General features: G+C 40.4%; 55 protein-coding genes and 2 other annotated features (2 of these 57 running past the window's edge). Of the genes, 9 read left to right on the top strand and 46 right to left on the bottom strand.

Annotated features, from left to right (window positions below; genetic code table 11):
* Positions 1-227: the 5' portion of a CvpA family protein gene (locus tag ACYX4O_RS15130; RefSeq protein WP_476351866.1), read on the bottom strand. Its footprint begins 322 nt before the window's first position; the window shows 227 of its 549 coding nt (coding positions 1-227); the start codon lies at positions 225-227; its stop codon lies off the left edge, out of view.
* A complete protein-coding gene (gene zapA / locus ACYX4O_RS15135) occupies positions 220-495 on the bottom strand; it encodes a cell division protein ZapA (protein WP_476351868.1) in 276 nt (91 codons plus the stop codon). The genes ACYX4O_RS15130 and zapA overlap by 8 nt, the downstream gene beginning before the upstream one ends.
* A gap of 159 nt (positions 496-654) precedes the next feature.
* Between zapA and rnhC the strand changes: the two genes are divergently transcribed.
* Positions 655-1,593, top strand: a complete 939-nt coding sequence (rnhC, locus tag ACYX4O_RS15140) for a ribonuclease HIII (protein ID WP_476351870.1) — start codon at positions 655-657, stop codon at positions 1,591-1,593.
* Positions 1,594-1,715: 122 nt separating this feature from the next.
* Positions 1,716-3,113, top strand: a complete 1,398-nt coding sequence (locus tag ACYX4O_RS15145) for an alanine/glycine:cation symporter family protein (RefSeq protein ID WP_476351872.1) — start codon at positions 1,716-1,718, stop codon at positions 3,111-3,113.
* 78 nt (positions 3,114-3,191) lie between these two features.
* On the opposite strand, the gene ACYX4O_RS15150 is transcribed toward ACYX4O_RS15145, so the two are convergent.
* The 4 genes from ACYX4O_RS15150 to ACYX4O_RS15165 all read right to left on the bottom strand — a co-directional run bounded on the left by ACYX4O_RS15150 (position 3,192) and on the right by ACYX4O_RS15165 (position 8,765).
* The gene (locus ACYX4O_RS15150) at positions 3,192-4,016 is read right to left on the bottom strand and encodes a YitT family protein (protein ID WP_476351874.1); all 825 of its coding nucleotides are present in this window, start codon (positions 4,014-4,016) and stop codon (positions 3,192-3,194) included.
* Between the two features lie 162 nt (positions 4,017-4,178).
* Positions 4,179-6,611: a phenylalanine--tRNA ligase subunit beta gene (gene pheT, locus ACYX4O_RS15155; RefSeq protein WP_476351876.1), complete on the bottom strand. Its 2,433-nt coding sequence runs from the start codon at positions 6,609-6,611 to the stop codon at positions 4,179-4,181.
* A 13-nt stretch (positions 6,612-6,624) separates the two neighbouring features.
* On the bottom strand, positions 6,625-7,659 hold the full coding sequence (pheS, locus tag ACYX4O_RS15160; RefSeq protein WP_188651154.1) for a phenylalanine--tRNA ligase subunit alpha: 1,035 nt from the start codon (positions 7,657-7,659) through the stop codon (positions 6,625-6,627).
* 368 nt (positions 7,660-8,027) lie between these two features.
* The gene (locus ACYX4O_RS15165; protein WP_476351878.1) at positions 8,028-8,765 is read right to left on the bottom strand and encodes a TrmH family RNA methyltransferase; all 738 of its coding nucleotides are present in this window, start codon (positions 8,763-8,765) and stop codon (positions 8,028-8,030) included.
* 111 nt (positions 8,766-8,876) lie between these two features.
* On the opposite strand from ACYX4O_RS15165, the gene sspI reads away from it, so the two are divergent.
* Positions 8,877-9,095: a small acid-soluble spore protein SspI gene (gene sspI, locus ACYX4O_RS15170; protein ID WP_036784506.1), complete on the top strand. Its 219-nt coding sequence runs from the start codon at positions 8,877-8,879 to the stop codon at positions 9,093-9,095.
* Positions 9,096-9,128: 33 nt separating this feature from the next.
* Here the strand turns inward: sspI and ACYX4O_RS15175 are convergent, their stop codons facing one another.
* From ACYX4O_RS15175 to ACYX4O_RS15185, 3 genes are all read right to left on the bottom strand, one after another.
* On the bottom strand, positions 9,129-9,389 hold the full coding sequence (locus tag ACYX4O_RS15175) for a hypothetical protein (RefSeq protein WP_476351880.1): 261 nt from the start codon (positions 9,387-9,389) through the stop codon (positions 9,129-9,131).
* A gap of 159 nt (positions 9,390-9,548) precedes the next feature.
* Positions 9,549-10,634, bottom strand: coding sequence for a M42 family metallopeptidase (locus ACYX4O_RS15180; protein ID WP_476351882.1), 1,086 nt, complete (start codon positions 10,632-10,634; stop codon positions 9,549-9,551).
* Positions 10,635-10,709: 75 nt separating this feature from the next.
* Positions 10,710-11,201, bottom strand: a complete 492-nt coding sequence (locus ACYX4O_RS15185) for a dUTP diphosphatase (RefSeq protein WP_476351883.1) — start codon at positions 11,199-11,201, stop codon at positions 10,710-10,712.
* A gap of 761 nt (positions 11,202-11,962) precedes the next feature.
* Here ACYX4O_RS15185 and ACYX4O_RS15190 point away from each other — a divergent pair.
* The gene (locus ACYX4O_RS15190) at positions 11,963-12,358 is read left to right on the top strand and encodes a sigma-w pathway protein ysdB (RefSeq protein ID WP_476351885.1); all 396 of its coding nucleotides are present in this window, start codon (positions 11,963-11,965) and stop codon (positions 12,356-12,358) included.
* Between the two features lie 51 nt (positions 12,359-12,409).
* On the opposite strand, the gene ACYX4O_RS15195 is transcribed toward ACYX4O_RS15190, so the two are convergent.
* From ACYX4O_RS15195 to ACYX4O_RS15325, 27 genes are all read right to left on the bottom strand, one after another.
* A complete protein-coding gene (locus ACYX4O_RS15195; RefSeq protein WP_476351887.1) occupies positions 12,410-12,982 on the bottom strand; it encodes a TVP38/TMEM64 family protein in 573 nt (190 codons plus the stop codon).
* A gap of 91 nt (positions 12,983-13,073) precedes the next feature.
* Complete coding sequence (locus ACYX4O_RS15200) at positions 13,074-13,343, bottom strand: DUF1294 domain-containing protein (protein ID WP_476351889.1); 270 nt, start codon at positions 13,341-13,343, stop codon at positions 13,074-13,076.
* 99 nt (positions 13,344-13,442) lie between these two features.
* Positions 13,443-13,799, bottom strand: a complete 357-nt coding sequence (rplT, locus tag ACYX4O_RS15205; RefSeq protein WP_476351891.1) for a 50S ribosomal protein L20 — start codon at positions 13,797-13,799, stop codon at positions 13,443-13,445.
* A 42-nt stretch (positions 13,800-13,841) separates the two neighbouring features.
* Complete coding sequence (gene rpmI / locus ACYX4O_RS15210) at positions 13,842-14,039, bottom strand: 50S ribosomal protein L35 (protein ID WP_036784483.1); 198 nt, start codon at positions 14,037-14,039, stop codon at positions 13,842-13,844.
* A 38-nt stretch (positions 14,040-14,077) separates the two neighbouring features.
* Positions 14,078-14,584, bottom strand: a complete 507-nt coding sequence (infC, locus tag ACYX4O_RS15215) for a translation initiation factor IF-3 (RefSeq protein WP_036784481.1) — start codon at positions 14,582-14,584, stop codon at positions 14,078-14,080.
* 98 nt (positions 14,585-14,682) lie between these two features.
* Positions 14,683-14,809 (bottom strand) — a sequence feature (ribosomal protein L20 leader region).
* 242 nt (positions 14,810-15,051) lie between these two features.
* Complete coding sequence (locus ACYX4O_RS15220) at positions 15,052-15,567, bottom strand: hypothetical protein (protein ID WP_476351894.1); 516 nt, start codon at positions 15,565-15,567, stop codon at positions 15,052-15,054.
* Between the two features lie 173 nt (positions 15,568-15,740).
* Positions 15,741-17,678, bottom strand: coding sequence for a threonine--tRNA ligase (gene thrS / locus ACYX4O_RS15225; RefSeq protein WP_476351896.1), 1,938 nt, complete (start codon positions 17,676-17,678; stop codon positions 15,741-15,743).
* 97 nt (positions 17,679-17,775) lie between these two features.
* Positions 17,776-18,002 (bottom strand) — a binding site (T-box leader).
* A 64-nt stretch (positions 18,003-18,066) separates the two neighbouring features.
* Positions 18,067-18,915 (bottom strand): sporulation protein YtxC, encoded by an 849-nt coding sequence (gene ytxC / locus ACYX4O_RS15230; RefSeq protein WP_476351898.1) that lies wholly within the window; start codon positions 18,913-18,915, stop codon positions 18,067-18,069.
* A gap of 622 nt (positions 18,916-19,537) precedes the next feature.
* Positions 19,538-20,473 (bottom strand): primosomal protein DnaI, encoded by a 936-nt coding sequence (dnaI, locus tag ACYX4O_RS15235; protein WP_476351900.1) that lies wholly within the window; start codon positions 20,471-20,473, stop codon positions 19,538-19,540.
* Positions 20,474-20,498: 25 nt separating this feature from the next.
* Positions 20,499-21,938, bottom strand: a complete 1,440-nt coding sequence (locus ACYX4O_RS15240; protein WP_476351902.1) for a replication initiation and membrane attachment family protein — start codon at positions 21,936-21,938, stop codon at positions 20,499-20,501.
* Between the two features lie 150 nt (positions 21,939-22,088).
* A complete protein-coding gene (nrdR, locus tag ACYX4O_RS15245; RefSeq protein ID WP_476351904.1) occupies positions 22,089-22,553 on the bottom strand; it encodes a transcriptional regulator NrdR in 465 nt (154 codons plus the stop codon).
* Positions 22,554-22,575: 22 nt separating this feature from the next.
* A complete protein-coding gene (locus tag ACYX4O_RS15250; protein WP_476351906.1) occupies positions 22,576-22,977 on the bottom strand; it encodes a cytosolic protein in 402 nt (133 codons plus the stop codon).
* A gap of 274 nt (positions 22,978-23,251) precedes the next feature.
* On the bottom strand, positions 23,252-23,629 hold the full coding sequence (gene speD, locus ACYX4O_RS15255; RefSeq protein WP_036784461.1) for an adenosylmethionine decarboxylase: 378 nt from the start codon (positions 23,627-23,629) through the stop codon (positions 23,252-23,254).
* A gap of 269 nt (positions 23,630-23,898) precedes the next feature.
* Positions 23,899-24,930: a glyceraldehyde-3-phosphate dehydrogenase gene (locus ACYX4O_RS15260; protein ID WP_476351908.1), complete on the bottom strand. Its 1,032-nt coding sequence runs from the start codon at positions 24,928-24,930 to the stop codon at positions 23,899-23,901.
* An 829-nt stretch (positions 24,931-25,759) separates the two neighbouring features.
* Positions 25,760-26,362, bottom strand: a complete 603-nt coding sequence (gene coaE, locus ACYX4O_RS15265) for a dephospho-CoA kinase (RefSeq protein ID WP_476351910.1) — start codon at positions 26,360-26,362, stop codon at positions 25,760-25,762.
* 13 nt (positions 26,363-26,375) lie between these two features.
* On the bottom strand, positions 26,376-27,083 hold the full coding sequence (gene ytaF / locus ACYX4O_RS15270) for a sporulation membrane protein YtaF (RefSeq protein WP_476357154.1): 708 nt from the start codon (positions 27,081-27,083) through the stop codon (positions 26,376-26,378).
* A gap of 9 nt (positions 27,084-27,092) precedes the next feature.
* On the bottom strand, positions 27,093-27,920 hold the full coding sequence (mutM, locus tag ACYX4O_RS15275; RefSeq protein ID WP_476351911.1) for a DNA-formamidopyrimidine glycosylase: 828 nt from the start codon (positions 27,918-27,920) through the stop codon (positions 27,093-27,095).
* Positions 27,921-27,934: 14 nt separating this feature from the next.
* Positions 27,935-30,571: a DNA polymerase I gene (gene polA / locus ACYX4O_RS15280; protein ID WP_476351913.1), complete on the bottom strand. Its 2,637-nt coding sequence runs from the start codon at positions 30,569-30,571 to the stop codon at positions 27,935-27,937.
* 105 nt (positions 30,572-30,676) lie between these two features.
* Positions 30,677-31,609, bottom strand: coding sequence for a protease modulator HflC (hflC, locus tag ACYX4O_RS15285; RefSeq protein ID WP_476351915.1), 933 nt, complete (start codon positions 31,607-31,609; stop codon positions 30,677-30,679).
* Positions 31,602-32,555, bottom strand: a complete 954-nt coding sequence (gene hflK, locus ACYX4O_RS15290) for an FtsH protease activity modulator HflK (protein ID WP_476351917.1) — start codon at positions 32,553-32,555, stop codon at positions 31,602-31,604. Before hflK ends, hflC begins: the two co-directional genes overlap by 8 nt.
* 215 nt (positions 32,556-32,770) lie before the next feature.
* Positions 32,771-34,522, bottom strand: coding sequence for a two-component system histidine kinase PnpS (pnpS, locus tag ACYX4O_RS15295; protein ID WP_476351919.1), 1,752 nt, complete (start codon positions 34,520-34,522; stop codon positions 32,771-32,773).
* Positions 34,515-35,222, bottom strand: a complete 708-nt coding sequence (locus tag ACYX4O_RS15300) for a response regulator transcription factor (RefSeq protein ID WP_476351921.1) — start codon at positions 35,220-35,222, stop codon at positions 34,515-34,517. Before ACYX4O_RS15300 ends, pnpS begins: the two co-directional genes overlap by 8 nt.
* Before the next feature lie 845 nt (positions 35,223-36,067).
* Positions 36,068-36,553, bottom strand: coding sequence for a MaoC/PaaZ C-terminal domain-containing protein (locus ACYX4O_RS15305; RefSeq protein ID WP_476357156.1), 486 nt, complete (start codon positions 36,551-36,553; stop codon positions 36,068-36,070).
* Between the two features lie 78 nt (positions 36,554-36,631).
* Complete coding sequence (mdh, locus tag ACYX4O_RS15310) at positions 36,632-37,570, bottom strand: malate dehydrogenase (RefSeq protein ID WP_476351923.1); 939 nt, start codon at positions 37,568-37,570, stop codon at positions 36,632-36,634.
* 24 nt (positions 37,571-37,594) lie between these two features.
* Positions 37,595-38,866 carry an NADP-dependent isocitrate dehydrogenase gene (icd, locus tag ACYX4O_RS15315; RefSeq protein ID WP_476351925.1) on the bottom strand — a complete coding sequence of 424 codons (1,272 nt, stop codon included), beginning with the start codon at positions 38,864-38,866 and terminating at the stop codon, positions 37,595-37,597.
* A 142-nt stretch (positions 38,867-39,008) separates the two neighbouring features.
* A complete protein-coding gene (gene citZ / locus ACYX4O_RS15320; RefSeq protein ID WP_476351927.1) occupies positions 39,009-40,124 on the bottom strand; it encodes a citrate synthase in 1,116 nt (371 codons plus the stop codon).
* Between the two features lie 344 nt (positions 40,125-40,468).
* A complete protein-coding gene (locus ACYX4O_RS15325; protein WP_476351929.1) occupies positions 40,469-40,942 on the bottom strand; it encodes a DUF441 domain-containing protein in 474 nt (157 codons plus the stop codon).
* A 130-nt stretch (positions 40,943-41,072) separates the two neighbouring features.
* Here ACYX4O_RS15325 and ytvI point away from each other — a divergent pair, with 130 nt between their 5' ends.
* On the top strand, positions 41,073-42,206 hold the full coding sequence (gene ytvI, locus ACYX4O_RS15330) for a sporulation integral membrane protein YtvI (protein ID WP_476351930.1): 1,134 nt from the start codon (positions 41,073-41,075) through the stop codon (positions 42,204-42,206).
* Between the two features lie 80 nt (positions 42,207-42,286).
* On the opposite strand, the gene ACYX4O_RS15335 is transcribed toward ytvI, so the two are convergent.
* From ACYX4O_RS15335 to dnaE, 8 genes are all read right to left on the bottom strand, one after another.
* The gene (locus tag ACYX4O_RS15335) at positions 42,287-42,679 is read right to left on the bottom strand and encodes an FxsA family protein (protein ID WP_476351932.1); all 393 of its coding nucleotides are present in this window, start codon (positions 42,677-42,679) and stop codon (positions 42,287-42,289) included.
* 172 nt (positions 42,680-42,851) lie between these two features.
* Positions 42,852-44,618: a pyruvate kinase gene (pyk, locus tag ACYX4O_RS15340; protein ID WP_476351934.1), complete on the bottom strand. Its 1,767-nt coding sequence runs from the start codon at positions 44,616-44,618 to the stop codon at positions 42,852-42,854.
* A 74-nt stretch (positions 44,619-44,692) separates the two neighbouring features.
* On the bottom strand, positions 44,693-45,652 hold the full coding sequence (gene pfkA, locus ACYX4O_RS15345) for a 6-phosphofructokinase (RefSeq protein WP_476351936.1): 960 nt from the start codon (positions 45,650-45,652) through the stop codon (positions 44,693-44,695).
* A 471-nt stretch (positions 45,653-46,123) separates the two neighbouring features.
* Positions 46,124-47,080, bottom strand: coding sequence for an acetyl-CoA carboxylase carboxyl transferase subunit alpha (accA, locus tag ACYX4O_RS15350; protein WP_476351938.1), 957 nt, complete (start codon positions 47,078-47,080; stop codon positions 46,124-46,126).
* A complete protein-coding gene (gene accD, locus ACYX4O_RS15355) occupies positions 47,077-47,937 on the bottom strand; it encodes an acetyl-CoA carboxylase, carboxyltransferase subunit beta (RefSeq protein WP_476351940.1) in 861 nt (286 codons plus the stop codon). The genes accA and accD overlap by 4 nt, the downstream gene beginning before the upstream one ends.
* Positions 47,938-48,025: 88 nt before the next feature.
* Positions 48,026-48,655 carry a FadR/GntR family transcriptional regulator gene (locus ACYX4O_RS15360; protein ID WP_476351942.1) on the bottom strand — a complete coding sequence of 210 codons (630 nt, stop codon included), beginning with the start codon at positions 48,653-48,655 and terminating at the stop codon, positions 48,026-48,028.
* Between the two features lie 55 nt (positions 48,656-48,710).
* Positions 48,711-49,925: an NADP-dependent malic enzyme gene (gene ystJ, locus ACYX4O_RS15365; RefSeq protein ID WP_476357158.1), complete on the bottom strand. Its 1,215-nt coding sequence runs from the start codon at positions 49,923-49,925 to the stop codon at positions 48,711-48,713.
* Between the two features lie 292 nt (positions 49,926-50,217).
* Positions 50,218-53,550, bottom strand: a complete 3,333-nt coding sequence (dnaE, locus tag ACYX4O_RS15370; RefSeq protein WP_476351944.1) for a DNA polymerase III subunit alpha — start codon at positions 53,548-53,550, stop codon at positions 50,218-50,220.
* A 140-nt stretch (positions 53,551-53,690) separates the two neighbouring features.
* Here dnaE and ytrH point away from each other — a divergent pair, with 140 nt between their 5' ends.
* From ytrH to ACYX4O_RS15385, 3 genes are all read left to right on the top strand, one after another.
* Positions 53,691-54,023, top strand: a complete 333-nt coding sequence (gene ytrH / locus ACYX4O_RS15375; RefSeq protein ID WP_188654377.1) for a sporulation membrane protein YtrH — start codon at positions 53,691-53,693, stop codon at positions 54,021-54,023.
* Complete coding sequence (gene ytrI, locus ACYX4O_RS15380) at positions 54,023-54,541, top strand: sporulation membrane protein YtrI (protein WP_476351947.1); 519 nt, start codon at positions 54,023-54,025, stop codon at positions 54,539-54,541. The genes ytrH and ytrI overlap by 1 nt, the downstream gene beginning before the upstream one ends.
* 100 nt (positions 54,542-54,641) lie before the next feature.
* The gene (locus tag ACYX4O_RS15385; RefSeq protein ID WP_476351949.1) at positions 54,642-54,863 is read left to right on the top strand and encodes a YtzJ family protein; all 222 of its coding nucleotides are present in this window, start codon (positions 54,642-54,644) and stop codon (positions 54,861-54,863) included.
* Positions 54,864-55,069: 206 nt separating this feature from the next.
* Here the strand turns inward: ACYX4O_RS15385 and ACYX4O_RS15390 are convergent, their stop codons facing one another.
* Positions 55,070-56,023 carry a DHH family phosphoesterase gene (locus tag ACYX4O_RS15390; protein WP_476351951.1) on the bottom strand — a complete coding sequence of 318 codons (954 nt, stop codon included), beginning with the start codon at positions 56,021-56,023 and terminating at the stop codon, positions 55,070-55,072.
* A gap of 128 nt (positions 56,024-56,151) precedes the next feature.
* On the opposite strand from ACYX4O_RS15390, the gene ACYX4O_RS15395 reads away from it, so the two are divergent.
* Complete coding sequence (locus ACYX4O_RS15395) at positions 56,152-56,445, top strand: YtpI family protein (protein ID WP_476351953.1); 294 nt, start codon at positions 56,152-56,154, stop codon at positions 56,443-56,445.
* Positions 56,446-56,495: 50 nt separating this feature from the next.
* On the opposite strand, the gene ACYX4O_RS15400 is transcribed toward ACYX4O_RS15395, so the two are convergent.
* Positions 56,496-57,671: the 3' portion of a DRTGG domain-containing protein gene (locus ACYX4O_RS15400; RefSeq protein WP_476351955.1), read on the bottom strand. Its footprint extends 138 nt past the window's final position; the window shows 1,176 of its 1,314 coding nt (coding positions 139-1,314); its start codon lies beyond the right edge, outside the window; the stop codon is at positions 56,496-56,498.

Below are 57,671 nucleotides of genomic sequence, written 5' to 3' on the forward strand. Positions count from 1 at the left end.
CCCTCTAATGGAAGAGATTCTACAAATACTGCCCAGTTTGACCCCTCCGGCAATTCAGGATAAGGAATCCAAAGCTGCAACTTAGGAGATAAATCATCGTAGTACACGACCGCCAAAATGAATGCCACAATAAAACCAGTCATATGAAAGAGTTGTAATACAAACCCTCTGCGTAATCCTACCAATATCCCTAAAACTAATATTCCCAATAATAATAAATCAATCATGGTCTGAACGATCCTCTTCTTTCCTTTTTGATTCAACTATATTTGTATAATCTTCTTTTAGCTTTAAGTAATCATTCATGGTGTTAACCGCTGTTAGAACAGCCAGTTGCGCAGTATCCAATTTGGGGTTTGTCTCTTGGATCTCTTTCATCTTTTGATCCACCAGACTCGCCACCATACGTATATGGTGCGATGGCTCCTCTCCTACGATCTTGTATGTTCGATTATGTATATCGACCGTTGTTCTTCTTTTGTCTGAATTCGACACAGAGATATGCCCCCTCACCCACATTAGAATCCTAAATTTAATATTAACATGAAGCTGTTCAATAAGGAAAGCGTTGTCCTATCTTTACCTCGATTATTCAGCTTTATCTTGCAATTTGGTATACTGAAATTATTCGTTTTTAGAAGGAGATGGTACAAGTTGTCTCAATCAGTCCTCAAACTACCAACTAATCAATTATATAAAATGCAAAGTTATTACAAAACGTCATTAAAGGGAAATCCACCACCTGGTGCTGTATTCGCTGCTAAAGTAAACGGTTGTTCCGTTACCGCTTATAAATCTGGAAAAGTATTGTTCCAAGGACCAAATCACGAGCAAGAAGCTAGCAAATGGGGCAAGACAGATCCTTCTGGGAAGAAAAAGCCAAGTAAGCCCTCTCCCACCGACTCACAGTATGCGCCACCAGCCCACCTTTATACGTCTAGTCATGCAGGATCTGACGAAGCTGGAACCGGGGACTACTTTGGGCCAATTACAGTCGCTTGTGCATACGTACGAGAAGATCAGATTGCGAGGCTTAAAGCTGCAGGCGTCAGAGACTCTAAAAGTTTAAAAGATCCACAAATTGAGCAAATCGCACGTAAAATTGTTCAAATGGAAGTCCCTTATTCACTCGTTACCCTGCACAATGAGAAATATAACCAGTGGCAGAGAAAAGGATGGTCTCAAGGGAAAATGAAGACGATGCTTCATCACCACGCTTATAATAAGCTGTTACAGAAAATGAATCCAACTCAACCAGAAGGCTGGGTGATTGACCAGTTTGCAGAACGGTCTATATATGAGAAGCACTTACGCTCTGAAAATGCCTCTCTTCAAGATAATGTGTACTTCTTAAAAAAAGCCGAATCATATTCTATAGCTGTTGCAGCTGCTTCCATTATAGCCCGCACAGGGTTTGTACGTCAGATGGATAAGCTATCTGAACAAGCGGGATTCACCTTACCAAAAGGGGCATCTCAGAAAGTGGATCAAGCCGCAGCTAAACTTATTGAAACAAAAGGTAGCCAAGCCTTAGAGCAATATGCTAAAGTACACTTCGCCAATACAGAGAAAGCATACAAATGGATTAAATGAGGATTAAGCTGCACCATATAAATGGTGCAGTTTTTTTATATCTTTCAAAACGATTTAATATACATTTATAGGGTATACATCCATTATATAACACAAAATACATATTTGGAGGAGATTATTAAATGGAATGGTTATCCTTGATCTCAAACTTCCTGTGGAAGTACGTGTTATCCGCTCTCCTGATTTTTGTAGGTGTTTTTTTCACCGTTAAACTTAAGTTTTTTCAGATTCGATATTTTGGACATATCCTCAATCAAACTGCAGGGCAGATCTTCAAAAAAGACAAACAAAAAGGTTCTATTACCCCTTTCCAAGCTTTCACCTCCTCACTCGCCTCGACAGCTGGAGCTACAAATATTGTTGGAGTTCCAGTAGGGATCTACTTAGGAGGGCCGGGTGCATTATTTTGGATGTGGATCATTGCTTTAATCGGAATGGCAACAAAATATGGAGAAATTGCAATGGGATTAAAATATCGTGAAAAGAATAAAGAAGGAATTTGGGTAGGCGGACCACAGTATTACATTCGTAAAGCCCTAGGGTGGAAAAAAATTGCGTTTATGTTTGCATTTATACTTATGATCGAACTTATACCAAGCATAATGGTTCAATCCAACTCCATTACCACACAAGTCCAAGGAGCCTTTGGTTGGGACCGATGGATTACTGGTTTAATTATAACGGGGATTGTAGGGATTATAGTCTTTGGAGGTATTAAACGAATTGCTAACGTAACAGATAAAGTTGTTCCCTTCATGGTTCTCACATACTTAACCATTTGTTTAATCGTAATTGGGGCGAACATCTCTCAAATCCCATCTGTATTTAGCCTAATCTTCACCCATGCATTCACACCGATCTCTGCAACAGGAGGCTTCGCCGGAGCCGGATTTGCACTTGCATTACGATGGGGGATCGCTCGCGGTTTATATTCGAATGAAGCCGGACTTGGAACAGCGCCTATCACCCACTCTGCCGCTCAAACGGATCACCCTTCTAAGCAAGCATTCTGGGGCGTTTTCAGTGTATTCATAGATACAATCATTATCTGTACGGTGTCAGGATTAACTGTTCTTGTGACAGGGGCTTGGACGAAGGTCGAATCATCTGAGGAAGCATCTAACATGATTGATATAGCTCTCTCGACTATGTATGGAGATACATTTGGAGGAGGATTCATTTCCTTATTTCTCCTTTTCTTCGTGCTAACTACTATAGGAGTGCTAGTGTTCTTCGGAGAAAAGCAGGCAGAATATCTATATGGATTAAAAGCATCTTGGATTATGCGTTTCGTATATATTGTATCGATTTTTGTAGGAGGTATAGGAGGATTAGAATTTGTTTGGCAATTCCTTGATTTAATGTTAGCAGCTGTCGTCGTCTTTAACGTGATCCCACTCTTCTTTATGAGAAAAGAGATTTTTGATTTGACCGATGATTACTTTAACAGAGTATACAAAGGAAAAGACACAAAACCAAAGATTACGCTATTCCATGACCAAGACCCACCTAACATGTAACCTAAACACTTCTCGTAGTGTAGACATGAATTGAAAAAACGAGAGCTCTGTTGCAAGAGCTCTCGTTTCTTTATACCATTATTTAAATCCGCCGCCAAAGGCATTTCGTACATCGTGAATAACAACAAAGGCTTGTTCATCAACTTCATTTATTATTCTTTGGAGTTTAAACGTTTCTTGTTTGTGAACAACGACATACAATACTTTCTTATCTTTTTTAGAATAGCCACCATACCCCTCTAAGACTGTAACCCCTCTTGGCACATTAGAGTTGATAGCTTCTAAAACCTCATCTGGAGTCTCAGATATAATGGTCACCGCTTTTCTCATGTTAAGTCCATCCACTATGAATTCAATAGCACGAGCCCCAACATATACAGCTATAACGGTTAGAAGTGCTTTTTGCTGGCCAATTACAAAGACAGATCCTCCAATAACAATCATGTCGATGAATAGGGTGGCATTCGCCATACTCCAACCCCAATTTTTTTTCATCATTTGAGAAATGATTTGAGTACCACCTGAAGTACCACCTGCACGAAAGATCACCCCAATACCTCCGCCTGCGAAGAGCCCTGCGTATATAGGAGCGAGTAATGAATCAGACTCGATCGGTGTCCCTAAGTGTTCCGTTGACCATAAAAAGAAAGACGTTGCAAAGATTCCAATAAAGGTGTAAATCATCATTTGCTTATCTAGATACTTAAAACCTACCATTATAAGGATCGTATTTAAAACAAAGGTGGATAACCCTGTAGACAAATCGAAAACGTAATATAATACAATTGAAATACCAATGATTCCACCCTCGGATAAACCGTTAGGAATTGCAAAATAATTAATTCCTAACGCAAAGATGAAGGAACCTATTACAATAAGTGCTATGTTTTTGACATGTTGCACCCAATCACCGCCTTTCCCCTTTTTATTTGTATTATGGGGGATGACCCGCGGTAATGGCAACCAACACCTTTTATGCTTTCCGTTTCCCCCTACCTAACTTAAATGACAATAACGTAATCTTAAATCCAAAAACCCCCTCTTCCGAAAAAGAGGGGGGTAATTTTAGGCGCGTAGTTCTGCGTTGTATTGTTCTTTTACTTTATCAAGTATCGCTCGGTGTGTCTCTTCTACTTCTTCGTCCTTTAACGTACGCGTAGGATCCAAGTAAAGAAGAGAGAAGGCTAATGACTTCTTACCAGCTTCAAGGTGTTCTCCTTGGTAGACGTCAAAGACTAAACAATTCTTCACTAGAGGAGCACCTGTTTCAAGAATGGTCTTGCGTAGATCTCCTGCTGCTACATTCTCATCGACCACAAGCGCGATATCGCGGCTGATTGATGGATAACGAGGAATTGGTGTATACGTCTCTTCTGAGGAGATCGCTTTAAACACTTTTTCTAGGTCCACGTCAAAAGCATATGCTTCTTTTAGATCGTATCCTTTTTGAAGTTTAGGATGAAGTTGGCCAACATGACCGATCGTCTCTCCATTTAGCTTAACCAATGCTGTACGTCCGGGATGCATCCCATCGACTTGGCCTTGTTGATAAGAGATTTGCTCTTCAATATCCAAGTAATCAAATAATCCGTCTAAGATTCCTTTGACAACATAGAAATCAACGTCTTTCTTTTCTTGTTGCCAAGGATGCGTTAGCCAGCTTCCCGTAAGTACACCTGCTAAACGCTCTTTCTCATCTGGTTGCTTTGTTAAAACAGCCTCTTTCGTTACATAGATGGATCCAACTTCATAAAATGCAACGTCTTTTTGTTTACGTGCTACATTATAAGAAGCCGAGGCTAGCATTTCAGGTAATGCGCTAAGGCGAAGGTGACTATGCTCTTCACTCATGGGCATTGCTAGGTGGACCGGACGAACATTCTCTCCTTGTACATCAGGGCTCACTAATAGATTCGCTCGCTGTTCTGTCGTCAGGGAATATGTCAGGGTCTCAGAAAGCCCAGCGCCTTCAAGGTAACGACGTACTTTACGACGCAATGCTTGATATGCTGTTAAACCACCAGCATTACCAGCTCCTTGCGGCATCGTGAATGGAATGTTGTCATAGCCGTACATACGTCCAATTTCCTCTACCATATCTTCTACAAGAGAAATGTCTCCACGGCGTGTTGGAATGCTCACTGTAAACGTTTCTCCTTCTTGTTCATAAGAGAACTGCAGTTTACGTAAGATATCTTGAATATGAGCATCGTCCATATCTGTGCCTAGCACATGATTCATGCGTGATGTAGTGAAAGTTACTGTCTTTTCTTCATAGGACAATCCATCGTATGCAACTACTCCATCTAACACTTCACCGCCAGCATAATCTGAAAGAAGCTGTGCTGCGCGTAGGCCAGCTCTTTGAACGCGATCAGGGTCGACGCCTTTCTCAAAGCGAACAGAAGCTTCACTACGTAATCCGTGGTCCTTTGCAGCTGAGCGAACAGCTTGTGGATCAAAGTAAGCCGCTTCTAAAAGTACTGTCGTTGTTCCTTCGTGAACTTCAGAATCAGCTCCCCCCATCACTCCTGCAATTGCCACTGGCTCTTGGCCATTTGTAATGACAAGGTGGTTAGAAGAAAGAGTTCGCTCTTCGTCATCTAACGTCTTGATTGTTTCTCCTTCTGTAGCACGACGAACGACAACTTCGTTGCTGCCGAAGCGGTCATAGTCAAAGGCATGAAGAGGCTGGCCATATTCAAGAAGAACATAATTAGTAATATCAACTACATTATTAATTGGACGAATACCAGCTGATATCAAACGATTACGCATCCATAGCGGGGCAGGACCTACTTCAATATTTTTCACAACCATTGCACCATAATAAGGGTTTAAGTCACCATCTTTAACAGTAATAGAAACAGCGTCTTCTGCTTTCTCTTCAGTAATTTGCACGTCTTCATTTGGGAAGTGAATAGGTGTATCAAGAATCGCAGCTACTTCATAGGCAACACCCAACATGCTTAAAGCATCTGAACGGTTAGGCGTTAAGCCAAGTTCAATAATAAGGTCATCAAGGTTTAATAAGGAAGAAGCATCAGCACCCAACTCAGGATCGCCATCAAACACGAAGATCCCTTCAGCAAATTCAGCCGGTACGTACTTCTCATCGATGCCTAGTTCTTGAAGAGAACAGATCATACCAGAAGACTCTTCACCGCGTAACTTTGCTTTTTTAATTTTAAAGTTTCCAGGTAGTACCGCTCCAGGTTTGGCAACAGCTACTTTCTGACCTTGAGCTACATTTGGAGCCCCACAAACGATTTGCAGAACCTCTTCGCCAACGTCCACCTGGCATACATTTAATTTGTCAGCGTTAGGGTGTTGGTTGCATTCTTTAACATATCCGACAACAAGGTTCTCGATCGGTTCACCAAACGGCTCTACCCCTTCAACTTCAATACCTGTCTTAGTAATTTTTTCGGCTAGATCTTCAGGTGTTAGCCCTTGAAGATCCACGTATTGTTTTAACCAGTTTAATGATACAAACATGCTTTTCTCCTCCTTACGCCTTATGGAATTGATTCAAGAATCGTACATCGTTCGTGTAGAAATGGCGAATGTCATCGATACCATACTTCAACATAGCAATACGTTCAGGTCCCATACCAAAAGCGAAACCTGTATATTCATTCGGATCATACCCTGCCATCTCAAGTACATTCGGGTGAACCATTCCAGCACCTAAAATTTCAATCCAGCCTGTTCCCTTACAAACAGAACATCCTTCTCCACCACACATCTTACAAGAGATATCCATCTCAACAGAAGGCTCTGTGAACGGGAAGAAGCTTGGGCGTAGGCGGATTTCACGCTCTTCACCAAACATTTGTTTAGCAAAAGCATTTAAAACACCTTTTAGATCGCTCATACGAACATGTTTGTCTACTAGCAACCCTTCAATTTGAGTGAATTGGTGAGAGTGTGTAGCATCATCTGTGTCACGACGGTAAACCTTTCCTGGACAGATCACTTTAACAGGACCTTTCCCTTTATGTTGTTCCATTGTACGAGCTTGTACAGGTGAGGTGTGCGTTCGCATTAAGATCTCTTCGGTAATATAGAAGGAATCTTGCATATCACGTGCCGGGTGACCTTTTGGTAAATTTAAAGCCTCGAAGTTATAGTAATCTGCTTCCACTTCAGGACCTTCTGCAATTTCAAAGCCCATTCCGATAAACAGATCTTCAATTTCTTCAATTAAACTTGTCAGAAGATGAGGGCCCCCTGTTTGAGCAGGACGTCCAGGAAGCGTAACATCAATCGTTTCTTCCTGCAGCTGCTTCTCAAGCGCTGCTTCTTCCATTTTTGTCTGCTTCTCATCAATAGCCGTCGAGATTTCCTCGCGAACATCATTTGCCATTTGTCCAATAACAGGACGTTCTTCCTTAGGAAGCTTTCCCATACCTCGAAGAACTTCCGTAATCGGGCCCTTCTTTCCTAAGTATTGAACCTTTACATCTTGAAGAGCTTTTGCATCTTCAGCTTGCGCAACCTTTTCAAGGGCTTCAGTTTTCAGTTCTACTAAGCGCTCTTTCATCTTAATCCTCCTCATAAATCGATCGTCATTTTTTGAGAACATAAAAAAGTCCCCTCCCTCTTAAAAAAGGGACGAGACTTGTTCGATATGGTTTCGCGGTACCACCCTTGTTGACATTCCTCATGCAGGTAATGTCCACTTTATCATTGATAACGGATTCTTCATCCGGCACACTATTACTCATATTCTGAGGTCCCAGTGTCAGCTCAAGAGTGAAAATTCAATGATTGAACAATCTGGGAATGTTCACAGTCTAAGACATCCCCTCCCTGAAGATCATTTGGGTGGCAACCATTTACTGGCTCTTTCAACGCTATACTTTATTCAACTAATAGCTATTATAGAAAAGCTAAAAGCTCTTTGCAACCTTAGTTCCTTAAATAATACATTAAAATTCCGGCTGCAATACCAACATTCAAGGATTCAGCTTGCCCATAAATGGGGATCATAACCCTTTCATCAGCTTGATCTACAAAAGCTTCTTGCACACCAGCACCTTCATTGCCCACTATTAAAGCAACGGGCTTTGTGGGTTTACAGTCAGCATAATCTTTTGCTTGCTTTAATGAGGTAGCCCATACGGAAATCCCTTCTTCTTGTAATCGAGGGACCCACTCTGAAAGCTCGCCCTTAAAGAAAGGGATATGAAAGACAGACCCTTGAGTAGCTCGTAGAACCTTATCATTAAATGGGTCTACCGTTCCTTTACCACCAATAACCGCATCAAATCCAGCTGCATCTGCTGTTCGTATTAACGTACCCAGGTTACCAGGATCTTGTACGGCGTCTAATACTAATATTCGCTGAAAAGATTTCCACTCTGGATCATCCATTTGCACAACAGCCGCAATACCTTGAGGCTGCTCTGTCTCAGTGATCTCGTTAAATACTTGAGAAGCTACGTAGGTAAATTTATAATTCTGCCATTCGTTTTGAATTTCAATGTCTTCACGAATAATAAGTTCAAGGACATTCCACTGACTCTTTAACGCTTCGTCCACAAGGTGAAACCCTTCAACCAAAAACATTTTTTCTTGATCACGGGTTCTTTTGCGTTGTAACTTTTTCCATCGTTTGACCGATGGGTTTTGAATTGATTCAATCATATCTTGTTCATCCTTTTGTTCGCACTTGAATTCCTATCTTATCATACATATTTCTATTTCCCCGGGTCAAACTATAATTAGATCGTATCCTTAAGAAAAGAGGTGGAAGAGTTGAACCTTAACCTAAGAAACGCTATTTTAAATAATATCTCGGGTAACAACCAGGAACAAATTGAAGCAACCATTCAGGATGCTATTCAAAGTGGCGAAGAGAAAATGCTTCCAGGACTTGGTGTTCTCTTTGAACTTTACTGGGAAAATGCAAATGAGGAAGATAAGAAAGAAGTCCTCGAAACCCTTGAAAACCACGTACAAAATATGAACCAATAATGGAAAGAGGCTGCTCCGCGAGACAGCCTCTTTTTAATCTAAGTGACTTTTTATAAAACGTAACTCCCCTATAAGACACTGGACTTCTTCTGCTTCTAACATCATTGGCATCTGGTCATTAATTGTTATAGCTGTCGATTGTCCTTGATGCTGCTCTAAATAATTTAAGAGCTCTTCCACTTGATCTTCTGTTAAATTTGTACCCGTTTCGACGTTCTTAACAGCTTTAACATAAAATGAATCCAAATCATGAGCAAATTCTCCTTCAAAAATGTTCCCGTTAAACACACTCATATGTGACTCCCTACTTTCATGTTTTCATACTAGTAGCCTCCCACAGCCAACATGAACATATCCATTGAAGATCATTAAAAATACTAGCGATTACGTATAGAGAATAGTTGAACAAAAAACGTCTAAGAGGTAGTCCTCCTAGACGTTAAAAATAAAGCCTTAGTTAAATGTAATTTGTTTTACTGTCTCAGCGTCCATTCCTTTAATTACTTCTACGATTAATTTAACCGCGTTCTCAAAATCATCGCGATGGAGCATAGCCGCATGAGAGTGGATATAGCGAGTCGCTACGGTAATCGATAAAGCAGGCACACCATCTGCAGTAAGATGAATAGAGCCTGCATCAGTCCCTCCACCTGCAATCACATCGTATTGGTAAGGAATTTCGTTCTTCTCTGCTGTATCAATTACATGATCACGCAACCCCTTATGAGAGATCATAGAGGCATCATACAGAATAATCTGAGGACCTTCGCCCATCTTACTAGCTGCTTCTTTATCAGAAACCCCAGGTGTATCCCCTGCAATTCCAACATCGACCGCAAATCCGATATCAGGGTTGATGGCATTGGTGGACGTTTTCGCACCACGGAGTCCTACCTCTTCCTGAACCGTTCCTACACCATAAACAACGTTGGGATGTTCTTGTCCTTTTAATTGACGCAGAACTTCATTCGCAATGGCACAGCCAATGCGGTTATCCCATGCTTTTGCAAGCAGCATCTTTTCATTTGGCATTTGAGTGAACTCAAAGTATGGAACTACAGAATCACCAGGACGAACACCAAATTCTTGTGCTTCCTCTTTAGAAGATGCACCAATATCAATAAACATTTCTTTAATATCGATTGCCTTCTTACGTTGTTCAGCTGGCAGGATATGAGGTGGCTTCGAACCAATAACACCGGTGAGGTCGCCATTTCTAGTCATAATTGTGACACGCTGAGCCAACATAACCTGGCTCCACCAGCCACCTACTGTTTGGAAATAGAGGAAGCCGTTGTCATCTATGCGCGTAACCATAAATCCTACTTCGTCTAAGTGACCAGCAACCATAATTTTAGGTCCGTTTTCTTTACCTACTTTTTTAGCAATTAAGCTGCCTAAGTTATCCGTATATACTTCATCTGCATAAGGGGATATGTATTTCTTCATCACATCACGTGGTTCTCTTTCGTTACCCGGAACGCCTTTCGCGTCGGTTAAGTCTTTAAGCATTGTAAGGGTATCATCCCATTTAGCCATTATAATTCCTCCTCTTATGTACTCACGCTACTCATTATAACGCTTTTTTGAAAAATTCACAAAAATCACCAAGACTTAATACCCATCTTCCTGTCGTTGATGGTTCACTTCGTTCTTCTGGTAGTACGCGTCTTGGATAGATTGCTCAGAAAATCCTAGCTTTACTCCTAAGTCTATAAACATTTTAAAGAGCTGCTGGTAGTGCATTTCTGTTGGAGACTCTTGAAAAAGGTGAACTTCTCCAAATACTTTGTGAAACTGCTCTGTTAAACTATCCTCACCAGTCTCTTGTTGTTCTACTTGCCCCATATACCTATATTCTTTCTCAAGACCCAATGAGAGAATAAAGTGAAGCCCATCAACATACTCTTCAAGAATCACTTCATCTTCTTTAGACGGCTTTGTACTCCAGAACTTGAAACACCTAGTTTCATTTGCAAGCTCCCCTAATTCCACAAGAAGCGCCATTACTTTTTTTCTAAACAAATCCTCATTCTCCAACCCATGTTCCGTTTCAATACGTTGGTCTAATTGTTGCTGCATCGTAAACAGTGTTTCCCAATTCATGTTTTTGTAGCTCCTTTAAACTGTTTTGTTCGATTATAGCACGGGGATCACGTTTATTAAAAAAGATGTCTTTCAACAATAGGAGCATAATCTCGAATACCCGAAGCTTTACCACTTTATTGTCTTTGGAGCCGTTACGTTTATAAGTGCTAGGGCAGGCTTGGGGACAACTCGCTTTCCTGCGGGGAGCTGGGAAGCCTCCTCAATCGCTACGCGCTTTCCGGGGTCTCCCCTAGGCTCCTCATCCCGCGGGAGTCTCGCAGTCCCCCAGCCTGCCCTGACGTTAATTAGTTGAACGGATCCCTTATTATATTTGCTCTTGAGCCCTCTACTTCTTAATTATAGCGCGTTTCCGTTTCTCCCCATTTGGCAAAGGTGGGCCTGGAAATTGCGAGACTCCTGCGGGAGAGAGAGAGCTAGACGAGATCCCGCAGAGAGCAAAGCGAACGAGGAAGCTCGACAAAAAAGGAGAAGTTCGACTAAGATCGACACATCCTGTGACAACGTCGAACGACCCCACGTCGTGTGGGGCCGCGGAAAGCGAGTGATTTCCCTAACCACCTTACCCTCAATTTGAGCAAACGGAAGCATCCTCTCAGCTCCTAGCTCTCCATACTAAGTCTAAGTAAAACTGCTAAGTGGAATGATAGTTTCTATATATAAAATACCAGACTATTACACAAACCTATAAAAAAGTTGAAACGTTTTGCAAGTTGATACGTATGGAGGAGTAGATAGATACGGTAAGGGAGTCGATCAACATGATCATCATTTTGTTTAGATTTTTAATTTTACTTGCTGCTATCCTCCTGATCTACACAGCTTATAAATACATCATGAATCCAAAACGAAAATTAGAACTTGCCCAGGATAAAAAGCAGTTTTATTTTTTAGATGACCCTGACAATGTAAAGAAGAATTTCTTGCTCACTTATAAAGGAGTACTGTTTGAAGGAGAGAAATACTTAGGTACAACTGAGAACTCTTTTGATGTGGTTTCCATTTCTGTTTGGACAAGTCACCCCAATCATTTAAAGGGCTTTGAACGAAATGATCTTTATTTCGTCGAGAGAGAAATTCTGATTCATTATCCTCACGCTAGTGTGGAATGGAAGAACCCTGTAAATAAATTAGTGCTGAGCCAGCAAAATGACTAGTCTTACTAGGCCCAACCATAAAAGCCCGCTCGAAAATTCGAGCGGGCCTTTTTATGCACCTGCTTGGAAAAAGTCATCCCATTTGATTACGATTTCCTTTCGCCTTAATAAATAAATGAAGGTTAAAAGCATTAGTAAAAAGACTGCCATAACAAAGGGGGATAACCTCGAGATCCACTGTCCAACAGAGGTATACACGACTGCTAATGGGATATTTGAATAAAAGGACGTTTTCATATAATCTTTAAATCCCTGTGACATTTCAATAATGCATAGCGATATTAAATGAAAATGAATAAATGGCACTAATCGAAGTAATGCAATTTGAGAGGTGGAAAAGCTAGAGTGCTTCCCAAATAACTTATGCTTTAATTTCACAAGCTTTTGAAGCGTCTTTGGCATCCATTGGCTCATTTTATAAAATAATAAGCTAGATAAGGTCACACCAATTACACTATAAATAGAACCAGTAATGGCACCAAACAAAATCCCGCCAGAAATACAAATAAATGCAACAGGCAATAATAAAAGTGGACGTAGCAGGTGAAAACTTATGAAGAGTAGCGGTGCAAAAAAGCCACTGGCCTCCAAGACGGTCATAGCGACTGTCCCAAACTGATTCATGATGAACACACCCCTTCCGCCCAAGCGGTATAGTACATACTTATGACAGAAGACGAGCGGTTATGACAATAAGTCTATAACAGTGATGTCGCTAGTATCTCATCATTACGAACACTACTATAATGCAATGAGCAATCAACGTACAAGGTACCCCAATTACAAACGGAGTATGTTTCGTTTTGTGACGAAACCACTTCATACCTAAATAAGTGCCAAGCGAACCTCCTATAAGCGTTACAATCCATAGCTGTTTCTCAGAAATTCTCCACTCTTCTTTAACGGCTCTTGCTTTATCCTGTTGCATTTGAATCAACGCAACGACGTTCACAGCAACAAGATACCAAATAAGTATGACTCCCATCTATAGCTCCCCTCTTCCTTTCATAGTTTCTAACCACTATAGTTAAGTAAAAAAGCCATTTTCCTATACGGTAGGAAAATGGCTTTCGTCTGATTCTGCTTATTTAAGAGCGGCTTTAGCTTGTTCAGCTAGTGTAGCGAACCCTTTTTCGTCAGTAACAGCAAGATCAGCTAGCATTTTGCGGTTAACTTCAACGCCAGCTAATTTAAGTCCGTGCATTAGACGGCTGTAAGAAATGTCGTTCATACGTGCCGCAGCATTAATACGTGCGATCCATAGTTTACGGAAATCACGTTTTTTCTGACGACGGTCACGGTATGCATACTGACCTGATTTCATTACCTGTTGTTTTGCTGTTTTGAAAAGAGCATGTTTTGAACCATAATAACCTTTAGCAAGCTTTAAGACGCGCTTACGACGTTGGCGAGTGACTGTTCCACCTTTAACACGTGCCATAATAGTTCCCTCCTGTATTTCAACTTAATTAGTTAAATTCGATTATTTCTTAGGAAGCATAGCTTCGATACGTTTTAAGTCGCCACTAGATACTAGTGCGTCTTTACGTAGTTTACGCTTTTGCTTTTGAGATTTGTTAGCGAACAAGTGACTAGTGAATGCGTGAGAACGTTTAACTTTGCCACTACCTGTACGACGAAAGCGTTTCTGAGAACCTTTGTGAGTCTTCATTTTTGACATGAGTAATTCCTCCCTTTAGAAATATGTTAGAATCACGTTTATTGCTTCTCGTTTACTGGAGCGAGCATCATAAACATGTTACGACCTTCCATTTTCGGTTTTGTTTCAACCGTGGAAAGATCTTTACATTCTTCAGCCAAGCGATCAAGCACTTTTTGGCCTAATTCTTTGTGAGTGATTGCACGTCCGCGGAAACGAACAGCTGCTTTCACTTTATCACCCTTCGATAAGAACTTACGCGCATTGCGTAGCTTCGTATTGAAGTCATGTTCTTCGATACCAGGGCTAAGGCGAACTTCCTTCACGTTAATGACTTTTTGCTTCTTACGCGCTTCTTTATCTTTCTTCTGTTGCTCAAAGCGATATTTACCATAGTCCATGATACGACATACTGGCGGTTTCGCATTTGGAGCTACCATTACAAGATCAAGATTTGCATTAGCTGCAATATCTAAAGCCTCGTTTTTGGATTTAACGCCTAATTGGTCTCCGTTTGAATCAATGAGACGAACTTCGCGAGCACGAATCTTTTCATTGACGATCATATCTTTGCTAATAACCAGCCACCTCCAAGGTTTATTAAAAAGGTTTATATACGTCTGTTTATAGACAAGTGTATCTCAATCATGGTTGTAATTTCAGACAATCAAAAAAAGTGTCGGTACACATACTGCACCCACACGTTTCCCAATTACGTTTAGAAAATCATACCTGGTAACTACTCATCAGAGTGTCAATCAGGTGAGAAGCGGGTGCTTCTACTTGTCTCAGACAATATTAAGTTTACCTTATTGAGAATAGCACGTTTAAAAAACAATGTCAAACGTAAACCAATTTTTTTGGATGCACAACTTCTGTGCATGACTTTTTAAGGATATATGATATAGACCATATTTGCAACCTAAATTTTTAACTTACTCCTAGTAATCCGCGTCACACATACGTATCGATTCCAAGTAAAACCAAGCATCTCATAAAGATTAGATACATTCGCACCCTGTCTTTATTACCTCTACTTAGGCACACTTTGTCCATTCCCAAAGTAGGTGTACCCCCACTTTTTATTATCGCTTGTGGGACCATTGATATTGTAATCAAGGTCATGTAAGATACGATGAACAATTTTTAATTCTTTAGTACCTCGTTCGAAACGGGCTGCCTGCAAGTAATAAAGGGCGTTCTCAAGATCTTTCCTTATCAATTCATCTTCAGCATTATCAAGCAGAATCTCTAGCTGTTTGACCGTATCCTTAAGTTCATTAAAGTCTTGTTGATTAAGGCTTTCGTATTTCCCATGACCAAGGGCATCGTTAAACTTATAATGTACAGTTTCGATCATTTTCCCAATCCCATCAGAGTGTGTATCTCCTTCAACAGCATTTCCTACATCAGAACCACCTGCTGGCACCGACTCCCCCTCGTCCCCTGCTTCATGTGTACCTTTAGTAATAATCACTGCAAAAAGAATGCCGATTGTCAAAATGGAAGCCGTCATCACAGTTAAAGATACCTTAGTAACCTTAGACAACATACACCTCTCCCTTATCATTATTACTTGCTAAAAATTTATAACGGTATTCTCATTAGACCCATAATAACACAAAATATGGAACAAAATGTATTTAATAATGCTTTTCTTAAAAATGAAGCACAAGTAATAAAAAATCCCCCAAAGCTTTAAAGCTTTGGGGGGTAGAATATTTAATTCTTTCCACTTATTTCTTGTTTAATCTGAGCTACGAAGTCTTGAAGAGATTTAGTTTCAGAGTCTTTCTCTCCATAACGACGAATGTTCACACCGCTCGCTTCAATCTCATTATCCCCTACAACAAGTTGATAAGGGACTTTTTGCATTTGAGCTTCACGGATTTTATAACCAATTTTCTCATCGCGCTCGTCTACTTCAACACGCACGCCTGCATACTTCAGTTCATCTTCTACTTTCTTCGCATAATCTAAATGAACATCAGCAGACACAGGAATGATCTTCGCTTGAACAGGTGCTAACCATGTTGGGAATGCTCCTTTGTACTCTTCTATTAAGAAGGCAACGAAACGTTCCATAGTTGAAACGACACCACGGTGGATAACAACTGGACGATGGTGGGCCCCATCTTCACCAATGTACGTTAAGTCAAAACGTTCTGGTAAATGGAAGTCAAGCTGAACAGTTGAGAGCGTTTCGTCCTTACCAAGCGCTGTTTTCACTTGCACATCTAATTTCGGACCGTAGAAGGCCGCTTCCCCTTCTGCTTCTACATACTCTACCTCTAGGTCTTCCATCGTTTCCTTGAGAAGTGCTTGTGCTTTATCCCACATCTCGTCGTTATCTACATACTTCTCTTTATCCTCTTTATCACGGTACGACAAACGGAAGTAGTAATTTTCAAGACCAAAGTCTTTGTAAACTTCTTGAATCATACGAACAACCCGAATGAATTCTTCTTTCAGCTGATCCGGACGAGCGAAGATGTGAGCGTCATTCAGCGTCATAGCACGTACACGTTGAAGTCCAGCTAGTGCACCAGACATTTCATAACGATGCATGGTACCTAATTCCGCGATACGTACCGGTAAGTTGCGGTAACTGTGTAATTGATTTTTATACACCATCATATGGTGAGGACAGTTCATCGGGCGGAGAACTAAATCTTCATTGTCCATCTCCATTGTAGGGAACATGTCATCCTGATAATGATCCCAGTGCCCACTTGTTTTATATAAATCAACGGACCCAAGCACTGGCGTATACACATGGTCGTAGCCAAGACGTTCCTCTAAATCAACAATATAACGTTCGATTGTACGACGAATGGTAGCACCCTTTGGTAGCCATAAAGGAAGACCTTGCCCTACCTTTTGCGAAACTGTGAAGATATCTAGCTCTTTCCCTAGTTTACGATGATCACGCTCTTTAGCCTCTTCACGCATTTTTAGGTACTCTTCTAAATGATCTTTCTTCTCAAAAGCTGTACCATAGATGCGTTGAAGCATTTTATTATCGCTATCTCCACGCCAGTATGCACCCGACACGCTTAGCAGTTTGAAGACTTTAATCTTGTTTGTAGAAGGGACGTGAGGTCCACGGCAAAGATCAAAGAATTCCCCTTGCTTGTAAATCGTTACCGATTCACCTTCAGGGATGTCATCAATCAATTCAAGTTTCAACTCGTCACCAATTTCGCGATACATCTCTTTAGCTTCTTCACGAGAAACCTCTAGACGTTCAACCTCTAAGTTTTCACTCGTGATCTTTTGCATTTCTTTTTCGATCTTCTTCAGATCTTCAGGCGTGATAGACGTATCAAGATCCATATCGTAATAGAACCCATTTTCAATAACAGGGCCTACTCCTAGGTTAACTTCACCATAAATGCGTTTCACAGCCTGAGCCATTAGGTGTGCTGTTGAGTGACGAAGCACCTCTACACCTTCTTCATCTCGAATGGTTACAATTTCTATAGAACCATCACCAGGAATAGGACGGCGAAGGTCAATCAGTTGACCATTATGTTTCCCTGCCAACGCTTGCTTCTTTAAGCCTGAGCTAATGGAAGCAGCTACATCCTCTGTTGTAGTTCCTTGCTGGAACTCCTTAACCGCACCATCTGGAAATGTTAATTGAATAGCTTCCGACATGTGTATGTCACTCCTTTTATAATAAATCGCTCCGCCTTGTTATCTTAGTATGGATAAACAAAGCCAAAATAAAAAACGCCCATCCCTTGCATAATAGCGAAGGGACGAGCGTTATACCCGTGGTTCCACCCAAATTCCCACAGTCTTAACTGTGGCTTCATTAGCACATCCGTAACGAGGACGAATCGCTGTTCACTACTACAGAGTTCGCAAACAGAGTTCAGAGGTGGTAAACAAGTGTCGTACTTAGGAAGCTTCCAGCCTGTGACCTCCCTCTCTGCGTAAGCCGATGCAACTCATTCTTATCCTCATCATCACTGATATAAATTCAATTTAAACTTTATAGAAGTTAGTATAATGGGAATAAATGCGAAAAGCAAGCCCATTTTTAGAACGGAGACAATCTTTTAAATGGAAATTTAGTTAACGGAAGAAATTCGGCACGTTCTTGAAAGATATTCATCACGGTTAGCGTTTTAGGATCACTAGGATCATTTCCATAAATTTCAATCCGATCTGGAGCCAAAGCCATTATAGGAGTCAAATCTAACTCGTCTGTCCCAAGTCCAAATAAATATAAAGGATGATCCGCTGTCAATTTCTTAATTTCATCAGACGTATAACGACGCCCTTTATGAGAATAAAAGATAAAAGGTTGGCTTTGCACAATAGATAACCTCTCTACTTTAGAAGGGTTAGCTTGCAGGTATTCCCTTAGATGTTGAATATATGTCTGATAGTCCTGCTCTCTTTTATATTCATCTATTGCTTCTCCAACGACCTCAATCAACTCATCATAAAAGCGCTGAAAGCGAAATGTGATAATCGAATCAAATGCAAACCCCTCGCCTTTCTCAAGCGCCTCTTTAAACACATGTCTCAATCGCTCTAATTGTTGACTGTGGCGATAAGAAGAAGGGTGATCTTCACCCCAATGATCTGGCTCGTCCCTAAAAGAACAACACAATTCATATATGTGAGCTACTTCATCATCGTCACTGAAGTAGTAGCAATTCCGTATGATGTCTATTAACCAGGATCGCTCTCTATGTATGACATAGACATGGATTAGCCCTCGTACGACCCGTTCCTCTTTCTCCTTATTTTCGTTAACAAGAACAACATGCCCCCATTTCTTGTGATAATGCCACTGCACGCTCACTTCATCTTTCTGCGCAAATAGAAAATCACAAAATGATAAGGCTTCTTCTTTATTAGAAAAATAGATCTCGACCAACGTCTTCCCTCCCTCCACGAATGCTACAAGAAACTGTTACAGTATATGGGAAGAAAACGTGAAAAATGATTATTCTCCGTAAAAAACTTTAGTAAACTCCTTTTTTCACAACTATTAGGCACGGAGTTATTAAAGATAAAATCAAGGTTTTTGAAAAAGGCGTTAAGCCTTTGTAAAAAAGATGACTTGTCTTGCTAGTTCCTCTAAGCCTGAACTAGATCAAGCTCTTCTGCCTACGGGAGTTTTCAGGCCCACCTTTACCATATAAGAGTGAACGAAAACATGCCATATATGGTGACATCTGAATTTCTAGTGCGAACTGCGGGGCCGTTCATCTCTTTAAAGCCAGGGCTTGCTCGGGGACTGCGAGACTCCCGCGGGAAAAGGAGCCTAGGGAAGCCCCCGCAGAGAGCGTAGCGAATGAGGAGGCTTCCCAGCTCCCCGCAGGAAAGCGAGTTGTCCCCGAGCAAGCCCAAGCACTCATAAACGCAGGCGGCCCCCTTCCAGCTGTAATAGCTCAACTTTGAGTCTTCCGTATAAGGGGGCTTGTCCGGAAAATAAATAAGCAGCTCTGCCAGAGGGACATCCCTCTGGCAGAGCTGCTAACGGTTCACTTATTGTTTTAGCTACGTCGGTTCTGTCCAATGACTTCTACCGGGTTACTCACTTGTTTAATACGTTCAATAATTCTCCCAGCTTTCAATTGCTCAACATCTCCACGGTTGTTCGTCATAAGATGCTTTTCCAATTCCTCTAAATTGTAATTAGAAGTAAAGAAAACAGGTAAACGTTCCATCATACGATACTGTAGAATTGAGCCTAATATTTCATCACGGAACCAAGACGACATGGACTCAGCTCCAATATCATCAAGCATCAAAACCGGTACCGTTTTGAACTTTTCAACTTTCTCTTTCAACGTGTTATCCCCTAATGAAGACTTCATTTCACGAACTAATTCAGGCATGTAAATGAGGTAAGAGGCAATTCGTTTATTCGCTAATTTATTGGCAATAGCTCCTAAAAGGTGTGTTTTTCCCACACCAAATGGTCCATGGAAATAAAGACCTTTATTCCCTTTTTCGGTTTCGGCATTTTCTGTGTAGTTCATTGCTTGACGGATCGCTTCGTAACGATCATCTGGATCCAAGTCCTTAAACTTAGCTTCAACAATGTCTTTTGGCATGTACAAACTGTTAATAAATGAACGCTTTTCTTCCTGGTGTTGAGATTGTCTTTTTCGGGGACACATCTCATACGTCAGCCTAATCTCTTTCCCCTGAACATGAAGATTCGGAGAGTAACCTGAGACCAAATTCTGACAATTTTCCAGAGAAGGGCATCCTTCACAGCGCTTAGATTGAGATTGATACTCATATAATTTCATTAAATGGCGTTCTACATCATGACGAGAGAGGTTTGTGTGCTCCTGCAAAATTTGTTGAATATCAGGATCTTTCAAGATTGCCTCACGCATACTTTGATAATGCTCTTGAAAGTTCTTGCTTTCCCTCATCCATTTCTTCAAAGCTGTTTGGATCGGTTCCATTTCACTCATCCTTAAATCAAATTATTCGAAAGCGTTAATCATCCATGTTCTTTAAAGCTTCTGCTAACTCTTGCTTTTCACGTTCAATATCCGAGGCAGATTTCCCATCTTTGCGTTTTGGAGCCTGATCATATTCACTCGACTGACCTTTTTGATCTTTTTGATCTTTTTGACCTTTTTGATCTTTAAACCAATCAGGAAGGACGTCTTGCTTTTGATTTTTATTATAAGAACGGTTCCCTCCGCTTTTACGGTTATTTGCCCATTGCTGATATTTTTTATTTTCTGTTTTAGCAACTCGCATTGCATGGCGAACGGTTTTTACCTGAAGTCTTGTCCAATGCCCTGCGATCGTTTCCATGTAATTCTTTGATAATTTCATATCTGTTTTTAGTAATACATAATAAATTAACACATTCATCACACCAGGTGTTAATCCTTGTTGAGTCATAATATCACGAATCATTCGTAAATCCTTCTCAGGAGGTTCCGCTCCACCCGAAAGATCTAACAACAAATCTCTAGGTGATATATGTTCTAAGCGTTTAATCAGAGCTTCTTCTTTGTTGTCCGGCTGCTCTTTTGACGTCTCTTGGTCATTAGAGACAGATAATGAATCACGTTGATGAGTGACTTGAAGGTTTTCACTTTGTCCACCTTTGCTTTGGTAAAGGTCGTGACAAGCCTCTTTTAACTCAGTAAGGTCTAATTGGTTTTCATCGTTAAGAGCCCACAAGAGCGCTTTTTCAACATCATTAGTAGTTAAATTATATAACAAAGAAAGCTGCGATAGCACCTTTTGGTTCCGATTGGAAAGAATACTCTGCACGGGCAACATTCTCTGGTCAAGTGATTGCTTTATATAAGAAAAGTCAATTCTATTCTCTTGTATGTTGGCACCTTGACTCTCGACTAATTCTTGGTCTTGCTCTTTAAAATGAGTGGGTGGTGGTTCAGTGGTTACTCCCCCCATTGAAAATACGTGTTCAAAGGAAGACGTGACTTCTTCACCTTTTCGTGATGAAGGTGAACCACCTGAAAACGTACGTTGTAATCGTTCGTACTTTTGTTGACCAAGATGATGATATAGTAACAAGGATAGCATCTCGTCCGCAAAGAATTCACTCGGAGTAAACGGACGAAGTAGTACATACGTATAAACCGTCTGGTCCTCTGATTGATCAACAAAAGTTCGAAGAAGCCCTATGGCTTCTAATCGTTTCCTAGCTTCGTAAATATGATTTAAAGGGAGATTAAGATAACTCATTAATAGGTGGTGTGTATTTACACCTCCTACTTCCTCTTGCAGATCATACTGTGATAATAGCGTTTGGTATAAGCTAATGGATTCATTCCCGATTAGAGGTTGATATAAATGAGTCAGGGACGTTGTGAAATCCATGGGCATGCTTCGAGCGACTGATAACCGAAACCCATCTACCGGTAATAGCTTCCCAATTGATGTATGGTTCATGAAACTCCCTCCTTCCTCATATTCTTGGTGTATTGGCACTATTCTATTACGAAGGAAATAGATAAACCTGATTCTTTTTCAGTCATTTTCTTCTAAGTATACATTGATCTTACTTCTAAAAAAAGAAAAGAGCCACCCGGCCCTATTCTATTACCCCTCTGGATCTTGTTTAATCAAATCTTTTAATTCATCAAGGAAGACATTTATATCCTTGAACTGCCTATAAACTGAGGCAAAGCGAACATACGCAACTTCATCAATATGAGCAAGTCTGTCCATTACCATTTCTCCAATTTCCTTGCTATTCACTTCAGAAACCCCACGATTTCTTAATTCCCGTTCAATTTCCATGGCAATCGTCTCTAGTTCATCAACGGCAACTGGGCGTTTCTCACATGCTCGAATTAGACCTCTCATCAACTTCTCTCGACTAAATTCTTCACGAGTTCCCTCTTTTTTGACAACAATCAAAGGAACTTCTTCGATCCTTTCAAAAGTTGTAAAACGAAAATGGCACTCTTCACATTCCCGCCTGCGTCGAATCGATTTACCCTCTTCGACCGGACGCGAATCCAACACCCTAGTGCTCTTAAAATTACAATTAGGACATTTCACAGATAAATCAACTCCACACTTTCTACATTTTATGAGCCATAGCCGTTTCCAAAAACGGAAGGAGTTCCTTCATTTCTTCATGTTGCTTTTGGATTAACTTATGACTATGCCCGAAATCAAACGGTAAGGCAGATTCGGTGGTAACAGAATAGTCAATCGCAGTTCTATACGGTTGAACCATTACGATACTAACGACGATAAATGCTTTCTTTCCTTTCACCGTTTGCAAGCTCATCTCTCCATGTTCGATAGAAGATGAGACTAATTTATATTTACTTGAATTTTTATAATAATCCTCTAACTGAGTAAATGCTTTATCTTTTGTTGTTTTAAAATAATGAGTTCGAAGAGCTTCATTCCAGTGCTCTTCACTTGTTTCGGCATGATTCGTGAAATATGTTGAAAACCATTGTTTAATATTCATATGCGTCCACCTCTAATCTATTATATCAAAAATTCGAAAAGGTTAAATACACACTTCTGTCAAGAATTTCACTTTTTCTATATTCATACCTAAATAATTCTGTTTAAAGGCGATCTGCCATCGTTTCTTCACCTATTAAGAAATCTGAAATATTTTTCAGAAACGGTTTTATACTACTTATGTAACTGGGCATGAACGGCCCCTTATGAACTTTTTAAAGCTCCATAAAAAAGAAAGTACTCTACATAGGAGTACTTTCTTTCGAACATTTATATTAGAGTACGTTGAATTTCTTTACTTCGACAGGTCCCATACCTCTTGGAACTTCAACTGTTTCTTGTGTTTTAGCTTCTAGTGATTGTGCAATATATTGGGCTGCTACATTAGGATCAATCCGATCCCCGCACGTGTATACATCAATACTTGCATAGCCATGTTCTGGAAAACTGTGAATGGTTAAGTGAGATTCAGAAATGATAACGACGCCACTTACGCCGTGTGGTGCAAATTTGTGAAAAGCAACTTCTCGAACTTCCGCACCTGCTTTTAAAGCAGCATCTACGAAAATTTGTTCAATCATTGTCATATCGTTCAGCTTTTCTGTATTACAATCCCAAAGTTCTGCAATTACATGTCTACCCATTGTGTCCATCGGTAGTCCCCCTTTAAAACCAAAAAAGTTTACTTCTAAACGTCAAGCTTATGCACTACCACGGGGGCAAGTTAGTCCTAAGAGGTCCTAACCCTTTAAGCAGTCATAGGTTCGTCGGTATTTCAGAAGTTCAAAAGTTAGTATATAGTGTTTCCCTATATTTTGCAATAAGTTTTTTATCACATACAAAGGGACGTGGTTGTTTAAGCTTTGTTAGTAGTATAAAACATCAAAGGGGGATTATCCAATTATTTTATCTCTCCAAACTTTCAAGAAACACGGGCTTCTTCACGTGCAGATAAGTGAGTCCCTACAAATTTCACAAGATCAAGCACGCGCTTGGAATAGCCCCACTCATTGTCGTACCAAGCCAACACTTTTACTTTGCGGTCATCCATCACGATTGTAGAAAGACCGTCAATAATAGAGGAGTATTCAGATGTCGTGTAATCAACAGATACGAGCGGTTCATCAGAGTAATGAAGAATTCCTTTCAAATCATTCTTAGAAGAATGAAGGAAGGCTTGATTGATTTGATCTGCAGATACGTTACGCTTGACGTCCACCACCAAGTCTACGAGTGAAACGTTTGGTGTGGGTACTCTCAACGCCATACCATGCATTTTACCGTTTAAATGAGGGATGACTTCACCTAACGCCTTAGCAGCACCTGTTGAGGTTGGAATAATAGATTGTGTACAACCCCTCGCACGTCTCAAATCTTTATGTGGATTATCTAAGTTTTGTTGGTCGTTCGTAAACGCATGTACCGTTGTCATTAATCCGTTCTCAATACCAAACTGTTCATCTAGTACTTTTACTACCGGGGCTAAGCAATTGGTCGTACAAGAAGCATTAGAGATAACATCATGCTCTTCATCATTGTAAACGCTCTCATTTACGCCCATAACAATAGTTGCATCTACTTCTTTCCCGGGAGCTGTAATGACGACTTTCTTAGCGCCCGCTTCGATATGCTGCCCTGCTGTTTCTTTAGTTTTAAACTTCCCTGTAGCTTCAATCACAATATCAACTTCATGTTCTTTCCAAGGAAGTTGTTTAGGATCTCTTGAAGCAAACAAATGAACCTTTTTCCCATCTATTTCAATTCCATCTTCAAGCGCTTTCACTTCTCCTTGAAAATGACCATGAACACTATCATACTTGATTAAATGAGCTAGCGTTTCAGGAGGGTAGCTGGCATTGATTGCAACAACCTCTACCTGCTTATCTAAAATCGCTTGGCGAAACACCATTCGACCAATTCGACCAAAACCATTAATAGCAACGCGTGACTTCATTCTGCATACCCCTCTCATTTATGATACACTTTATTGATATTTCGCATGATTAGTATAACACAATAAAGGAATCCTAGGGAGTAGATTGTGGGTTTTTTCCAAACTTTATTGTAATATATGCATCGATTCTTCATTCAATGAAAGCTAATGTGCTGTTTATAGATTACTAGGTAGCTTGAAAACTCGAAGCTAGAGGATGTTTCCGTTCGCTTTAGTTGAGTGTAAGGTGGGCCTGGAAACCACTCGCTTTCCTGTGGGGAGCTGGTGAGCCTCCTCACCCGGCACGCCGGCTTCCGGGGTCTCACCTAGAATTTAAAATGCAGGCGTGGTGATCAGGACCGTACGGATAAGGCAGCTTTTTGGAAAAGGCGATTAGCCTTTGTAAAAAAGATGACTTATCACGCTAGGTCCTCCACGCAGTAACTAGATAGGCTCTTCTGCCCACGGGAGTCTCGCAGTTTCCAGGCCCACCTTTGCCATATTAGGGGAACGAAAACATGCCATATAGGGGGAGATCAGATCTCATGATGTTAAATTGCGGGGCCGTTCAACTATTTAAAGCCAGGGCTTGCTCGGGGACTGCGAGACTCCCGCGGGAAAAGGAGCCTAGGGGAGACCCCACAGTGAGCGAAAGCGAACGAGGAGGCTCCCAGCTCCCCGCAGGAAAGCGAGTTGTCCCCGAGCAAGCCCACCCACTCATCAAACGTAACGGCCCACTCCCGCTAAAATATCTCATCTTCGGGTCTTCCACATAAGCGGGCCATTGTGGAATACCAAGTTACTCCAATAAAAATAAGGCTGCTCTTGTGGTAAGAGCAGCCTCTTTCTATTACGGGAGTATTTCCCACTTCCGAAGTATAGCATCGAGTTGATCATAGGTTTCTTTCTTGGATCCGTTGTTATCGATTACTTCATCAGCCATTCTGGACTTTTCTGTAATTGAAATCTGAGAGCGAATGCGACTAAGTGCTTCTTCTTTTGTGCTTCCATCGCGTTCCATTAAGCGCTTAAGTTGCACCTCTTCGTCTACGGCAACAACGAGCGTTTTATCTACGTAATCCGTTAACTGACTCTCAAACAATAATGGGATATCTAATACAACCGCCTTGTCCCCTTGCATTAAATATTGATCGCGTTTTCGAACCATCTCTGAACGCACAGCAGGGTGTACAATCTCATTAAGCTGCTTTCTTTTCTCATCATTATTAAAGACAATTTCTCCAAGTGCTTTTCGATCTAGTGTGTGATCTTCTCTTAAAATCCCTTCACCAAAAACGCTTACGATTTGTTGATAAGCATCACGGCCTGGCTTCACGACCTCGCGAGATAATTTATCCGCATCCACTACAGGAATCCCATAATCATCAAACATTAATGAGACAGTACTTTTCCCTGTTGCGATGCTACCTGTTAATCCTATAACGACACCCATTAAAAGCCTCCTACTACGTAAATTTCAACATTCCTATAACGATTAATAAGAGTCCTGGCAAAAATGTTAACCGTTGAATCCACTTAAAGTAAGATAACCAGTAACCGCTTTTTAATCCAATCCAAAGAAAGAAACTACTCATGAACGCAATAAGTAAAGCTGTTGTAAGTGGAGAGAAACCAAACATGGCTGCGCCAATTCCGGCACCAAAAGCATCAAGAGAAAGGGCTATCCCTAATAGAAATGCTTCAACACCATTAATGGAACCCGACTGATCTATATCAGCGCTCATCGGTTTTCGTAAAATTTGAATGACGATCCCAAGAGACCTAATCTCCATATTAAATAGATAAGAAGAGGGATCTTTTGTTTCTGAAGGTTGATCCGTTCTAAAGAACTGATAAAGCACCCAAATTCCAATAGCGATCAATATACCCCCTCCAAACATTTCGGTAATGTGAGGAGAGAGAAAATGGGCAATCCATTTACCAATCATCATAGACAGAAAGAATGAAACAGCTGAAACCATTGCAATAACTCCAATGGCCCGTAGAGAAAGCCCCATCTTCCTAAGTCCATAAGTAAATCCAACCGTAAAACTATCTAAACTAACTGCAAAAGCAAGTAGGATGAGGGTAGTGAATGGTGCCATAGCCGGTAAGCTCCTTCTCTCATATTTACGCATAGTATATGAAAGGAGCCTACCCGCTGTTACTGTCAGACAATGGGTTTACTCAGGCTGACAGTGGATGCAGAAATGAGTTCCTCTTCCACCGACTTTTGTTTTCGAAATCACATTTCCACACCGTTCACAAGCTTCGTCTTGTCGCCCATAAACTTTAAGACGCTGTTGAAACATCCCAATTTGCCCTTGTGTATTCACATAAGAGCGAATGGTTGTACCTCCCTGTTCCACTGCTTCTTGAAGCGTGGAAACAATTTCACCATGTAGACGAACGGCATCTGTCCTCGTAACATCCTTGCCCTTTCTCTCAGGGTGGATTAAAGAACGATGTAAAGCTTCATCTACATATATATTCCCAAGACCTGTTACAATCATTTGATCTAATAGGGCGGTTTTTACATGCCGAGACGTTTTCTTCAGCTTGTTGTATAAGTGATCTGGAGTGAATAATGGATCAAAGGGTTCAGGTCCAAGCTGGTCTAAAGGTGCCCCTTTGAATTCTTCTCCAATTGGATAGATGTGCATGGTTCCAAACTTCCTTACATCTTGATATCGAAGTTCAGTTCCATCTGTAAAACGAAAAATAACATGTGTATGTTTTGCGATCTCATCGCCACTTGGAAATACTCCATACTTTCCTTCCATCCTTAAATGAGAAATCATCACATGTGTATCCAAATAAAACAACAAAAATTTCCCGCGACGTTTTAACTCATGGATGGTTTGCCCTTTTAAAAGCATTTTAAATTCTTCTGGATCTTTCGGGCGCTGGAGGATATTCCCCCAAAACACATCTGTCTCTTTTATCGTTTTCTCAGTTACAAGATGCTGTAATGTTTTCTTGATTGTTTCGACCTCTGGTAACTCAGGCAACACGTTTCACCCCTTTATTTAGCATCATACCAAGTTGATCCTTTGGCAGAATCAACCAGAAGTGGCACATCTAGATTTACGGTATTTTGCATCACCTCTGCAACAATTCCTTCTAGCTTCTCTAGCTCTTCCCAAGGAGCCTCCAGTATCAATTCATCATGAACTTGCAGAAGAACCGTAGCTTCTAAATTTTCTTCGGCTAAGCGATGATGTAAATCAATCATTGCTTTCTTAATAATATCAGCTGCTGAACCTTGAATTGGCGTATTCATCGCTGTTCGTTCGGCAAAGCTTCTACTATTGAAATTACGACTCGTAATATCAGGTAAATAGCGTCTACGGTTCATAAGCGTTGAAACGTACCCTTTTTGTTTTGCCTCCTGTACAACTTCATCCATGTATTCCTTCACACCAGGATAACTATCTAAATAACGCTCAATGAATTGTTTTGCTTCTTTCCGACTAATTCCAAGACTTTGGGACAATCCATATTCACTAATCCCATATACAATTCCGAAGTTAACCGCCTTGGCTTGTCTTCTCATTTGATCGGTTACTTCATTTTTTTCCACATGGAAAACATCCATAGCTGTTTGTGTGTGAATGTCTTCATTCTCATTGAAGGCTTTGATTAGTTTTTCATCTCCAGCAATGTGAGCCAATACACGCAGTTCAATTTGAGAGTAGTCTGCCGCAAAAATATACCATCCTTCTCTCGATGGGATAAACGCTTGTCTGATCTTTCTTCCCTCTTCAAGACGGATCGGAATATTTTGCAAGTTAGGTTCTGTTGAACTTAAGCGACCTGTTTGAGTTAGAGCTTGATTAAAGCGCGTATGAATCATGTCATCTTCATGAACGACCTTTAATAGTCCTTCAATGTAAGTAGAATTTAACTTACCTAATTGACGGTACAATAATAGCTTAGGAATAATCTCATGTTGATCACTCAGTTGCTCTAGCACATCAGCTGAAGTAGAGTAGCCCGTTTTTGTTTTTTTAATTACAGGAAGTTCTAATTTCTCAAACAGTATGGGCCCAAGTTGCTTAGGAGAATTTAAATTGAAGGGTTGACCAGCCAGTTCGTGAATTTCAGATTCAAGCTGAGTAAGTCGTTCCTCAAGCTCTGTGCCCATTTCTTTCAGACGGGCCACATCAACTTTAACTCCGGTATGTTCCATTTCGCCTAGTATTAATGCAAGTGGCATCTCTAGCTCATTATACAATTCCCATTGCTGATTCTCCCTTAATTGTTCTTCCATCTCTGGCTTCAACTCAAATAACATGTTCGCTTTCCGGCCTACATGGCTAGCTAAATCATTGATCCCTTCTGGCACTTTCATCTTTGAGCCTTTGCCATACACTTCTTCATCAAACGCAATACCTTTATATCCCATGCGGTGACTTATTGATGGTATGTCATGATGATTTTCACTTGGGTTTGTTAAATAAGATGCAAGCAACATGTCAAAATCAATTCCAGTAATATCTATACCATGACGCTTAAGAGCTACATATGTTTTCTTCGCATCAAAAACGCCCTTTTTATTTTGATGATCTTCAGCCCAATCTCTAAATACATTCGAGCCTAATGCTACATCTTTAGGTATAAAATAAGTTCCTTTATCATGAACTAAGCCGATTCCTTCAATATTAGCTGTATGATAATTATCGCCTAACATTTCTACGACGAGAGCTGATGAGGCATTCACATGGTCTTCCTTAACCTCATCAAGAACCTCGACCTTTAATTCCGGAAGAGCCTCTTGTACTTGTTCAGACTCCTCTTCACCTCCGATGCGGCTAATCAGAGATTGGAACCCAAGGTCACGGAAAAACGCGCTCACTTGCGGATACTCATACCCTTTATAAACCACGTCTTCAAGGCCAATTTCTACAGGCGTTTCAACGTTAATGGTAACTAATTGTTGACTCATGAAGGCATTGTCTTTATTTGTTTCAAGCTTTTCTTTTAACTTCTTCCCGCTAACATCTTCGATTCCTTCATAGACGTTCGACAATGTCTCAAACTGCTTCAGTAATTTTACAGCGGTTTTTTCACCGACACCTGGAACCCCTGGGATATTATCTGAACTATCTCCCATCAAGGCTTTTAAGTCTATGATCTGATCAGCACGAACTTCCATTTTCTCTTCTAAGAAAGAAGGAGTATAGGTTTCTACATTTGTAATGCCTTTTTTCGTTAATGCGACTGAGACCTGATCTGAAACTAACTGAAGTAAATCTCGGTCACCGCTAATGACTTTAACTTCAAAGTTCTCCTGCTCGCCTTTTCTGGCAAAAGTTCCGATAATGTCGTCCGCTTCATATTGAGTAAGCTCATAATGTTTAATCTGGAAGTTATCTAACAACTCTCTTAAAAGGGAGAACTGCTCTGAAAGCTCGGGAGGCGTCTTTTGGCGACCTCCTTTGTATTCTTCATATGTCTTATGACGAAAGGTCGTTTTCCCTGCATCAAATGCCACAAGCATATGAGATGGGTTCTCTTCTTCTAAGATCTTCAATAACATCGTAGTAAATCCGTATACGGCGTTTGTATGTACACCTTTATCATTATTTAATAACGGCAGAGCAAAAAAAGCTCGGTACGCTATACTGTTCCCATCAATAAGAACCAGTTTATTTGTCATGTTTTCCACTCCTTCGTTCATTAGCATACCTTTTCCATGAGAAAAGGCGACTTGTTTCCTTTATTCTATCATGTTCCATAATAGAAGGAAAAAGTCGCCTTTTTATTAATCAAAATAACCAGTTAAACTTCGTGCATACGGAGAATCTTGCGGAAGAATGATCGTTGTTTCTCCATCAATCGTTTTCTTATAGGATTCTAATGTACGATACAATTGATAAAAGGATTCGTCCTTTGAAAATGATTCGTTGTATACTTTAGCTGCTTCTTGTTCTCCTTCAGCTCTAATCTGGGCCGCTTCAGCTTCAGCTTTTGAGAGCATTTCTGTTACTTCTCTATCTGTTTGAGCAATAATACGATTTTTCGCAGCTTCCCCTTTAGATAAATATTCCTGAGCTTTTGACTCTCGTTCTGATATCATGTTACGAAACACCGTTTTTTCGTTCTCATCTGGTAAATCCGTTCTCTTAATACGTACATCATCTACCCGAATACCGAACTCGTCGCGTGCTAGCAGTTGGTTTACTCTTTCAGTAATCCGTTTGTGTAAATCTCCTCTAGATGACTGCTCATCGTTTATTATTTCTTCATAGTTCATCTGACCAAGCTCTGTACGGATGACTGAAAAGATAAATTCCCCCATCCGGGCTTCAGCCCCAATCATCGTTCTTGCATTGTTAATCATTTTATCTGGGTCAACGATATGCCAGATCGCATAGTTGTCAATAATCATTCGCTTTTTATCAAGCGTGTTGATCTCCTTTTCATTAACATCATAAACCATCTTCTTTTTTGGAAGGGTACTGGCACTTTGAATAAGTGGAACTTTAAATTTCAGACCTGGCTCTTTCTCAATTCTTACAATCTCACCGAATTGACGAACAACTTTATACTCCCCTTCTTTAACAATCATCACACTACTTATAAATCCAACTAGCAACAAGACTAGTATCAGTAAGCTTAGACCTATTTTAATCATACGCTTTATATAGTTAGAGTTTGTTTCGTTCCCTGTCTCTATTACGTTCTCATCACTCATCGTCGTTCGAACCCCCTTGTGTCGGAGCAGGCTGTGGTGCTTGTTGTTGTCCGATTGGTAAGTACTTAAGCGTATTTCCATCATCATTCATGATATAAATATTAGCCTTTGGCAGAACATCTTCTAACGTTTCAATAACTAATCGCTCTCTCGTAATATTTGGAGATTTACTAAAAGCTTCATATAAAGCATTGAACTTTGCTACATCCCCTTTGGCTTGTTCAATTCGAGCTACTTTATCCCCTTCTGCACGAGTAATAATCGCATCTTTTTCACCTAGAGCTTCTTCGTATTTTTCATTTCTATATTTCTCTGCTTCATTCCGTTTCGTATTACTAGTTTCGCGAGCGTCCGTTACTTTTGTGAAAGCTGTCCGCACATCTGCATCCGGAAGGTCTACTTCCTGAAGCTTCACATCACTGACGGATATCCCAATATTATAATTTTCAACTAATCCTATTAGCATTTCACGCACTTCATTTTCTATTTCTGCTTTACCTGATGTTAACGCTTCATCAATTTCTGAAGTTCCAATTACACTTCTTAAGGATGCAGAAGTGGCGTTATTTAACGCTAGTTCAGGGTCTTGAGATTGGTACAAATATTTGGCTGGGTCTACAATCTTCCACTGAACTACTAGATCAGCGAGAACAATGTTTTCATCCCCTGTAATCATTTGCACTTGTTTTTTATTGCTTTTATCATCTTGTGAGTATCCAAAGTTCAAGCTAAACGTTTCTTTTGAAAGCTTCTCTACTTCTTGGACTGGCCAAGGCATTTTAAAATGCAGCCCAGGCTCTGTTATACTCTCGTCAGCGTTACCAAACGTAAGGATAACTGCTTGTTCTGATTCGTCGACTGTATACCAACTTGTAATCCCGACTACAACTAGAATGATTGCCGCTACCCCTATAGCAACCCATGTATAGATTTGTTTAAGAGTCACTCGTATCTCTCCCCCTATTTCATTTTCTTTACTATCTATTTACGACTAAGCAGTTCAAAAGTTTCAAATAAATGGATTTTAAAGGGTGAGAGAGAAAAAAAGGTATAAAAAAAGACGGAGGCGGGTTGACCTCCGTCAAGTAAGAAAACACCTTGGATGAAAGGGTTTCATAGAGAACTATATCAAGGAATTATTTGCATTTAATTAACTTAATGTTAACGTTTCGTAAATTTTTTAGGCAGTGTAATATGAAAGGCTGTTCCTTTTTGGTATTCACTTTCTACTTCAATGTTTCCATCATGTGCTTCTACGATGTGTTTGACAATAGCTAAACCAAGACCTGTTCCACCTGAGTTGCGGCTCCGCGCTTTGTCAACGCGATAGAAGCGTTCAAATATTCGAGGGACATCTTCTTTTGGAATGCCAATCCCACTATCCGTAACAGAGATCATAAAGGAGTCCTTTTGATTCTTTAAATCGAGCTTTATAGTGCCACCATTTGGGGTGTAATTGATAGCGTTAGTTATTAAATTAATTACTACTTGCTTTAATCGTGCAGAATCTCCATCAATATACCCTTCAGTATCAATAGTTTGCTCAAGCTCAATACCTTTTTGATTGGCCTGTTGCTCAACAATTGGAATAATATCTTTTACTAAAGATGGAACCGAAATATGTTCGATATTTAAAGTAAACTCTTCCTTCTCTAACTTGGATAGCTCTAAAAGATCATGGATTAACGATTGAAGTCTCTCACTTTCATTTAGAATGATTGTGATAAACTGTTCGCGTAACCCTTCATCTGACATCGCCCCATCTAGAAGTGTTTCCGAGAATCCTCTAATTGAGGTAATTGGTGTTTTCAATTCATGAGAAACATTTGCCACAAAATCTTTACGCATTTGCTCTAAGTTTTTTAACTCTGTAATATCATGAAAAACAAGGACTACACCTTTCCACTGATTAGACTCATTAAAAATTGGTGCTCCTAACACCTCAAGGAATCTTCTTTCAATTTGAAGGGGTAAGATAAACGAATGTCTCACTTTGTCTTCTGTCATAAACACTTCTTTTACAGATTTATGAATCTCAACCTCATCTACCGCCTCATAATACACATGACCTAAGTATTGCTGTTCCTGACCTCCAAAATGTTCTAAAAAGGCTCGGTTTACGAGATTTACGTATCCTTTCTCGTCAATTAACATTAGGCCATTCCCCATGTTATTAATAACTGCTTCTAATCGATCCTTTTGCATCTCTTGATGCATGGTCATCTCTTGAAGGTTACGCGCTAACACATTGATAGAAGAGGTTAATATAGCAGCCTCTCCGTAATTCCCTTCATAGGTTCTAGCCCTGTAATTGCCCCTAGCTAATTCATCGGCTACATTTGAAGCCGAACGTATTGGTTTAATATACTTCTCAAATATATTACGGCCAAGGGTTGCCATGATAAGGATACCAACGAACAAGGTTATTCCTATAAGGACCCATATGTTGCTCGTTATGTGAGTTAACGAATCAATACGAAGGACAAGGACAAGTTGTCCACTCAAAGAACTGTTATCCGCCTCAAAGGGGTAAAAGAACATATGATCCTTTAAAAAACCTTTATGCGTAGTACTGAAACCTGCTTGATGAGTGTTCATATAAGAATTTACAGTTTCCGCTTCCCCTGGGGTTAATTGAAGGACCTGCTGGGTGGTATTTAACAGTGTTTGCTTTTCTGATAGATAGATTAATCCAATATCCAGCTGCTTGCTAAGGTCTTCAAGAGTACTTAAATCGGAAGCATCTTCAACAAATTCTGATAAGTATACGGCTTCGTTTTCAACTCGTTCTTCTATTACATCCACGAAGAAATTTTTTGTTAATTGGGCCAAGACCAAGCCAAGACCTAGCATTAGAAGAATGGCTAGTATGGAATAGGTCAAAAATGGCCTTGAACCATAATTGTTACGCATCTTTAGAAGGGTCCTCCATCTTATAACCAAGACCTCTTATTGTTTTAATATATACCGGTTTTTTCGTATCAGGTTCTATCTTCTCCCTTAAGTGGCTGATATGAACATCAACAATACGTGTATCACCAACAAAATCATAGTTCCAAACGGCGCTAAGTAGTTGATCACGGGAAAGGACACGACCTTTATTTTTGGCCAAATATAGTAAAAGCTCAAATTCCTTTGGCGTCAGAATAAGAGATTCACCCTTAACTGTTGCCTCATATTGCTCTTGAAACACTTTCAAATCAGCAATTTGAATAAGGTCTCCTTCAAGATCGTTAGACTCTCGAATAGTGGATCGTCTTAATATTGCTTTAATTCGTGCTACAACTTCTCTAGGACTAAAAGGCTTTGTTAAATAGTCATCAGCCCCTAATTCTAGACCAAGTACTTTATCAAACTCATCATCTTTAGCGGTTAACATAAGAATCGGCGTGTGTACTTGTTTCTGTCTGAGTTGCTTACAAACTTCCATTCCATCCATTTCAGGAAGCATGACATCTAGAACAATAAGGTCAAAGAACTGTTCATTAGCTTTTTCCAGTGCATCTGCACCAGTATAAGCTACTTCTGTTTCAAATCCAGATTGTTCAATGTTGTATTTTAATAATGTTACAATAGATTCTTCATCATCCACAATTAATATATTTTGAGCCATCTCGTATCCACCTCTGCTTCTTTTTCTATCTTCATCATACAATGAACGGCAGTTTTAATAAAAGAATATTTGTAAGGTTCAGGGCTTTCTTTACAAGAACTTAACAATTACTTTACCCTACTACCTTTAAATTTACATCTTTTCTACCGAATCGTCATTGTTATCCATTTATGCTTACGCTATTTTATTCCATATAAGCATATGGAACGCTACAAGCTGAGACACTTTAGTGTAGATATGGCCGTTACGTTTGTTGAGTGCTCGGGGTGTCTGGGGAACGACTCGCTTTCCGCGGGCGGCCCCACACGATGTGGGGTCGTTCGACGTTGTCACAGGACGTGACGGTTTTAGTCGAGCTTCCTCTTTCTTTTTAGAGCCTCCTCGGGAAACCCACCCTGCGGGGTCTCGTCGACCTCTTTCTCCCGCAGGAGTCTCCCCGTTCCCCAGACACCCCATACCAGAAGTTGTAGAACGGCCCCACATCTTAAGGGTAAGATAAGCGAGGTTTTCACATATGGCATGGTTCCGTTACATCATATACAGGAGAGGTGGTCCGGGAAATTACGAGACTCCTGCGGCAGTATGAGCCTCATTAGTGAAGGAAGAAAGTTCGACTAAGACCTTCACGTCAATCGCCAACGTCGAACGCCCCTGGTCGTGTGGGGCCGCGGAAAGCGAGTGATTTCCCGAACCACCTCACGCTCTAACAACGCTAACGGAACTCGGTCGTCTTCAAAAACCCGCCCTATTCTGGAACCTCCTATCAATAGACTAACCACATTAAGATTTAACGGAGCGAACTAAAAAGCCCCTTCTTGTTAGGAAGGGGCTTGTTGAGAAGAGGATTAATAGAAATTTTCTAGTGAGCGAGCTGTCATGGATTCTGGTTCATACGCTGGTGTGACTTGAACCGTTCCAGTTATGACTTCTTCTCCTGCTTCATTTACTCCATTTACAGACAGGCTTATCTGATGTTGAGCATTGTTTACTTCTAAAACCTTGATTGTAAGAGTAACTTCTGAATAGTGGTATAAAGGCGTTGGGTATTGGAGCACTTGCTCTGTAATATGACTTCCTGGCCCAGGTAAGTGAGAGGAAACAAGGGAAGACACCATACCATATAGCATAACTGATGGAACTAGAGGACGCTTATAAGGAGTCTGTGAAGCATAATCATGTTGAATGTACAAAGGATTGGCATCATTTGTTAAACCCAAGTAAAGTAGAATATCTTTATCTTCAATCGACATCGTTTTTGAATAGTCTTCTCCTACCGCTACATCTCCTATTTTTTTACCTAGCTTTCTTCGTTTATCAAGCAATATTTCCACCTCCAAAATGTAAGCGTTTTCTTATGTGTTTATAGAAAAGCTGCCCTTTTATGAGGACAGCTTCTCGTGATGGTACTTTTATTGTACTACTTCCATGACTTTTTTAACAGAGTCAGCAGATTGGTCTAACTGAGCTTTTTCATCATCTGTTAAGTCAAGTTCAATAATTTCTTCAATTCCATTACCACCAAGGATTGTCGGCACACCAAGATAGATATCTTTGTATCCGTACTCTCCTTCAAGGTAGGCAATAGCAGGTAATACACGGCGCTGGTCTTTTAAAATAGCTTCTGCCATTTCTGTCAGGGAAGCTGCAGGTGCATAATAAGCACTTCCATTCCCTAATAGCCCAACGATTTCTCCGCCACCTTTGCGGGTACGTTCCACAATTTCTTCAAGACGGTCTGACGAAATTAACTTCTCTAAGGGGATACCACCTGCATAGGAATAGCGGATAAGTGGAACCATATCATCTCCGTGTCCGCCGAGCACAAAGCCTGTAATATCTTTTACTGATAAATTTAGCTCTTGTGCAATGAATGTACGGAAACGCGCTGTATCTAAAACACCACTTTGTCCAATAACACGGTGTTTAGGGAAGCCGGACTCTTTAAAGACAGAATACGTCATGGCATCGACTGGGTTTGTTAACACAAGAATGGTCGTTTCAGGAGAATGATGTACAATTTCTTTCGTTACACTTTTCATGATTTTTGAATTAGTAGCTACTAAATCATCACGACTCATTCCTGGTTTACGAGCAATTCCAGCGGTGATAATAACAAGATCTGAACCAGCAGTATCTTCATAATTAGAAGTCCCTTTAATATCAGAATCAAAACCTTGTACAGGGCTAGCCTCTAGCATATCCAACGCTTTTCCTTGAGTTGGCTTTTCCATATCAGGCACATCTACAAGCACTACGTCTGCCAGCTCTTTCTGTGCGATCATAAGGGCTGTTGTTGCTCCAGTGAAGCCAGCACCAATAACGGATACTTTTCTTCTTTGAATGGCCATATTAATCCCCTTCCAATACTAAGATTAGTCCATGTTTTTGATAAGTGCATCACCGAATTCAGAACACTTCACTTCAGTAGCACCATCCATCATACGAGCAAAGTCGTATGTGACTGTTTTGTTACCAATTGTTTTATCCATTGAATTTGTAATTAAGTCTGCCGCTTCTCTCCACTCAAGGTGTTCAAGCATAAGTACACCAGAAAGGATAACAGAAGATGGATTAACTTTATCCATGCCCGCATACTTTGGAGCCGTTCCGTGTGTAGCTTCAAAGATTGCATGTCCAGTTTCAAAGTTAATGTTTGCACCTGGAGCAATTCCAATTCCCCCAACTTGTGCAGCAAGCGCATCAGAAACGTAATCACCATTAAGATTCATTGTTGCTACCACATCAAACTCTTTTGGACGAGTTAAAATTTGTTGTAAGAAGATATCAGCAATCGCATCTTTTACAATGATTTTGCCTTCAGCTTCAGCGGCATCCTGTGCCTTGTTAGCAGCTTCTTTGCCTTCTTTCTCAACAATCTCGTCATATTGTCTCCAAGTGAAGACTTTATCGCCAAATTCTTGTTCAGCGACTTCATAACCCCATGCTTTAAATGCGCCTTCTGTAAACTTCATTATATTCCCTTTGTGAACAAGCGTTACATTACGACGACCTTCGCGAAGAGCATACTCAATCGCAGAGCGTACTAGACGCTTAGTTCCTTCTTCAGAAACTGGTTTAACGCCAATTCCAGACGTTTCAGGGAAACGAATATTATGTACGCCCATTTCATTCTGTAGAAAATCAATTACTTTTTTCGCTTCAGGCGTTCCTTTTTGCCACTCAATACCTGCATAAATGTCTTCCGTGTTTTCACGGAAAATAGCCATATCCGTATCTTGTGGACGCTTAACAGGTGATGGTACACCTTCAAACCAACGTACAGGACGAAGACAAGTAAACAAGTCTAATTCCTGACGAAGAGCAACGTTTAAGGAACGGATTCCCCCACCAATTGGTGTTGTTAGAGGACCCTTGATCGCTATTTTGTAATCACGGATTGTATCAAGCGTTTCTTTAGGAAGCCACTCGCCAGTTTTGTCGTAAGCTTTTTGACCTGCGTAAACTTCTTTCCATTCGATTGATTTGCTGTCTCCGTATGCTTTTTGAACAGCCGCTTCAATTACCTTACTCGCAGCAGCCCAAATATCTGGCCCGATTCCATCACCTTCAATGTATGGAATGATTGCATGGTTTGGTACGTTCATTTCGCCATTTTCTACTGTAATTTTTTCAGCTTGTGTCACTGATAACCCCTCCTAAATCTTTGCAAATATTCTCACTATAATCATATCACAGGAATTCTATAATCAAAGAGTAAAAAATCCAAAAGGGTAGACTTAAATGAGGATAACCTCTCTAAGCCGCCCCTTATGCTAGTTTCATAGATTAGCGATTTTCAATTGCTGTATACGTTTGACCCGTTGGACCTGTATAATCAGCACGCGGACGAATCAGGCGATTGTCTTCATACTGCTCTAAAATGTGTGCCAACCAACCTGACGCACGACTCACGGCAAATAAAGGCGTAAATAGGTCATGATCAATTCCAAGGCTATGATAAACAGATGCTGAATAGAAATCTACATTTGCCGGAAGCCCTTTGTGCTCTTTAATATAATCTTCGATTTTTACAGACATGTTATACCACTTAGAATTACCTGTAAGTTCAGTAAGTTCACGTGACATTTCTTTTAGGTGTTTCGCACGTGGATCACCATTCTCATATACTCGGTGCCCCATACCCATAATCTTTTCTTTATTTTCAAGCTTCTCTTTAATAGCATCGATTGCACGATCTTCATCGCCAATCTCTGTTAACATTTTCATCACTCGTTCATTCGCCCCACCGTGTAATGGGCCTTTTAAAGCACCAATCGCTGCTGTAATTCCGCTATAAATATCAGAAAGTGTTGCTACACATACACGAGCTGTGAAAGTAGAAGCGTTTAACTCATGGTCAGCATGAAGGACAAGTGCTTTGTTGATCGCTTCAATTTCTAAATCTTTTGGCTCTTCACCATTTAGCATATACAAGAAGTTAGCTGCAAAACTTAAGCCTTCTTTAGGCTGCACAGGCTCTTGTCCTCTTCTGATCCGAGCAAAAGCGGTTACGACTGCCGGCATTTTAGCCTGTATGCGGATCGCTTTACGCTTATTCGCGTTCTCTTCCATCACATCTGATTCTTCATCATTTAAACCTAAAATTGAAACAGCTGTGCGCAATGCTGCCATAGGATGAACCGATTTCAGGTCATATGATTTCAAATGGTCGATTACGGATTGAGGAATCGCCATCTCTCTATTTAACTCACCCTTTAAATAATCTAGCTCACTCTTAGTCGGTAACTGCTTATTCCAAAGAAGATAAATAACCTCTTCGAAACTAGAGTTCTGAGCTAAATCATCAATGTTATACCCCACATAGGTAAGCTTGTCATCAATAATTGAACTAATAGAGGATTCCGTTGCAATAATCCCTTCTAAACCTTTAGTAGCTGCCATTGATACTCTCTCCTTTTTCCCTAATTTTTCCCCGTATACGTTCTCTATGTAAACCCGAGAAAACGCTTAACATATTTATTAAAAAATTTTCAGGATATCATCCCCATAAACAATTATAAACAAATATCAGATTTTTGTGAAATGAAACCGTTTAATTTTCTGAAAAAATCTATAACGGATATGGTAATAATTCCTCCAGATCAGGTGGTTAAAACGTCTATTTTCCTTATATTTCTACTTTTTTATTCTCCAGAAACAAAAAATCCTAACAAAGCATTGCACATTCATTCTACTTAAAAAAGGAAGTTCTTGGTGCACAAGAACTTCCTGAACGATACCGTTTATTAGAATAATTTAACAATGCTATCAACTAACCTCATGGCCATATACGCTATACCGGCACCAATAAGTGGCCCCACAGCCACTCCATTGAAGAAAACGACAGCTAGAATCGTTCCGATAATTAACGCAGTAGTTAATTGCGGGTCACTAGCTAGCAAACTTAAACCATCACGGGCTATAAAAGCCACAAACATACCTGCCCCTAAACAGATCCATGCGTAATAGGACTTTACGCTCCCAGCAAGCTCTTTAAAGCCGATTTCTCCTGTAGCGATAGGGATTAAAACAGAAATGGTAATAATCGTAACGCCGATGCTCATTCCTTTTGATTCAAAGAACGGAAAGACCTTCTCATCTAACTTAAACAGCTTCAATCCAGCTAATACATACACGGCAATCATTATAGATTGATTTTTTCCAATGAGTCCTAATAAGAATAATATAAGTAAGAAAATAGTAGACTGTGATATAACCATTTGTTCCCCTCCAAAATTACTTTTCAGCAAAAACCAAATGTAATCTTACCACACCCCTATTGAATTGAACAAAGTGTTCCGTTTGCACATAAACAGTCTTAATTCGCTTTAAAGGAGGCAAGTGAGAGAAATGGACAAGGACCATGCCTGGCTTTTACTGTCACGTATGATAAGAAGCATGCTAGTTGGGGTTATAGTGGCCGCAAGTTTATTTATAACAATATTATTATGGACCTACCTCTACCCTTTTATTATTGCTTTAACTATTGCCTATTTAATTAATCCTTTAGTTAATATTTTAGAGAACAGAACGCATGCTCCCAGAAGTTTAGCAGTCTTTATCGCTATTATGCTTTTGTTAGGCGCAATCATTGGTGTCATAACACTACTTGTCGTTGAACTTATTGATGGTTTTACTTATTTAGGAACGCAACTTCCAGAACATTTCAGAACTTTAATTTCATATCTTGAAAACCTTCTCACCTATAAGATGATTCCGTTATACGAAAGAATAACTTCTATCATGAATACATTAGACGCCTCCCAACAACAAGAGATCATCATACAAATTCAAAACGTGGGAGCCAACATCGCTCAAAGTGGGGCAGAATTGCTTGGCGATATATTAAATGCCATTCCATCTTACCTAAAAAAACTACCGAACTTTGCTACCGTATTAATTTTTTCTTTGCTCGGGACGTTCTTTATCAGTAAGGACTGGTATAAGCTTTCCCTACGAATAAAAAAACTCACCCCTTCTAAAGTAGCACAATCAAGCGCGAGCGTTTTTAGTGGCCTCCAAAAGGCTCTATTAGGCTTTATTAAAGCTCAATTCACACTCATATCCATTACAGCCTTCATCGTGCTCATTGGCCTTCTTATTCTACGCGTAGAATATGCGGTAACAATAGCCATACTAACGGGCGCTGTTGATCTATTACCTTATTTGGGTACAGGTTTTGTATTTGTGCCATGGATCGTATATATGTTCTTCACTGGAAATTACTTCTTAACCATTGGTTTATCTATCTTATACACTATTGTTATTGTACAGCGACAAATGATGGAGCCAAAAGTTCTATCTACAAATATCGGCTTAGACCCTCTTGCTACATTAATGGCTTTATTTGTAGGTTTTCAACTTTTTGGGTTTTTAGGATTGATTATAGGACCCGTTTCACTTGTCATGGTAAACACTCTGCATCAAAGCGGTGTTTTCAAGGAAATATGGGCTTATATAATCGGGAAAACGACTTCTTCCTAGTATAGAATAAATAAAATGACAAAAAGTCCAGAGTCAGCCCCTGGACTTTTTAACATATCTATTAAATTCCCATTCATTCTTTATCTTCTAAAGATTGTAATTGTCCCATTCTCCATCATACGCTTCACCGCTTTTTGCAATGAGCGTTTTAATGGTGTACGAGTGATTGGGAGAAGAAGAGTAAAGCCTACTGCATCCGTTATAAAACCTGGAGTAAATAAGACAACAGCACCAATTAATATACAGATTCCATCAAAGATCTCTTCCTGTGGAACGATACCTCTTTGAACGTTATCTCTTGCTCGATTGAGCGTTTCCACCCCTTGCTTTTTGGCTAGAAATGCACCAAGTATCCCTGTAGCAATAATAAGCAGGATGACCCACCAAGGCCCAACAAGATTGCCAGCCCAAACAAGGACACCAATCTCAAGTGCAGGTACAACTAATATAAATAGTAAAAGCCATCGAAACACAAAAATCTCCCTTTCACCTAGAACTTAAACTTTATCTTTATTATACATGAAAACCAATTGTATTCCTAACATCATCATTCTTCCTATCGATCATAGAAACTGATCTCGAATGGTAATAGCTAATACAATAACAAAAAGAGACCCAGGAAACCCGGGTCTCTATAGTTTTATCTTATAGTACGCTAGCGTGACCTTGATAGATGTCGCCGCGCGCAGAATCAATTGTAATTTCATCTCCATCGCTCACAATCGTAGTCGCCTCGGAAACTCCAACGATAACTGGAATCCCTAAGCTTAAGCCGACTACAGCTGCGTGAGAAGTAAGTCCACCTTCTTGAGTAACAAGACCGCTTGCTTTCTCAATTGCAGGCATCATTTCTTTGTCTGTGCCAATTGTAACAAGGATGTCTCCTTCTTCCACTTTGCTGTTTGCCTCTTCTGCTGTTTTGGCAACAACTACTTTACCGAAAGCAGATTTCTTTCCAATTCCTTGACCTTTCGTTACAACATCACCTACTACGTGAACTTTCATAAGGTTTGTTGTACCACTTTCACCAACTGGTACACCTGCAGTGATAATTACGCGGTCACCACGGTTGAACGCACCAGTCTTAAGACCGTTATCGATCGCTTTTGTCAGCATGTCATCTGTAGACTCAGAACGATCGCCTAATACAGCATGAACTCCCCATACAAGAGAAAGCATGCGCTGAACGCGCTCGTCAGAAGTAACGGCTACAAGCGGAGCTTTTGGACGATATTTAGAGATCATTTTAGCCGTGTAGCCACTTTCTGTTGGAGTTAAGATGGCAGCTACATCTAAGTTCATTGCTGTATGAGTAACAGATTGGCTAATAGCGTCAGTAATCGTCATATCGCTTGTACGAGAAAGATTACTCAAGATCATTTGGTGATCGATTGCAGATTCGGCGCGTAACGCAATGTTATTCATTGTCGTTACAGCTTCTACTGGGTAGCTACCTGCAGCTGTTTCGCCACTAAGCATGATTGCATCTGTTCCATCAAAAATCGCGTTAGCTACGTCACTTGCTTCTGCGCGTGTAGGACGTGGGTTACGTTGCATAGAATCAAGCATTTGTGTAGCAGTGATAACTGGCTTACCAGCTGTATTACATTGACGGATTAGTTCTTTCTGTACAAGAGGTACCTCTTCGGCAGGAATTTCTACACCTAGGTCACCACGTGCAACCATAAGACCGTCACTGACTTCTAGAATTTCTTTGATATTGTCTACGCCTTCTTGGTTTTCAATCTTTGGAATGATTTGAATGTGATTAGCGTCATGTTTTTCTAGTAGTTCACGGATTTCAAGAACATCTGATGCACGACGAACAAATGATGCCGCGATAAAGTCTACGCCTTGTTCAATACCGAAAATAATGTCAGCTGCGTCTTTATCTGTAATACCAGGCAAGCTTACACTTACGTTTGGAACGTTTACGCCTTTTTTATTCTTAAGTGGTCCAGAGTTTAGGATACGAGTACGAATTTCGTTTTGCTCTTTTAATATTTCAAGCACTTCTAATTCGACTAATCCATCATCTAAAAGAATTTTTCCTCCAACGTGAACATCGTCGATAAGTCCAGGATACGTCACAGCAAAGCGATTTTCATCACCTTCAAGCTCTTCATCCATTGATACATTGATTTCAGAACCTTTCTCAAGGTGGATCTCGCCTTCTTTAAGTTTGCCAGTACGGATTTCCGGTCCTTTTGTGTCTAAAAGAATGGCTACCGTATTTCCTGTTTGCTTCGCAGCTTCACGGATACTATTTATACGAGCTCCGTGCTCCTCGAAATCTCCGTGAGAGAAGTTAAGACGTGCCACGTTCATTCCTGAATTCATAAGCTCTGTTAATTGTTCAACGTTCTCAGACGCTGGTCCAATTGTACATACAATTTTTGTTTTCTTTTTCATTGCAATGGTCCTCCTCAAAAGTCTTCATTTTATCGCTCAAACTGAGATCGTTCCCACAGCCCTCGAGGATATTTCTATATTGATAATTCCTGAGATAGCTTATACATGTCTAAATCAAGTTCATGTTTCGTGTTTAGGGCTTCGATGATGTCATGATCAACTAGCTTATTGCTTTGAATCCCAACCATGCGTCCAGCTTTTCCTTCAATAAGAAGATCAACAGCCTTCGCTCCTAAACGACTTGCTAACACACGATCATACGCTGTTGGTGATCCGCCGCGTTGAGTGTGTCCAAGAACCGTAACTCGCGTTTCAAGATCAGTTGCATCTTCGATACGTTGACCATAATCAAAGCCTGACCCAACACCTTCAGCTACTAAAATAATACTGTGTTTCTTGCCACGTTCATGGCCACGTTTTAAACGTTCGACAATATCTTCAAAGTTATCATCCACTTCAGGAATAATAATACTTTCAGCTCCATCTGCTAATCCAGCCCAAAGAGCAATATCACCAGCGTCTCTTCCCATTACTTCGATAACATAAGTACGCTCATGTGATGTAGCAGTGTCACGAATTTTATCAATGGCCTCAATTACAGTATTTAGAGCTGTATCAAAACCAATAGTAAAATCAGTAGCAGGAATATCGTTGTCAATTGTACCAGGTACACCAATACATGGGTAACCGGCTTCTGTAAGTTTCTTAGCACCCATAAATGAGCCGTCACCACCAATGACAACTAACCCTTCAATACCGTGTTCCTTTAACTGGTCAATACCTTTTTGACGGCCTTCTGGTGTTTTGAAGTCATCGCAACGAGCGGTATAAAGCATCGTACCACCACGTTGGATAATATCACCAACTGAACCAAGTTCCATCTTCTCGATATTACCGTCAATTAGCCCTTGATATCCATAGTAGATTCCATAAACTTCGATACCATGGTAGATACTTTTACGAACAACTGAACGTATTGCAGCGTTCATTCCGGGAGCATCTCCCCCACTAGTTAACACACCTATTTTTTTCATTGTAATCACCTCGTATAACGATCAATGTTTTAATAGCACTGAATGTAGTAAGTATGATTCATATATTGTCGAAACGTGTGTAGCTTTCTCCCTATTCAAAGATACTGCTAAACCGTTCGTTTGACAACCATAAACCTACCTTGAATAAAAGTTTCAACATCAGGAATCTTCTGAAAACAGTATTCCCATATGTATCATATATCTAAAACCCTTTTTACATAAAGAAAGGGTATTTAAACTAAATGTAGGTTTCAATTTAGATGGATCTTCTCTTTCAAAACCAATACTTTAAGCGAATCATCACGTGTATAAGTCAGTAGACAAGAACTTACTTTACCATGCTTCATGAAATTTGTCGATAATGGGCAAAAGAGAACCTTTCAAAATAAGAAAAGGGGTGCCTTTCTACGCAAGACTGTAACGTTACCTAAGAAGTTACGCCTCATCAGACACCCCCATCCTACAGAAAGACTACAATGTTGTGTAGTCTCCAATCTGCTTATATTTTTCCCATCTCTTCTCAAGTAATTCCTCTTTCGGTAAATCGTAAAGCTCCTGTAAGGACTGATGTAGAACTTGATCTATCTCTGCTGCTTGAGCAGCCACGTCCCGATGAGCTCCACCTTTTAGCTCAGGGATAATATCATCCACAACTTTGAGCTTCTTCAAATCGTAAGACGTTATCATCATCGTTTCTGCAGCTTTTTGAGCTAAGCCCGAGTCTTTCCAAAGAAGAGCAGCGGCACCTTCTGGAGAGATCACGGAGTAAGTTGAGTTTTCAAGCATATGAATCCGATCGCCAACTCCTAGCGCAAGAGCTCCGCCACTTCCACCTTCGCCAATAACGATACAAATAATTGGTACTCTTAAGCCCGCCATTTCCATCAAGTTTCGTGCGATGGCTTCACTTTGCCCTCTCTCTTCAGCTGCTTTACCAGGGTAAGCGCCCTTCGTGTCAATAAAACATATGATTGGGCGATTAAACTTTTCAGCTTGCTTCATATGACGCAGAGCTTTCCGATACCCTTCTGGATGAGGCATACCGAAATTACGTCTAATATTTTCTTTTGTATCTTTACCACGTTGGTGTCCAATTACTGTGACAGGTTTGTCCTTATACTTTGCTACACCAGATACAATTGCTTCATCATCACCGTATAAACGATCACCATGAAACTCCAAGAAATGAGTGAACAACTCTTTCACATAGTCTAATGTCGTCGGACGCTCTGCATGACGAGCCATTTGAACGCGATCCCAGGGCTTCATGTTTCCATAAACGTCTTCTTCTAGCTTTACTAAACGTTGTTCTAAGGTTTCGATTTCAGAAGTTAAATCCATGTCACTTTCTGCTGTGAATTTTTTTAATTCTGCAATCTTCTCCCTTAGCTCCATAACTGGTTTCTCGAACTCTAAAACCTGTTTCACGATGGCTTGGCACCTCCCTCATGAATGTCCAACAGAGTAGTTAGAACTTCTTTCATATCTTGACGCTCAATCACCTGGTCCAGATGACCATGCTTTAAAAGAAATTCTGCTGTTTGAAAGTCTTCAGGAAGTTCCTCCCGAATCGTTTGTTCAATAATTCTACGGCCCGCAAACCCAATTAAAGCGCCAGGTTCTGCAAAGTTATAATCTCCAATTGAAGCAAAGCTTGCTGAAACACCACCTGTTGTAGGATGGGTCATTACAGAGATCATTAGACCTCCCGCCTCACTAAATCGTTTAATAGCTATAGAGGTTTTCGTCATTTGCATCAGGCTTAAAACACCTTCTTGCATCCGAGCACCACCACTGGCTGTAAATATAATAAATGGAATCTGTTGCTCTTTCGCTTTTTCAATCGCTCGAGCGATTTTTTCTCCCACAACAGATCCCATGCTTCCCATACGAAAGCGAGAGTCCATAACAGCAAAAGCCGTTTCAAATCCCTGCATTTTACCTTTACCTGTCACAACAGCTTCGTTCAGACCCGTTTTCTCACGGTCTTTCTCTACCTTCTCTAAGTAATCAGGAAAGCCTAGTGGGTTTTCAGTTATGATATTTTGATCCCATTCTTCGAAAGTATGTTCATCAAACAAACTATCAATTCGTTCTTTCGCTGTCATTTGGTGATGGAAAGAACAGTTTGGGCAGACATTTAAATTCTTTTTCAATTCTTTACGGTAAAAGATTTTATGACAATTAGGACATTTTTGCATCAATCCTTCGGGGATCTCTTGCTTTGCTTCTTCCCGAGGTATGGATGCGTACTTTTTCTTCTTGCTAAAAAAATCTTTAAGCAAGGTGATTCCTCCTTTAGGACATATAAAGCCTGTCTACCTTTTCACTTTAACGAAAATTTGTAAAAAGTGTTGTAGAATTTTGTCTTGATCATTTCGACATTTTCTCCTGATAGAGTTGTGCACAGAGTGTTTCTATCCGTTTGTCGTCCTTGGCTTGAAGGGCATCAATAAGTGCTTTATATAAATCTATATCGTAAACGGGTTTGTGGAATGTACGCGAAAACTCTTCCATTAAGCGCCATATTTTAAGTAATAGTTGGTTTTCCCCAACGTCAAATATCGTATAAAAAAAGTCATAATGAAACGTTTCAGAGCCAGATTCAAATAGCCGTACATGCTCTTTTAATGTTTGAAAATCCTGGTCACTTAAATGATGCATAGCAATTTTAGAAGCTTCTTTCTCAATTAATTGTTTCGTGGACTTTAAATTCTCTTTCGTTTTCGCTTCTTGAAGTATAAAAGCAGACAAGATCTCAACCATATGATAAGGGCGATAAGAACTTAAGAATGTCCCCTCTCCCCTTCTCGTTTCAATTAAACCTAAAAGCTCCATCGCACGGAGAGCCTCTCGAACAGAAGAGCGTCCAGCGCCCAACTGTTCTGAGAGTTCTCGTTCTGATGGAAGCTTATCTCCTGGTGAGAGTTTATTTAGATCGATTAAGCGTCTGATTTCCTTCAATACCTCTTCGTACACTTTAGATTTAGATGGTATTGTCACGGATCAGGCTCACTCCTTTGATCATAATCCTATAAGAGATTGCGCACTTCAAAACCTATTCGTTATCTTCATCAATTAAAGCAAGCTGACGCGTTTTCTCTGCGACTTCTTCAGGGTCAACCTGATGACGAGCTACACCTGACTCCATAGCAGCTTTAGCTACAGCCGCTGCAACAGCAGGGGCTACTCTTGAATCGAATGGAGCAGGAATAACGTAGTCTGCATGAAGTTCTTCTTCACTTACTAAAGAAGCGATTGCCTCAGCAGCAGCAATCTTCATCTTCTCATTAATTCTAGTAGCTCGTACATCAAGAGCCCCACGGAAGATACCAGGGAATGCTAAAACATTGTTCACCTGATTAGGGAAATCAGAACGGCCTGTCCCAATAACGCTTGCCCCAGCATTTTTTGCATCTTCTGGCATGATTTCAGGTTCTGGATTTGCCATGGCGAAAATAATTGGGTCCTCATTCATATTCTCAACCATTTCCTTAGAAAGTAATCCTCCCACAGATACCCCTACGAAAACATCTGCTCCTTGCATAACATCAGAAAGCTCGCCTTCTTTGCGATCTTTATTCGTCATCTTAGCAATCTCATCTTTAACGTCATTCATGCCATAACTGCGGCCTTCAAAAATGGCCCCTTTTGAATCACACATGATAATATCACGAACACCGAAATGGTAAAGGAGCTTAATGATCGCAATGCCAGCAGCACCAGCACCGTTTGCCACTACTTTAATATCAGACCATTTCTTACCTGATAGCTTCAACGCGTTCATTAAACCAGCTACAGTCACAATCGCTGTACCATGTTGATCATCGTGAAAAATAGGAATATTCGTTTCCTTCTTTAAACGTTCTTCAATAATGAAACAATTCGGAGCAGCAATATCTTCAAGGTTCACTCCGCCAAAGGTTGGTTCCATTAATTTAACAGTCTGTACAATTTGATCCACATCATTCGTCCCTAGGCAAATTGGAAACGCATCAACACCTGCGAAACTTTTAAATAACGCAGCTTTCCCTTCCATAACTGGCAAAGATGCCTCTGCTCCAATATTGCCCAAACCAAGCACAGCAGAACCGTCACTAACAACAGCAACCATATTCCCTTTCATCGTGTAATCATAGACCGCTTCCTTCTGGTCGTAGATCTCTTTACAAGGCTCAGCCACCCCTGGAGAGTAAGCTAAACTTAAATCATTTTTATTTTTAACAGGAACCTTAGAATGCGTCGCAAGCTTCCCTTTATGAACTCGGTGCATATGAAGTGCCTCTTCACGTAAATTCGTCACCAAAACCCGCTCCTTTTTGTAAAAAAACGTATTGTAAAAACCTTCACAAAGTGGTCTGACCACTAACCTACTTCATTATAACAAATGGCTATGTTGTGTAAAGAGGAAAAGCACAGGCGACTGTTCAGCCCCGTACGCATAAGCAAGCTAACGGAAGTGGCAGAAGGCCACTGGAGTTAGATTGCTTATGACGCTAGGGGCTAGGAGCCGGAGCTAGACAAGAAAAGCGCAAGGGGCTTCACCAAGAAAAGCACAAATGGCGCTATTTCAAAACAACATTCGCCCCTCCTACTTCTTCCTCTAAAAGTTTAATGGCTTCTTGCTTTGGTTCGATGGCATACGAAACCCCTAACTGATAAGTCTCCTTTCGAACCGGGTAATGAACAATGATCGGAACTCTTCCTGGATACTGAGTCGCAATCTCCTTGACCTTTTTTAGGGTTGAATCTTTCTCATCTGGAATTTTCACAAACAACCTTCGGCTATCTGATGAAGGTTGCACCAATTCTTCTTCCTTAAAAGGCCCAATTTGCTCCAGGATCCATTGAAGTTTTCCGTTCCTTTCTTCCATCCTCCCTACTATAAAAACAATCAGCTCCTCATCAAGCCACTGACGCACTTCTCTAAATAGATCTGGGAATACGACCGCTTCCATCTCTGTTTGCTCATCCCCTAGCGTTAAAAAGGCCATGGGATCGCCTCGTTTTGTGCGGATCACTTTTAATTCTTGTATGACTACACTTGCTTTCAGTTGTTTTTTACGAGCTGCTTTACTCGCTTCTCGAAGCGATAAGAAACCGTTCTCCCTCAACTGTTCCCGGTAGGAAGCTAAAGGATGAGAAGAAATATACATCCCTAGCACTTCTCGTTCCATCCCTAGCTGCTTCATTTTCGAGAAAGGTTCTACTTCAATATAAGAAGGGCCAAGTTCAATTTCCTCCATAAAAAAGGATTCTTGTTCATTCGTTTCGCTGAATAGTTCACCTTGTTCCATAGCATGATCAACGCTAGCTAACAAAGAGGCTCGATTATTATTTGTATCGTCAAAACAACCTGCCAGAATGAGAGACTCGATCACGGGGCGATTGACGACTGTAAGTGACACCCGTCTGCAGAAGTCGAATAAATGTTTAAAAGGCTTCTCTTTACGAGCCTGGATAATTTCCTTTAAAGCATTTCTCCCTACTCCTTTAATACTCCCAAGACCAATACGTATCGACCCGCGCTCTACTGTATACTTCCCAAAGCTTCTATTAACAGAAGGGGATAGTATTGGTACCGATAGCTCTCTTGCTTCATTGACATAAGATTGAATTCGATCACTAGAAACTGAGCTCATCAACTCTGCCATGAAATAGGCTGGATAATGGGCTTTTAAAAATGCCAGCTGATAGGATATGACACTGTATGCTACGGCATGACTGCGGTTAAAACCGTAGTTTGAGAAGCTTATAATCCATTGAAACATCTCTTGTGCAACATCTGTTGTATACCCATTCGACGTACACCCTTTAATAAATGCATTCTTTTGTTCCAAAATGGCTTGTTCTTTCTTTTTGCTAACAGCACGTCGAAGTATGTCCGCTTGCCCTAAAGAGAAACCTGCCATCGTATGAGCAATTTGCATAATTTGCTCTTGATATACAAGAACTCCATAAGTCTTATGCAAAATCGGTTGTAAATCTGGATGAGGGTACGTCACCTCTTCTTTTCCGTGCTTTCGATTAATATAGGTCTGAATAAATTCCATTGGACCTGGCCGATAAAGGGCGTTTACAGCTACAATATCCTCGAAGTGTGATGGCTGTAAACGCTCTAGAACATCACGCATTCCTTTTGATTCTAGCTGAAAGACGCCCGTTGTTTTTCCGTTTCGAAGGAGAGAGAACGTAGCCGGGTCTGAATAAGAATCAAACGTTACAAGGACTGACTCCTTCTTCTTAATCGATTCAGTCATTCGTTCAATGAGACTTAAGTTTCTAAGACCAAGGAAGTCCATTTTCAATAAGCCGATTGCTTCTAATTCATTCATAGCAAACTGCGTAAGTGGTACGCCGTCGTGACCACTTGTCAAAGGTACATTCTTCATAAGAGGCTTCTGACTAATCACCACACCTGCTGCATGGGTCGATGCGTGACGCGGGAGCCCTTCAAGCCTTGTTGCAATTCTAAATAACCGCTTTAGCGTATCTGACCCTTGAATATATTCTTTTAATTCGGTGGAATCCTGAACAATCTCAACTATAGAACCTGAAGATTGTTGAGGGATGAATTTCATTAAGTATGCGGCTTCTTGTTGATCAATCCCCATGGTTTTAATGAGTTCCCTAATAACAGAGCGAGGCCCAAACGTGCCGAACGTTATAATTTGAGCAACATGTTCTGCCCCGTATTTCTCGGCCACATATTGAATGACTTCATCTCGTCTGACATCAGAAAAATCGATATCAATATCCGGCATAGTGACACGATCAGGGTTTAAGAAACGTTCAAATAACAAACCATATTTAATCGGGTCTACATCTGTTATATATAGTAAGTAAGCTACTAGAGATCCAGCTGCTGAACCCCTGCCTGGTCCTGTCATGATTTTTTCTTTACGAGCATATGCCATGAAGTCCCAAACAATTAAAAAGTAATCACTAAACTGCATCGACTCAATTACACTCAGCTCATAATCCAATCGTTTCCTGACTTCCTGGGAGGGCTCACCATATCGGTGTCCCAGCCCTTGTTCACAAAGAGACCTTAAATACTGATCAGATGTCTCCTCTGTCGGGACAGGGTAGCTTGGAAGCATCATTCGATCAAACGATAACGAAATATTGCATCGGTCGGCTATGTTCCTCGTTTGGGTCAGAAGTTCAGGTTTCCACTCACCAAAAAGATTGTACATCTCTTTAGAAGACCTAAAGTGATGATGCTTTTGATCAGTTGAGGGGTGCCCATCCCATTTGGTATTCGAACGGATAGATTGTAAACAATCATAGGCATACACATCATCCTCATTTAAATACCACACATCTTGCAACGCAACCATCGGAACTCCTTCTGGCATCACTTCCTCAAGAGCAACGTGAAGGTGTCGTTCTTCTTCTAAGCCATGATCCTCTACTCCTATGTAGAAATCACCATCTTCAAAGTCATCCTTCCAATTACTCAAAGATTCACTTAACCGATGCTCTTCATTATGAAGAATAAGCGGATGAAGGGAAGAATTATATAAAGGTAATATTCCAATACAGTCTTCTGTATAAGCATTTATCTCCCTTCGATCCAACGCTTCTTGTTCGCTCATTTGAAGATAACTGCTCAACTCTACTAATTTTTCATATCCGCGATTTGATTTCGCCAGCAACACAAGTTCTTCTGTACCACCATCGCAGAATACATGAACGGTTAAACCTAAAATTGGCTTCACCCCATACCTCATACATGTTTGGTAAAAGGATACCGCTCCGTACATGACCCCTTCATCTGTAAGAGCCAAAGATGTAAAACCTTTCTCCTTTGCTGTTGCCACTAACTTTTCTATTGTATTAGTACTTCTCATCAGACTATATCCACTACGTACTTGTAGGTGAACAAAATCCATATTAACTACCGCCTCATGGTCAAATTCTTTTATTCATTATAGCGCAACATCCCTCTTAAACGAAACGATGGCATACTACGTCTTTTTTCTCCATACATTTACTATAAGGCAGGTTGTACCATCCTAGAGGGGAGGATTGTATGGAAGAACGGTTCTTTGCAGCAATTTTTCAGTACTATTTCATAGCACTCGGGGTTATGATCGGTGGCACTTTAATCGGGACGATCGGAGCTTTCGCTGCCGGGGAAGCCCCCTTCACTTATATGGCAAGACTGGCTAAAAGCCTTCGTATATGGGCCATAGTAGCAGCCATTGGAGGTACTTTCGATGCCATTACAAACTTTGAAAAAGGATTTTATGATGGATCTACGATCGATATCTTTAAACAAATCCTGCTGATTTTATCGGCAATGGGTGGGGTCCAAACAGCCTTATTGATTATTGAATGGCTTATTCAAGAGGAGGTATCTTAATGCATATACCTCCTTATTACAAGAATACAAGTTGGCAGAGATTTTTTGCGGGAGTTTTTATAGGTGCCATATTAGCCTTTGCCGTTTTCTTATTTATGTATGGAACACTAATGGAACAACGAATAGAAGAAAACGTGCGATTACAAAGCGAGCTAACTACACTAGAGGATAATTATGAGATTTTAAATAAAGATAAAGAGGAATTAAACGAACAGCAAAAGAAATCAATTACCGTTCAAAGTATTGAAATTAATTTTATAAATGAAAAAAAATTACTTTCTGAGCACAAACTAGACCGTCTCAGCGTATATAAGTTAAGGGATATGGTAAGAAAGCAACTCCCTGACATGATCGGGCAAAACATTTCAACATTATCAGAGAACACTAGTTTAATCTATTCATCCATAGAAAACAGGAGCTACCAAGTGGACGATTCAACATATGAAGTTAAGGTTGAGCGGTTGGTAATTGCTCCGACTTTTAAAGTGAGTCTAAAGATTGAATTCGTCAAAAACTAATGAACAATTTGTGAAAAATTCTGAAATCTATAGTGTTATTACCCGAATTTTAATACAATAAAGATAGGAACACATCACGACAATTAAAGGGGTGAGGAACATGTTAATCATGAACCGAAAGCGTATGGTAGAAGATAAGTTAGATCGTCTTACCAAAGGCCAAACAGCCTACGCTGAATCTAGAGAACTCATTCGATTAGTAAAACGCGAAATAAAAAACCGTCAAATTTCTGTTTTAATGGATGAAACGGATAGCGGTTGTTGGTTTATCCCCCAAAAGAATACTACTGCACCCTCTGATGAACAATTAGCACAACTGTAATCGAGTCCTCAAACAAACAAGATGCCCACATAGAATTCAACCTTCCAATTTTGCAGGCTTATAATTTAAATGAAATAAACCAAAATGGTTCAGCACCCCAAACTGGAATGGGCGTGCTTTTTTGTTCTGGCTAAGTTACATCCCAATCATAATAAATAAGATCATTCAAAAAGTCTGGAGATGATCATCTCCAGACTTTTATTAGATTACTGGGGGGTGTTGTATTGAATACAAACCTCATTTAAGTCGGCAGCAACGTTATCGGTATCGGCCCACGTCTTAACAGACGCGCCTGAAGCCATAGGGTGACCACCGCCGTTATATTTAGCCGCAATTTCATTTACCACTGGACCTTTCGAGCGTAATCGGACGCGAATTTGATCCTCTTCTTCAACAAAGATTGCCCACGCTAAGACCCCTTCAATATCACCGAGAGTACCAACAAGAGCAGATGTCTGTAATGGTGTTACATTATATTCATCTAAAATATCCCTAGTAATTTTAACCGTACTTAACCCTGTATCAGCTACAGTAAAGTTTTGGAGAATATATCCTTTTAACCTGGCAATCGCATGCTCTGTAGTATATAACTGATCGTATAATGCAGGTCTGTTAAAGTTATACATAACAAGTTCAGCAGCGTAGCTGAACGTTTTACCTGTTGCGCTTGGGAATAAGAATCTCCCTGTATCGCCGACGATCCCCGCATAAATTAAGCGTGCTGCTTCATCTGTCATTTTTAAACCGTTCTCTTTAAAAGTGGTGTAAAACTCATAGATCAATTCAGAAGTTGAACTCGCCTCCGTATCAACAAGGCGCACGTCCCCGTATGGGTCAACATTCGGATGATGATCAATCTTTATAATCTTGTCCCCTTTTGTATAACGTTGGTCGTCCACTCGAGCCTGATTGGCAGTATCGCACACAATGACTAGAGCACCATCGAATGCATTATCTTCAATAGAATCCATTTCGGCCAAGAAAGTAAGAGATGGATCTTCATCTCCAACCAGATAAACGGCTTTCTCAGGGAAAGAAGCTCGAATGATTTCGGCTAAGCCACCTTGGGAACCAAGAGCGTCAGGATCCGGACGCACGTGTCGATGTATAATAATAGTTTGATACTCTTGAATCAATTGAAATACTTCGGCTTTACTCATGAACAGATCTCCTTCTTAAATACTTTTATGTACTATTTAACCATACCGCTTTAAAAAGCGGTAGCATAACTTTACCAATATCGTTACAATAATAATAGTCTTACATTTTTGGCGAAAGGTCGATTCACATGGTGATTATCCCGATTATTATCGTACTTTCTTTAGCGATGTATCTACTCTACAAAGTGCAGATTCTACGCTTAGGCGAAGACCCATTAAAACAAGTCTATACCAATTCTAAAGCACGAATTGCTCTTGGATTATTTATGGTGTCCGTTTCTATGAACGTGTATATCGTTTATCAAACGAAATTAGCCCTTTATATTACCATTGTATTTATCATCGTAGGTGGCGCTCAATTCATCTATGGATATAAAACAACCCGATTTTATGGGAAACAACTAAAAGAACGCAATAGTTAATAAAAAGTACCCGCTGTCCTTATGTAACCGATAGGAGACCGGGTACTTTTTTAGCGATCAATTAGCTGAGCCATCAGCATCGCTTTCCCTACTAATACTTTCTCATTAAAGACTTCTACATCAACCTTAGCAAACTTCCTCCCCACTTCTAAAACACGTGGTTTTATTTCAAGGGAACTATCAAGCTGAACAGGTTTTATAAAGTAAATTGATATATTCTCTACTACAAGATCTCCTTTTTTATAATGGTGTAATAAGCGGCTACCTGCATCTACCACAAGAGAGGTAAATACTCCATACGACAAGGTCCCTAATTGATTAGTCATTTGCGGCGTTACGCGAGTTTCATAAATGGTTTGGTCAAGCAGATCTGACGTTTCTTGGAGTTGGCTTGTAGCTAAATCATCAATGGTTTCTCCAACTTGAGGTTGACGTTGTAATTGTTGTAACGCCTTTAATACGTCTTGTCTTGAGATAATCCCTTTGAATTTATGGTACGCATCAACTACTGGCATAATCTCAATACCTTCCCATACCATCATATGAGCAGCGTTAGCAAGAGAGGTCTTCGTTTGCACCGTCATAGGTTGCTTTGTCATCACTTTATCGATTGAAAGGGTGGATTCTTTACCTATCACGTCTTTTGACGTTACCATTCCCACTACCCGCAAGTGTTGATCAATAACAGGATAACGACTATGCATTGTTTCTTCGTTAAATTCATGCCATCTACTCACTGGATCGTCTGGATGAAGATAGTAAGAGTTCTCAAATGGGGTATAAATGTCATCGACAAGAACAATTTCTTTCTTAATCAACTGATCATAAATGGCCCTATTGATCATAGTAGCTACTGTGAATGAATCATAGCTTGTTGAAATGATGGGGAGTTGCTTCTCATCTGCAAGACGTTTTACATGGTCTTCTGTATCAAATCCACCAGTGATCAGTACGGCAGCTCCTTCTTTCAAGGCTAATTCATGCGCGTTCGTTCGATTCCCAACAATCAACAATGAGCCAGCCTGGGTATAACGCATCATAGCTTCTAATTTCATCGCTCCAATAACGAATTTGTTTAGTGTCTTATACAATCCTTCCCTTCCACCAAGCACTTGACCATCCACGATATTGATAATCTCAGCAAATGTGAGACGCTCGATGTTTTCTTTCTTTTTCCTTTCAATCCGTATCGTCCCTACTCGTTCGATCGTACTTACCAGACCTTG

The sequence above is a fragment of the Pontibacillus sp. ABV4_188 genome (assembly GCF_056311905.1).

Excerpts from the sequence above, each read along its gene's own strand:
- ACYX4O_RS15145 (WP_476351872.1), top strand. The coding sequence starts at position 1,716 with ATGGAATGGTTATCCTTGATCTCAAACTTCCTGTGGAAGTACGTGTTA.
- pheT (WP_476351876.1), bottom strand. The coding sequence starts at position 6,611 with ATGTTTGTATCATTAAACTGGTTAAAACAATACGTGGATCTTCAAGGG.
- pheS (WP_188651154.1), bottom strand. The coding sequence starts at position 7,659 with ATGAAAGAGCGCTTAGTAGAACTGAAAACTGAAGCCCTTGAAAAGGTT.
- ACYX4O_RS15165 (WP_476351878.1), bottom strand. The coding sequence starts at position 8,765 with ATGATTGAATCAATTCAAAACCCATCGGTCAAACGATGGAAAAAGTTA.
- ACYX4O_RS15175 (WP_476351880.1), bottom strand. The coding sequence starts at position 9,389 with ATGAGTGTGTTTAACGGGAACATTTTTGAAGGAGAATTTGCTCATGAT.
- ACYX4O_RS15180 (WP_476351882.1), bottom strand. The coding sequence starts at position 10,634 with ATGGCTAAATGGGATGATACCCTTACAATGCTTAAAGACTTAACCGAC.
- ACYX4O_RS15185 (WP_476351883.1), bottom strand. The coding sequence starts at position 11,201 with ATGAATTGGGAAACACTGTTTACGATGCAGCAACAATTAGACCAACGT.
- ACYX4O_RS15190 (WP_476351885.1), top strand. The coding sequence starts at position 11,963 with ATGATCATCATTTTGTTTAGATTTTTAATTTTACTTGCTGCTATCCTC.
- ACYX4O_RS15195 (WP_476351887.1), bottom strand. The coding sequence starts at position 12,982 with ATGAATCAGTTTGGGACAGTCGCTATGACCGTCTTGGAGGCCAGTGGC.
- ACYX4O_RS15200 (WP_476351889.1), bottom strand. The coding sequence starts at position 13,343 with ATGGGAGTCATACTTATTTGGTATCTTGTTGCTGTGAACGTCGTTGCG.
- rplT (WP_476351891.1), bottom strand. The coding sequence starts at position 13,799 with ATGGCACGTGTTAAAGGTGGAACAGTCACTCGCCAACGTCGTAAGCGC.
- rpmI (WP_036784483.1), bottom strand. The coding sequence starts at position 14,039 with ATGTCAAAAATGAAGACTCACAAAGGTTCTCAGAAACGCTTTCGTCGT.
- infC (WP_036784481.1), bottom strand. The coding sequence starts at position 14,584 with ATGATCGTCAATGAAAAGATTCGTGCTCGCGAAGTTCGTCTCATTGAT.
- thrS (WP_476351896.1), bottom strand. The coding sequence starts at position 17,678 with ATGTCGGAAGCTATTCAATTAACATTTCCAGATGGTGCGGTTAAGGAG.
- dnaI (WP_476351900.1), bottom strand. The coding sequence starts at position 20,473 with ATGAGTGAAATGGAACCGATCCAAACAGCTTTGAAGAAATGGATGAGG.
- ACYX4O_RS15240 (WP_476351902.1), bottom strand. The coding sequence starts at position 21,938 with ATGAACCATACATCAATTGGGAAGCTATTACCGGTAGATGGGTTTCGG.
- ACYX4O_RS15250 (WP_476351906.1), bottom strand. The coding sequence starts at position 22,977 with ATGAATATTAAACAATGGTTTTCAACATATTTCACGAATCATGCCGAA.
- speD (WP_036784461.1), bottom strand. The coding sequence starts at position 23,629 with ATGGACACAATGGGTAGACATGTAATTGCAGAACTTTGGGATTGTAAT.
- ACYX4O_RS15260 (WP_476351908.1), bottom strand. The coding sequence starts at position 24,930 with ATGAAGTCACGCGTTGCTATTAATGGTTTTGGTCGAATTGGTCGAATG.
- coaE (WP_476351910.1), bottom strand. The coding sequence starts at position 26,362 with ATGGGTGTCGTTATAGGATTAACAGGTAGCATCGCAACAGGGAAAAGT.
- polA (WP_476351913.1), bottom strand. The coding sequence starts at position 30,571 with ATGACAAATAAACTGGTTCTTATTGATGGGAACAGTATAGCGTACCGA.
- hflC (WP_476351915.1), bottom strand. The coding sequence starts at position 31,609 with ATGAGTGATGAGAACGTAATAGAGACAGGGAACGAAACAAACTCTAAC.
- pnpS (WP_476351919.1), bottom strand. The coding sequence starts at position 34,522 with ATGCGTAACAATTATGGTTCAAGGCCATTTTTGACCTATTCCATACTA.
- ACYX4O_RS15300 (WP_476351921.1), bottom strand. The coding sequence starts at position 35,222 with ATGGCTCAAAATATATTAATTGTGGATGATGAAGAATCTATTGTAACA.
- mdh (WP_476351923.1), bottom strand. The coding sequence starts at position 37,570 with ATGGCCATTCAAAGAAGAAAAGTATCCGTTATTGGTGCTGGCTTCACT.
- citZ (WP_476351927.1), bottom strand. The coding sequence starts at position 40,124 with ATGGCAGCTACTAAAGGTTTAGAAGGGATTATTGCAACGGAATCCTCT.
- ACYX4O_RS15325 (WP_476351929.1), bottom strand. The coding sequence starts at position 40,942 with ATGGTTATATCACAGTCTACTATTTTCTTACTTATATTATTCTTATTA.
- ytvI (WP_476351930.1), top strand. The coding sequence starts at position 41,073 with ATGGACAAGGACCATGCCTGGCTTTTACTGTCACGTATGATAAGAAGC.
- pyk (WP_476351934.1), bottom strand. The coding sequence starts at position 44,618 with ATGAAAAAGAAAACAAAAATTGTATGTACAATTGGACCAGCGTCTGAG.
- pfkA (WP_476351936.1), bottom strand. The coding sequence starts at position 45,652 with ATGAAAAAAATAGGTGTGTTAACTAGTGGGGGAGATGCTCCCGGAATG.
- ystJ (WP_476357158.1), bottom strand. The coding sequence starts at position 49,925 with ATGCACCGAGTTCATAAAGGGAAGCTTGCGACGCATTCTAAGGTTCCT.
- dnaE (WP_476351944.1), bottom strand. The coding sequence starts at position 53,550 with ATGGATTTTGTTCACCTACAAGTACGTAGTGGATATAGTCTGATGAGA.
- ytrH (WP_188654377.1), top strand. The coding sequence starts at position 53,691 with ATGGAAGAACGGTTCTTTGCAGCAATTTTTCAGTACTATTTCATAGCA.
- ytrI (WP_476351947.1), top strand. The coding sequence starts at position 54,023 with ATGCATATACCTCCTTATTACAAGAATACAAGTTGGCAGAGATTTTTT.
- ACYX4O_RS15385 (WP_476351949.1), top strand. The coding sequence starts at position 54,642 with ATGTTAATCATGAACCGAAAGCGTATGGTAGAAGATAAGTTAGATCGT.
- ACYX4O_RS15390 (WP_476351951.1), bottom strand. The coding sequence starts at position 56,023 with ATGAGTAAAGCCGAAGTATTTCAATTGATTCAAGAGTATCAAACTATT.
- ACYX4O_RS15395 (WP_476351953.1), top strand. The coding sequence starts at position 56,152 with ATGGTGATTATCCCGATTATTATCGTACTTTCTTTAGCGATGTATCTA.